Consider the following 55,366-nt stretch of genomic DNA (forward strand, 5'->3'; position numbering starts at 1 on the left):
GACGTCACGCTGATCGTGCCGATCGCCATGGAGGAGAAGCTCCGCTTCGCCATCCGCGAGGGCGGCCGCACCGTCGGCGCCGGCGTCGTCGCCTCCATCACCGAGTAAGCGTCCAGGCGCTTCCACGAGCGGACAGGTGACGGGGCGGGCCTCGTGCCCGCCCCATCCCGTCGCGAGGTAGACATCACATGAACGGCCAGAACATCCGTATTCGCCTGAAGGCGTTCGATCATCGCATCCTGGATTCGTCGACCCGCGAGATCGTCTCGACGGCGAAGCGGACCGGCGCCCAGGTCCGCGGGCCCATCCCGCTGCCGACCCGGATCGAGCGCTTCACCGTCAACCGCTCGCCCCACATCGACAAGAAGTCGCGTGAGCAGTTCGAGATGCGCACCCACAAGCGCGTGCTCGACATCGTCGATCCGACGCCCCAGACCGTGGACGCGCTGATGAAGCTCGACCTCGCCGCTGGCGTCGACGTGGAGATCAAGCTCTAGGCGATCCCGCGGGATCGCTTGGAGCTTCACTAGGCTGCGCGGGGGAGAACCATGCGCTCAGGAGTCATTGCACAGAAGGTCGGCATGACCCGCGTCTTCACGGACGCCGGCGAGCATGTTCCGGTCACGGTGCTCAAGGTCGATCAGTGCCAGGTGGTGGCCCACCGCACGGTCGAGAAGAACGGCTACGTCGCGCTCCAGGTGGGCGTGGGCAAGGCCAAGGTCAAGAACGTGTCAAAGGCCCAGCGCGGCCACTTCGCCGTCGCGAAGGTCGAGCCGAAGCGCAAGCTGGCCGAGTTCCGCGTCACCGAGGATGCGATCATCCCGGTCGGCGCCGAGATCACCGCGGACCACTTCCTGGAGGGTCAGTTCGTCGACGTGACGGGCACGACCACCGGTAAGGGCTTCGCCGGCGGCATGAAGCGCTGGAACTTCGGCGGTCTGCGCGCCACCCACGGCGTGTCGATCTCGCACCGCTCGATCGGTTCGACCGGTGGCCGTCAGGACCCGGGCAAGACCTTCAAGAACAAGAAGATGCCGGGTCATCTCGGTGTCGAGCGGGTCACGACCCAGAACCTGCGCGTCGTGCGCACCGATGTCGAGCGCGGCCTGATCCTGGTCGAGGGCTCGGTCCCGGGCGTCGACGGCGGCTGGATCTTCGTCCGTGACGCCGTGAAGCGCAAGCTGCCGGCCGACGTGCCGATGCCGGGCAAGTTCCGCGAGCAGACCTCTGCGCCGGCGGACAGCCAGGTCGAGGCTCCCGCGGCTCCGGCCACCGAGGAGAACGCGTGATGAAGTTCGAGATCACCACGCTCGACGGCGCCGAGGCCGGCTCGGTCGAGCTCGACGAGGCCATCTTCGGCCTCGAGCCCCGCGCCGACCTGCTGCAGCGCTGCGTCCGCTGGCAGCTCGCCAAGCGCCAGGCTGGTACCCACCAGACCAAGCAGCGCGGCGAGATCGCCCGTACGACGAAGAAGCTCTACAAGCAGAAGGGCACCGGCAACGCCCGTCACGGCGCGGCATCCGCTCCGCAGTTCCGCGGCGGCGCCCGGGCCCACGGCCCGGTCACCCGCTCGCACGCCCACGACCTGCCCAAGAAGGTCCGGGCGCTGGCGCTGCGCCACGCGCTCTCGGCCAAGGTCAAGAGCGCCGAGCTGATCGTCATGGACGACGCCCGCCTCGATGAGGGCAAGACCAAGGCGCTCAAGGAGCGCTTCGGCAAGCTGGCTCTCTCGAACGCCCTGATCATCGGTGGCGCCGAGCTCGACCAGAACTTCGCCCGTGCGGCCCGCAACCTGCCGCAGATCGACGTCCTGCCGGTGCAGGGCATCAACGTCTACGACATCCTGCGCCGCGAGAAGCTCGTGCTGACCCGCGCCGCCGTCGATGCGCTGGAGGCGCGATTCAAATGAGCGCTGATCCGCGCCACTACGACGTGATCGTCTCCCCGGTCATCACCGAGAAGGCGACGAACCTCTCGGAGCTCAACAAGGTTGTGTTCCGGGTGGCCCCGAAGGCCACGAAGCCGCAGATCAAGGAAGCGGTCGAGAAGCTGTTCGAGGTCAAGGTGAAGAGCGTCAACACGCTCGTCACCAAGGGCAAGGCCAAGATGTTCCGCGGTCAGCGCGGTCAGCGTTCGGACGTGAAGAAGGCGATCGTCACCCTCGAAGAGGGCCAGACGATCGACGTCACGACCGGGCTCTGAGGGAACGGCGTAAGGAAACAAGCCAATGGCTTTGAAGACATTCAAGCCGGTCACGCCGAGCCTTCGCCAGCTCGTGATCGTGGACCGTTCGGAGCTCTACAAGGGCAAGCCGGTCAAGGCGCTGACGGTGGGCAAGTCGTCCACCGGCGGCCGCAACAACCTCGGCCGCATCACCGTCCGCTTCCGCGGCGGTGGCCACAAGCGGACGCTGCGCCTCATCGACTTCAAGCGGCGTGAGCACGCCGGCAAGGTCGGGACCGTCGAGCGGATCGAGTACGATCCCAACCGCACGGCATTCATCGCCCTCGTCAGCTACGAGGGCGGCGCGCAGAGCTACATCCTGGCTCCGCAGCGCGTGAAGGCCGGCGACAAGGTCGTCTCGGGCGACCAGGTCGACATCAAGCCCGGCAACGCCATGCCGCTCGGCAGCATGCCGGTCGGCACGATCGTGCACAACGTCGAGCTGAAGATCGGCAAGGGCGGGGCGATCGCCCGGTCCGCGGGCAACTACGCCCAGATCGTCGGCCGCGACCAGGGCTACGTCACGCTGCGCCTGAACTCGGGCGAGCAGCGCCTGGTGCACGGCCAGTGCTACGCCACGGTGGGCGCGGTCTCGAACCCCGACCACATGAACATCTCGCTCGGCAAGGCCGGTCGGAACCGCTGGCTCGGCAAGCGTCCGCACAACCGCGGCGTCGCGATGAACCCGGTCGACCACCCGCACGGCGGCGGCGAGGGTCGTACGTCGGGCGGTCGTCATCCGGTCACGCCGTGGGGTGTCCCCACCAAGGGCAAGAAGACCCGCTCGAACAAGCGCACCGACACGTTCATCGTGTCGAGCCGCCACAACCGCAAGAAGTAGGGGCGTCGTCCCATGGCACGTTCAATCTGGAAGGGGCCGTTCATCGACGGCTACCTCCTCAAGAAGGCGGACGCCGCGCGCGGCGCGAGCCGCAACGAGGTGATCAAGATCTGGAGCCGTCGCTCCACGATCCTTCCGCATTTCGTTGGCCTGACCTTCGGGGTCTACAACGGGCAGAAGCACATCCCGGTCTACGTTTCCGAGGAAATGGTCGGTCACAAGTTCGGCGAGTTCTCGCCGACCCGCACCTTCCACGGTCACGCGGCCGACAAGAAGGCGAAGAGGCGCTAAGATGGGCAAGGCAGCAGCATCCCGCGCGCTCCCCGAGAACGAGGCCAAGGCCGTGGCGCGCATGCTGCGCGTCAGCCCGCAGAAGCTGAACCTCGTGGCTCAGCTCATCCGCGGCAAGAAGGTCTCGCACGCGCTCGCCGACCTGCAGTTCTCGCGCAAGCGGATCGCGGTCGACGTCCGCAAGTGCCTCGAGAGCGCCATCGCCAACGCCGAGAACAACCACGACCTGGACGTGGACGATCTCGTCGTGAAGGAGGCCTATGTCGGCAAGGCGCTGGTTCTCAAGCGCTTCCACGCCCGCGCCCGCGGCCGTGGCGCCCGCATCCTGAAGCCGTTCGCGAACCTCACCATCGTGGTGCGCGAAGTTCCGGCCGAAGTTGCCTGAGGAGGAATCGATGGGACAGAAAGTCAATCCGATCGGTCTTCGGCTCGGCATCAACCGGACCTGGGACTCGCGCTGGTACGCCAACAAGGGCGAGTACGCCCGCCTGATGCACGAGGACGTCGCGATCCGCAAAGCGCTGCTCAAGCAGCTCAAGCAGGCCGCGGTCTCCAAGATCGTCATCGAGCGCCCGCACAAGAAGTGCCGCGTCACCATCCACTCGGGCCGTCCGGGCGTGGTGATCGGCAAGAAGGGTGCGGACATCGAGAAGCTGCGCAAGCTGGTCAACTCGATGACCAAGGCCGACGTGACGATCAACATCGTCGAGGTGCGCAAGCCCGAGATCGACGCCACCCTGGTGGCCGATTCGATCGCGCAGCAGCTCGAGCGCCGCGTCGCCTTCCGTCGTGCCATGAAGCGCGCCGTGCAGTCGGCGATGCGTCTGGGCGCCGAGGGCATCCGGATCAACTGCGCCGGCCGCCTCGGCGGCGCCGAGATCGCCCGGCTCGAGTGGTATCGCGAGGGCCGCGTGCCCCTGCACACCCTGCGCGCCGACGTCGATTACGGCACGGCCACGGCGTTCACGACCTACGGCACCTGCGGCATCAAGGTGTGGGTGTTCAAGGGCGAGATCCTCGAGCACGACCCGATGGCCCAGGACAAGCGCGCGCACGAGGAGGGCGGCCGTTCGGGCGGACGTCGCGACCGTGAGCGCGGCGAGCGCGGCGGACGGGACGCGGCGGCCTAAGGGCCGCCCGTCTCCCGCCCTTCAGTTTTGAGAGGCTGCCATGCTGCAACCCAAGAAGACGAAGTTCCGCAAGCAGTTCAAGGGCCGCATCCACGGCGCCGCGAAGGGCGGAACCGATCTGAACTTCGGCTCCTACGGCCTCAAGGCCATGGAGCCGGAGCGGATCACCGCGCGTCAGATCGAGGCGGCCCGCCGCGCGATCACCCGCGAGATGAAGCGTCAGGGCCGGGTCTGGATCCGGATCTTCCCCGACGTCCCCGTGACCGCGAAGCCGACCGAGGTCCGCATGGGCTCCGGTAAGGGTGCGCCCGAGTACTGGGCCGCCCGCGTGCATCCGGGCCGCATCATGTTCGAGATCGACGGCGTGGCCGAGGACATCGCCCGCGAGGCGCTGCGCCTGGGTGCCGCCAAGCTGCCGGTCCGCACGCGCTTCATCCAGCGCATCGCCGACTGAGGAGAATATTCGAGATGAAGTCGAGCCAGAGGCTGTCTGACCTGAGCGCGCTGTCGCCGGATCAGCTCGGCGAGGAGCTCCTGAACCTGAAGAAGGAGCAGTTCAACCTGCGCTTCCAGCGGGCCACGGGTCAGCTCGAGAACGTCGCCCGGGTGCGCGAAGTGCGCCGCGACATCGCCCGCGTCCGCACTCTGCAGCGCCAGAAGACGCTGCAGGCCGCGCAGGGCTAAGGGAGTTACCACCATGCCGAAGCGCGTGCTGCAGGGCGTCGTCGTCAGCGACAAGCAGGACAAGACCGTCGTCGTGAAGGTGGAGCGTCGCTTCACCCACCCGGTGATGAAGAAGACCATCCGCCGGTCGAAGAACTACCACGCCCACGACGAGAACAACGTCGCCAAGGTCGGCCAGACGGTGTTCATCGAGGAGTCGCGGCCCTACTCCAAGCTCAAGACCTGGAAGCTGGTCGAGGGCGAGGCCGCCGCGACCGTCGAGGCGTAAGTCGGACGCCTTCGGGCTTCCGATGCCTCCGCTCGGACCCGGGAGCCGTCACCGGCGGTCCCGGGCCTTGCCAGGACGGCCGATCCGTTGTAGACGGCCGGCCTCCACCGAAACATGAAGGGCGTGTGACGCGCCCCTCATCGCGTTCGTTGACCGCGCCAGCGCGAGCAATCGCGCTGCAGCGCGGTCTTTTAATGGACGGGGACGCGAGATCCCCATCAGGCTGCCGTCCGCCGGGCAATCGTGCCCGACGGAGACCTGCCTGAAACAAGGAAAGGGCGTTAGGCCGTGATCCAGATGCAGACGAATCTGGACGTCGCCGACAATTCCGGCGCACGTCGCGTGATGTGCATCAAGGTGCTCGGCGGTTCCAAGCGCAAGTATGCCGGCGTCGGCGACATCATCGTGGTGTCGGTGAAGGAGGCTATTCCGCGGGGCCGCGTGAAGAAGGGCGACGTCATGAAGGCGGTCGTCGTTCGCACCGCCAAGGACGTCCGTCGGGCCGACGGTTCGGTGATCCGCTTCGACCGCAACGCGGCGGTGCTGATCAACAACCAGAAGGAGCCGATCGGCACCCGTATCTTCGGACCGGTGCCGCGCGAGCTGCGTGCTCGCAACCACATGAAGATCATCTCGCTGGCGCCGGAGGTGCTGTAATGGCTGCGAAGGTGAAGAAGGGCGACAAGGTCGTCGTCCTGACCGGCCGCGACAAGGGTCGCACCGGCGAGGTCATCCAGGTGATGCCGAAGGAAGACCGGGCGCTCGTCCGGGGGATCAACCTGGTGAAGCGCCACACGCGCCAGACCCAGACCTCTGAGGGCGGGATCATCTCCAAGGAGGCGGCGATCCACCTGTCGAACCTGGCGGTCGCCGACCCCAAGGACGGCAAGCCCACCCGGGTTGGTTTTCGCATTCTGGAAGACGGGCGCAAGGTTCGCTTCGCGAAGCGCTCGGGAGATCTGATCGATGGCTGAGGCGCTCAAGGACGGGTACACCCCGCGGCTCAAGAAGCACTACGAGGAAGTGGTGCGTCCCAAGCTGATCGAGGAGTTCGGCTACACGAATCCGATGCAGGTGCCGACGATCGAGAAGATCGTCGTCAACATGGGCGTCGGTGAGTCGACCCAGGACTCCAAGAAGGCGACCGTCGCCGCCGAGGATCTCGGCCTGATCGTCGGCCAGAAGCCGGTCATCACCCGGGCCCGCAAGGCGATCGCGACCTTCAAGGTCCGCGAGAACATGCCGATCGGCTGCAAGGTCACGCTGCGCAAGCAGCGGATGTACGAGTTCATGGATCGCCTGATCACCATCGCGCTGCCGCGCGTGCGTGACTTCCGCGGCCTGAACCCGAAGTCGTTCGACGGGCGCGGCAACTACGCCCTCGGGATCAAGGAGCACCTGGTGTTCCCCGAGATCAACTACGACAAGGCCCAGAACACCTGGGGCATGGACATCGTCGTGGCGACCACCGCCAAGACCGATGCCGAGGCCCGGGCGCTCCTGAAGCACTTCAACTTCCCGTTCCGGCAGTGAGGGCCGACCGCCCCCATACGCGGACACTGGAGAGCTAGATATGGCTAAGACGAGCAAGATCGAGAAGAACAAGCAGCGGCGGGAGCTGGTGAAGCTCTACGCGCCGAAGCGCGAGGCGCTTCTGGCGACCGCCAACGACGAGTCGCTGTCGATGGAGGAGCGCTTCGAGGCGCGCCTCAAGCTGGCGGAGCTGCCCCGCAACTCCAGCGCGACCCGCATCCGCAACCGGTGCGAGATGACCGGCCGTCCCCGCGCTTACTACCGTAAGCTCGGCATCTCCCGCGTCGCGCTCCGCGACCTGGGTTCCCGGGGTCTGATCCCCGGCCTGGTCAAGTCCAGCTGGTAAGGGGAGGGCGCCACAGATGATCAACGATCCCGTGGGCGATATGCTCACCCGCATCCGCAACGGCCAGATGCGTCGTCGCAACGTCGTGCAGACCCCCGGCTCCAAGCTGCGGGCGCGCGTCCTCGACGTCCTCAAGTCCGAGGGCTACATCCGCGACTACGCCACGACCGATTACGGCAACGGGCGCACCGAGTTCGCGATCGAGCTCAAGTACTTCGACGGCCAGCCGGTGATCCGCTCGATCGAGCGCGTCTCCAAGCCTGGCCGCCGGGTCTACTCGTCGGTCGATACCCTGCCGCGCGTCGCCGACGGCCTGGGCATCACCATCGTCTCCACCCCTCAGGGCGTCATGGCCGACCACGAGGCGCGCGAGCGCAACGTCGGCGGCGAGGTGCTCTGCAAGGTCTTCTGACCTGCAGACCCTGACAGCCGAAAAGGAAAGACGAGCATGTCCCGCGTAGGCAAGAAGCCCGTGACCGTCCCGGCCGGCGTGACCGCCACCGTCGACGGCCAGAACGTCAAGATCAAGGGCCAGAAGGGCGAGCTGCAGTTCCGGGTGCCCGACCAGGTGTCGGTCGCGCACGAGAACGGCGCGATTTCGGTCCAGCCCCGGTCGCAGTCCAAGGAGGCCCGCGCGATGTGGGGTCTCTCCCGCGCCCAGGTTTCCAACCTGGTCGAGGGCGTCACCAAGGGCTACGAGAAGAAGCTCGAGATCAACGGCGTCGGCTACCGTGCCGCGGTCGCCGGCAAGGTCCTGAAGCTGTCGCTCGGCTACAGCCACGACATCGAGTACGCGATCCCGGAAGGGATCACGATCGCCACTCCCCGGCCGGTCGAGATCATCGTCACCGGGATCGACAAGCAGCGCGTCGGTCAGGTCGCGGCGGAGATCCGCGATTATCGCGGCCCCGAGCCCTACAAGGGCAAGGGCGTCAAGTACGCCGGCGAGTTCATCTTCCGCAAGGAAGGCAAGAAGAAGTAAGGGCCGCCGATGTCTCGCAAAATCGAACTGCTCGACCGGCGCCGCGCGCGCGTCCGGCGGGCGATCCGCAAGGCGGCCAACGGTCGTCCGCGGCTCTCGGTGTTCCGCTCCTCCAAGCAGATCTACGTCCAGGTCATCGACGACGCGACCGGCCGCACGCTGGCCGCCGCCTCGAGCCTGGAGAAGGACCTGCGCGGCCGTCTCAAGACCGGCGCCGACAAGGCCGCCGCGACCGAGGTCGGCAAGCTGGTGGCGGAGCGGGCCAAGGCGGCCGGCGTGAGCCAGGTCATCTTCGACCGCTCGGGCTACCTCTATCACGGCCGGGTCAAGGCCCTGGCCGACGCGGCCCGCGAGGGCGGCCTGGACTTCTGATCCCGCGAGAGGGGAGGGCGCTCGTCGAGCGCCGCCCCGTCCGGGTTCGGCACGATGTCCCATGAGATGAGGGGGCCGACGAGGCTCCCTCTCTCGTTACGGCGGATCGAAACTTTGCGAGCGGGACCGCCGCCCGCGTCAGTCGAATGGACATGACACATGGCACGTGAGCGTGAGGGTCGTCGCCGCGACGACCGCGAGGAGCGCGACAGCGAGTTCGTGGACAAGCTCGTCCACATCAACCGCGTCGCCAAGGTGGTGAAGGGCGGCCGTCGCTTCGGTTTCGCGGCGCTCGTCGTCGTCGGCGACCAGAAGGGCCGCGTCGGCTTCGGTCACGGCAAGGCCCGTGAGGTTCCCGAGGCCATCCGCAAGGCGACGGAAGCCGCCAAGCGCGGTCTCGTCCGCGTTGCGCTCCGCGAGGGCCGCACCCTGCACCACGACGTCCAGGGCCGTCACGGCGCCGGCAAGGTCATCCTGCGCGCCGCCCCGGCCGGTACCGGCATCATCGCCGGCGGCCCGATGCGCGCCGTCTTCGAGACCTTAGGGATGCAGGACGTCGTGGCGAAGTCGCTCGGCTCCTCGAACCCCTACAACCTCGTGCGCGCCACCTTCGATGCGCTGAAGAACGAGGATTCCCCCCGTTCGGTCGCGGCCCGCCGCGGTCTCAAGGTGTCGGCCCTCCAGGCCCGCCGTCGTGACGCCGACTCGGCCGCCTCGGCCGATTCTGCCGACGCGGCGTAAGGAGGCGCTCCGATGGCAGACAAGAAGACCGTCCGCGTGCAGCAGATCGGCTCGCCGATCCGCCGCGAGGCCAGCCAGCGTCAGACGCTGATCGGCCTGAAGCTGAACAAGATGCACCGCATCGCGACGCTGGAGGACACCCCCTCGGTGCGCGGCATGATCGCGAAGGTGCATCACCTCGTGCGCGTTCTCGACGACGCGGCTTGAGGAGGGCATCATGAAGCTCAACGAAATCCGTGACAACGAAGGCGCAACCAAGAACCGGATGCGCGTCGGCCGTGGTATCGGCTCCGGCAAGGGCAAGACCGGCGGCCGCGGCGTGAAGGGCCAGAAGGCGCGCTCCGGCGTCGCCATCAAGGGCTTCGAGGGCGGCCAGATGCCGCTCCACCGTCGCCTGCCCAAGCGCGGCTTCAACAACCCGGGCGCGACCGACCTCAACGCGGTCAACGTCGGGCGCATCCAGCAAGCGGTGGATGCCGGCAAGCTGGACGTCTCGGCTCCCGTGACCGTTGAGGCGCTCATCGCCGCCGGCGTGGTCTCCAAGGCCCGCGACGGCGTGAAGATCCTCGGCGTCGGCGAGCTCACCGCGAAGCTGACCTTCCAGGTTTCCCGGGCGTCGAAGTCGGCGGTCGAGGCGATCGAGAAGGCCGGCGGCTCGGTGACCCAGTCGCTCGCCGCCGCCGACGACGCGGTTGCGTCGGCCTAAGGCACACTTTAAGTCACCGATCATCGGCGGCGGCCCGTGCTTCCAGCGCGAGGCCGCCGCACGTGTTTTGGGGGATGCTCGTGCATCCCAGACCGCGCTCGTCGCGGACCCGACCCCGAGGACGCTTAACCCATGGCCTCTGCAGCCGAGCAGCTCGCCGCCAACCTCAACTTCGGCGCCATCGCCAAGGCCGAAGAGCTCAAGAAGCGGATCTGGTTCACGCTTGGCGCCCTGATCGTCTACCGGCTCGGGACCTACATCCCGCTGCCCGGCATCGATCCCGACGCTTTGCGCCAGAGCTTCGCCAACGCGCAGGGCGGCGTGCTCGGCCTGTTCAACATGTTCTCCGGCGGTGCCGTCGAGCGCATGGCTATCTTCGCGCTCAACATCATGCCGTACATCTCGGCCTCGATCATCGTGCAGCTGCTCACCTCGGTGGTGCCGTCGCTCGAGGGGCTGAAGAAGGAGGGCGAGTCCGGCCGCAAGGTCCTCAACCAGTACACCCGCTACCTCACGGTGGTGCTGGCGATCTTCCAGGCCTGGGGCATCGCGGTCGGCCTGCAGAGCTCCGGCGGCATCGTACAGGATCCGGGGCCGTTCTTCCTGGTCTCGACCGTCATCACGCTGACCGGCGGCACTCTGTTCCTGATGTGGATCGGCGAGCAGATCACGTCGCGCGGCATCGGCAACGGCTCCTCGCTCATCATCTTCGCCGGCATCGTCGCCCACCTGCCCTCGGCCATCGCCGGCACCCTCGAGCTCGGTCGCCAGGGGGCGCTCTCGACCGTGGTGATCCTCGGCGTGGTGGTGATGGCAGCGGCCGTCGTCTACTTCATCGTGTTCATGGAGCGCGCCCAGCGCCGTCTCCTGATCAACTACCCCAAGCGCCAGGTCGGCAACCGGATGTACGAGGGCCAGACCTCGTTCCTGCCACTCAAGCTCAACACCTCGGGCGTCATCCCGCCGATCTTCGCCTCCTCGCTGCTGCTGCTGCCCGCCACCGCCGCGAGCTTCCAGACCGATCCGAACGGCACCGGGATCATCGCCACCCTGGCGACCTATCTCGGCCACGGCCGGCCGCTCTACATGCTGCTCTACGCGGCGCTGATCATCTTCTTCGCCTTCTTCTACACCGCGGTGGTGTTCAACCCGCAGGAGACGGCCGACAACCTGAAGAAGCATGGCGGCTTCATCCCGGGCATCCGGCCGGGCGAGCGCACTGCCGAGTTCATCGACAAGGTCCTGTCGCGCATCACGGTGATCGGCGCGGCCTACCTGACGGTGATCTGCCTGATCCCGGAGATCCTGGTCTCCTACGCCTCTCTGCCGTTCTACTTCGGCGGCACCTCGCTGCTGATCGTGGTCTCGGTGACCATGGATACGGTGGCGCAGGTCCACGGCCACCTGCTGGCGCACCAGTACGAGGGCCTGGTCAAGAAGGCCAAGCTGCGCGGCGCCCGCCGGCGCTGAGCCCGCGGGGCGCCCACTGCCCGGAGCCCGTCCCGGGCGGGGGAGCCGCCCTCGCGAGACCGCCCTTGCGCCGGAGCCCGGCTCTGGCGCATGGTCGCAGCCCTTGCGCCCTCCGGGCATGCGCCGACGGGGGTCGGCGCCTTAGCGCATGGTCGGATTTCGGGTGCAACCGATCCCGGGCTACAACGAGCAGACAGGCCGCGCCGAGGACGAAGGATCCCAGGCAGAACGCGGCGAAGGGGAGAGACAGGTTATGCGGATCATTCTGCTCGGCCCGCCAGGCGCCGGGAAGGGCACCCAATCGGCGCGCATCGTCGAGCGGTTCGGAATCCCGCAGCTCTCGACCGGCGACATGCTGCGCGCCGCCGTCGCGGCCGGCACCCCGGTCGGCCTCAAGGCCAAGGCCCTGATGGAGAGCGGGGCCCTCGTCTCCGACGAGATCGTGATCGGCATCGTCGCCGACCGGATCGAGGAGGCGGATGCCCGCTCGGGCTTCATCCTCGACGGTTTCCCGCGCACGGTCGCCCAGGCGGTCGCCCTCGAGACGATGCTGTCGCAGAAAGGCCTGCGCCTCGACGCGGTGGTCGAGTTCAAGGTCGACGAAGACGCCCTGGTCGGTCGCATCGCCAAGCGCGCCGCCGAGACCGCCGCCCGCGGCGAGCCGGTGCGCAAGGACGACACGCCGGAGGTATTCAAGACCCGACTCGAGGCCTACCGGGCCCAGACGGCGCCGCTCTCGGCGCATTACGCCGGCACCGGCCTTCTGCAGCAGGTCGACGGCATGGCGCCGATCGACGAGGTGACGAAGCAGCTGGAGACGATGCTGGCCCCGTTCCAGGCCGTCTCCGCCTGAGGGTGGCTCGCGGTTGACAAGCCGGCGCGCCCGCGCTAGTGGGCGCTCCTTCGTTCAGACCCGGACGGCCCGGCGTGCCTCTCTGGAGGCCGCTCCGGGCCGATTTGCCGTCGGGACGGCGCGCAGGGGCCGGGCTCCACCGGACGCGCGCGACACCCAGAAGCATCGTCCCGGCCGCGGCCGCGGACGCGATGGAGAGCAGGACACCATGGCCCGTATTGCCGGCGTCAATATCCCGACCAACAAGCGCGTCGTCATCGCGCTCCAGTACATTCACGGCATCGGCGCCAAGAAGGCCGAGGAGATCACCGAGAAGGTCGGCATCCCGGCCGAGCGCCGCGTGAACCAGCTCACCGACGCCGAGGTGCTGCAGATCCGCGAGACCATCGACCGCGACTACGTCGTCGAGGGCGACCTGCGTCGCGAAGTCTCGATGAACATCAAGCGCCTGATGGATCTCGGCTGCTACCGCGGCCTGCGTCACCGCCGCAACCTGCCGGTCCGCGGCCAGCGCACCCACACCAACGCCCGCACCCGCAAGGGCAAGGCGAAGCCGATCGCCGGCAAGAAGAAGTAAGCCGCGATCAGCGTAGGATCGGCGGGTTCTGGGCCTCGGGCCCGGGGCCTGCCCGACACCGGCGGCGCGTGAGCGCCGCTCACGACACCCGCAAGACACGTCCCGAGCGCCTGGCACCACGGGCGCGCCTGAAGGATCGAAAGACAGTATGGCCAAGGAAGCAACCCGCGTCCGCCGTCGCGAACGCAAGAACATCGTGTCGGGCGTCGCCCACGTGAACGCCTCGTTCAACAACACGATGATCACCATCACGGACGCTCAGGGCAACACGATCTCGTGGTCGTCCGCCGGCGCCATGGGCTTCAAGGGCTCCCGCAAGTCGACGCCCTACGCCGCCCAGGTCGCGGCCGAGGATGCCGGCCGCAAGGCCGCCGAGCACGGCATGCGCACCCTCGAGGTCGAGGTCTCGGGCCCCGGTTCGGGCCGCGAGTCGGCGCTGCGCGCGCTGCAGGCCGCGGGCTTCACGGTGACGTCGATCCGCGACGTGACCCCGATCCCGCACAACGGCTGCCGTCCGCGCAAGCGTCGCCGCGTCTGATCGTCCCCACGTCCCGGGGAGCCCTTCGCGGGCTCCCCGGCCGACGGCCCGCGAAGAGGATTGCGTGTCGATAGCCCCCACCGCCGACTTCGCCCGGCCCGGCGTCCTGCCCTGGACGCTGGGCAATCGCGTTGTGGTCGCCCTGAACGACGGCCATCTCGTGGCCACGCTCGGGCTGGTGCAGGGCATTCCCGCCGACGAGGCGGGGCGGCTGCAGGAAGAGGGGTTCCGCGATACCGTCGCGCCGCGGATCACCGTCAACGCCTTCCTGATCCTCGGCGGGGACAAGCCCGTGCTGGTCGATGCCGGGATGGGTTCCGGCGGCCCCGAGACCCTGGGTCACCTGCCGGAGGCGCTCGCCGCCTGCGGCGTGGCGCCCGAGGACGTCGGCACGGTGCTGGTGACCCACCTGCATTCCGATCACATCGGCGGCCTGATCGCGCGGGACGGCGCCGTGGCGTTCCCGAACGCCGAAGTGGTGATCCCGGAGGCGGAGGCCGCCTACTGGCTCGCCGAGGGCGCCGAGGCGCGGGCTCCCGAGGGCGCCCGGGCGGGCTTCCGTCGCGCCCACGCGCTCGTCGCGGCCTATGGCGACCGGATCCGTCGAGCCGGCGAGGGCGAGGTGCTGCCGGGGATCGAGGCGATCCTGGCGCCCGGCCACACGCCGGGCCACACCGCCTACCGGGTCCAGTCGGGAGACCGCTCCCTGCTGATCTGGGGCGACGTGGTTCATCTGCCGGCGATCCAGCTCCCCCGTCCGGAGGTCGGCCTGACCTTCGACGTCGACCGCGAGGTGGCGGCCGCCACCCGCAAGCGCATCCTCGACCAGGTCGCCGCCGAGCGGAGCCTGGTCGCCGGGATGCATCTCGAGTTTCCGGCCCTCGGCTACGTACGGCGCGCTGGCGCCGGCTTCGCCTGGGTCCCGGAGCAGTGGAGCGCGGCGTCCTGACCGCCCCTGCTTCGAACGTGTGAGAGGTCAGGACGGCGAGACTTCCCGGGCGCGGGAGGGATCGCGAGGGGAGGGCTCCTCGGAGCCGCCCCTGTGTAAGTTGGCGAGAGGTGCGAACGTGGTCATTCAGAAGAACTGGCAAGAGCTGATCAAGCCGAACAAGCTCGAGGTCACCCCCGGGCACGACCCGAAGCGGATCGCCACCGTGGTGGCCGAGCCGCTGGAGCGCGGCTTCGGCACCACCCTCGGCAACTCGCTGCGTCGGGTCCTCCTGTCGTCGCTCCAGGGCGCGGCCGTCACCGCCGTCCAGATCGACGGCGTGCTGCACGAGTTCTCCTCGATCCCGGGCGTGCGCGAGGACGTCACCGACATCGTCCTCAACATCAAGACGATCGCGATCCGCTCCTCGAGCGATACGCCCAAGCGCATGACCCTGCGCAAGACCGGTCCGGGCCTCGTCACCGCCGGCGACATCGCCACGATCGGCGACGTGCAGATCCTCAACCCTGATCTGGTGCTCTGCACGCTGGACGACGGCGCCGAGATCCGCATGGAGTTCACGGTCTCGGCCGGCAAGGGCTACGTCCCGGCCGACCGCAACCGTCCAGAGGACGCCCCGATCGGCCTGATCCCGGTCGATGCGCTGTTCTCGCCGGTCACCAAGGTGTCCTACCGCATCGAGAACACCCGCGAGGGCCAGGATCTCGACAAGGACAAGCTGACCATGACGGTCGAGACCAACGGTGCGGTCTCGCCCGAGGATGCGCTGGCCTACGCCGCCCGCATCATCCAGGACCAGCTCCAGATCTTCGTGAACTTCGAGGAGCCCCGCAAGGAGGAGGCCGCGCCGCTGGCGCCGCAGCTGCCCTTCAATCCGGCGCTGCTCAAGAAGGTCGACGAGCTCGAGCTGTCGGTCCGCTCGGCCAACTGTCTCAAGAACGACAACATCGTCTACATCGGCGACCTCATCCAGAAGACCGAGGCGGAGATGCTCCGCACCCCGAACTTCGGCCGCAAGTCGCTCAACGAGATCAAGGAAGTGCTGGCCGCGATGGGCCTGCACCTCGGCATGGACGTTCCCGGCTGGCCGCCGGAGAACATCGAGGATCTCGCCAAGCGCTTCGAAGAGCACTACTGAGCCGGGCCCGCGGCGCGGGACGCAACGTCCCGCGCCGCCACTCCGGATGCGCCTCCATGACGGGCGCATCCGGAGTGGCGGTTCACCGCCCTCGCACCACAAAGGACGGCCGACCCGTGGCACGGCGGCCGAGAACCAAAGGAGAGAGCCATGCGTCACGGTTTCCGGGGTCGTCGCTTCAACCGCACCGTCGAGCATCGCAAGGCGATGTTCTCGAACATGTCGGCCGCGCTGATCAAGCACGAGCAGATCATCACCACCCTGCCGAAGGCCAAGGACCTGCGTCCGGTCGTCGAGAAGCTGATCACGCTGGGCAAGCGCGGCGACCTGCACGCCCGCCGTCAGGCGATCGCGGCTCTGCGCGGCGACGAGGTGATGGTCAAGAAGCTGTTCGACGTGCTCGGCCCCCGCTACGAGGGCCGTCCGGGCGGCTACTGCCGCATCATGAAGGCCGGCTTCCGCTACGGCGACAACGCCCCGATGGCGGTGATCGAGTTCGTCGATCGCGACGTCGACGCCCGCGGCAAGGATTCCGGCCCGGTCCAGGTCGCCGACGAGACCCCGGCGGAGTAATCCGCCCCCTCTCGACACCTTCCAAGGCGGCCCTCGCGGGCCGCCTTTCTTGTTTGGGCGGAACCTCGCGCGCCGGCGCACGATCTCCCTGCGGCATCCACCGCCAGCGAAGGGAGACGTGAACCCCATGACCAAGCTGACCATCCCGGCCGTCGCGGCCCTGATCCTCGCCGGCACCGGCACGGCAGCCCTCGCCGACAAGGTCGGGGCCGACTGGATGCCGATCGGCCAGGTGATCCAGAAGGTCGAGGCCGCCGGCTACACCCAGATCTCCGAGATCGAGGCCGATGACGGCCACTGGGAGGGCGAGGGGATGAAGGACGGCAAGCCGATGAAGTTCAAGGCCGATCCCCGCACCGGCGCCATCCTGTCGGAGAAGGCCGGCAAGTAGGCCCCCGGCAAGGAGGCCCCCGGCAAACAGGGACCGGCAGGGAGACGCTGGAAAGCGGAAGGGTCCCGGCCGCTCCGGCCGCGCCTCGTCGGCCGGAGCATGCCGCAGGGGAGCTCTGTCGGCAAAATGCTGGATTCCCGCGGGCGGGAGGCGCAAAGGTGACGCGCCTCTCCGTCCACCAGCGAACGTCCGACCATGACCGCCATTCCTGCGCTTGCCGACCTCCAGGCCCGTTACGCCGACCTGCAGGGGCGCGGCCTCAAGCTCGACATGACCCGGGGCAAGCCGGCTCCCGAGCAGCTCGACCTGTCCGACGACCTGTTCACCCTGCCGGGCAACCGCGACCACCGCACCGAGAGCGGCGAGGACGCCCGCAATTACGGCGGCGTGCAGGGACTGGCCGAGGTGCGGGCCCTGTTCGCGCCGGTGCTCGGGGCGTCGCCCGACCGGATCGCCGTCGGCAACAATTCGAGCCTCGCGCTCATGCACGATTGCATCGCCTACGCGCTCCTGAAGGGCGTGCCCGGCGGGACGAGGCCGTGGGCCAAGGAGGAGGAGATCCGCTTCCTCTGCCCGGTACCCGGCTACGACCGCCACTTCGCCCTGTGCGAGACCTACGGCATCGGCATGATCCCGGTGCCGATGACCGCCGACGGTCCCGACATGGAGATGGTCGAGCGCGAGGTCCGCGATCCCCGGGTGAAGGGGATGTGGGCGGTGCCGCAATACTCGAACCCCGGTGGCGAGACCTATTCCGACGCCACCGTCGAGCGCCTCGCCCGGATGGAGACCGGCGCGCCGGACTTCCGGCTCTTTTGGGACAACGCCTACGCGCTGCACCACCTGACCGAGCGCCGCCCGACCCTGCGCAACGTCCTCGACGCTTGCGCGGAGGCCGGCAACCCGGACCGGGCGATCGTCTTCGCGTCGACCTCGAAGGTGACGCTCGCCGGCGCGGGCCTGGCGATGCTGGCCTCCTCGGAGGGCAACATCCGCTGGTACCTCGCCAATGCCGGCAAGCGCAGCATCGGGCCGGACAAGCTCAACCAGCTGCGCCACGTCCGCTTCCTGCGCGACCAGGGCGGGCTCGACGCGCTGATGGACGGCCACCGCCGCCTGCTGGCGCCGAAGTTCAAGGCCGTCACCGAGACCCTGGCCCGGCACCTCGGCGGCACCGGCGTCGCGCGCTGGAGCGAGCCGGAGGGCGGCTACTTCATCCTGCTCGAGGTGCCGGAGGGCTGCGCCACCCGGGTGGTCAAGCTCGCCGCCGCCTGCGGCCTCGCGCTGACGCCGGCCGGCGCCACCCATCCCTACGGCCGCGACCCGCAGGACAAGCTGCTGCGCCTCGCCCCGTCCTATCCGAAGCCCGCCGAGGTCGAGGCCGCGGCCGAGGTGGTGGCGGTCTGCGTGCTCCTGGCGGCGGCCGAGAGCCGCGAGGCCGGGGGCAGCGGGCAGGTGGCGGCGTAAGCGGCCGCGCCGGATCTCCACCGCGCACCAGCGGGCAAGCGGCTTTGCGCCGTTGTCCGTCGGAACCGATGGCTCGACCGGCGGCGCGTGCCGCCGGGCGGGCTGCCCGGTATACGGGGCCACGGCCGATCGTGACGGCACGGGACGCGTCTCGCTTCGGTATCTCGAACCGAGCGTCAAATCGACGCCGATGGTGACGCTGCAGGCTGACGGTTTCACGCCCCGCCCGGGGTGCCGACGACACTCCGCCGTAGCTGCCGACTCGTACGTTCAATACTCGACATAGCATCCCGGGGTGCTGCAAGGCGCCGCGGGCGGCGCGCCGTTGACGCAGCGCAGCACCGCGCGATGTCGCCGGCATGATTGACGAACCCGTCCTCTTCTGCCTGCACTTCCTCGGAGGCAGCGCCCGTGAATGGCGCCCCCTCGCCGAGCGTCTCGGGCCTCACGCGCGCTGCGTCGCCGTCGACCTGCCGGGCTTCGGCGACGCGGCCGACCATCCCGGCGGCGACGTCGCCGCCATGGCCGACCACGTCGCCGCCCGCATCATGGCCGAGGGCCCGTCCGGGCCCTGGCTCGTCGCCGGCAACAGCATGGGGGCGAAGGTCGCCCTGGCGCTCGCCCGCCGCCACGAGGACGGCGACCCCACCCTCGCGGGTCTCGCCGGGCTGGTCCTGCTCGCCGGCTCGCCGCCATGCCCTGAGCCGATGGCGGAGGAGCGCCGCCGGGCGATGATCGCCTGGATCGACGCCGACCCGGAGACCCGCCGGCGGGAGGCCGAGGCTTTCGTGTCGGCGAATGTCGGCGCGCCGCTCTCTCCCGAGGACCACGCCCGAACGGTCGAGGACGTGCTGCGCGCCAACCCGCAGGCCTGGAAAGCCTGGCTCGCGGGCGGCGCCAACGAGGATTGGCGCGAGCGCATCGGCACCCTTCGCATTCCGGCGCTGGTGGTGAGCGGGGCACAGGACGGCGACCTCGGGCCGGAGGCGCAGGCCGCCCTGACCCTGCCCCACCTCGCCCGCCACCGTCACGTCGTAGCGCTCGGCGCCGGTCACCTGCTGCCGCTCGAGCGGCCGGACGAGATGGCCGGGCTGATCCGCGACTTCCTGGCGGCGCCGCCGGAGACCGCCGAGGCCCCGACCCTGCCGCCGGCCTTCGCGGCCCTGATCGGTTCGGAGCGGGTCAACACCCGCCTGCGCACGACGCTGCGCGAGCGGATGCGCGAGCCCGACGGCCCGTTCTGCTTGAGCGCGGAGGCCCGCGCGACGCTCGCCGCCTGCCTCGACCGGGTGCTGCCGCAGGCGGGTGCGGGGAAGATCGACCTCGCCCGCCGCATCGACGCGCGGCTGGCCTCCGGCGCCGGCGACGGCTGGCGCTTCGCCGCCCTGCCGCCGGACGCGGAGGCCTACGAGCGGGCGCTCCGCAGCCTCGACGCCGCCGCCCGCGCCGCCCATGGCCGCGCCTTCGCCGACCTCGACGACACCGACCGGGATGGTCTCCTCGAGGCTGCTGCGGCCGGGCGCCTGCCCGAGAGCCCCGGCGGGCTCGCACCCGACCTGATGACCTGCTGGTTCGAGGAATTGCGGGGCGAGGCGGTGCGCACCTTCCTCGCCCATCCGGCCGGCCTCGCGGCGATCGGCTTCACCGGCATCGGTGCCGGGGGCGACGAGGCCGAGGCCCTGCCGGGCTACCGCCTGACTGGCCTGAACGCGCGCGAACCCTGGGAAGCCCCGATCCTCGACACCGTGGGAGACGCCCGATGAACCTCTCGGGGCAGAAGCGCTACAGCACCGACGAGGTCGTCGACGTCGTGGTGGTCGGCACCGGGGCGGGCGGCGGGCCGCTGCTGGCCGAGCTGGCGGCAGCCGGCCTCAAGGTCGTGGCCCTGGAGGCCGGGCCGAACTTCGATCCGGCCGGGTACGGCTTCGACGAGACGCTGGCCGACGAGATCTACTGGACCGAGGAGCGCCTGAGCGGCGGCTCGACCCCGGAGGCCTTCGGGGGCAACAACAGCGGCACCGGCGTCGGCGGCTCGACCCTGCACTGGGGCGCCTTCGTGCCCCGGGCCGATCCGCGCGATTTCCGCCTCAACACCGAGAGCGGCGAGGGCTGCGACTGGCCGATCGACCACGCCGAGCTGGTGCCGTTCTACGACCGGGTCGAGGCCTTCATCGGCACGTCGGGTCCGACGCCCTACCCATGGGACGAGGCCCGTCGCTTCCCGCTGCCGCCGGTCCTGCGCAACGGGCCGGCCCAGCTGATGGCGGCGGCGTGCGACCGCCTCGGCATCACCGCGACCGACGCGCCGGCGGCGGTGGTCTCGCGCGACTTCACCGTCGATCCGTCGGTGCCGGAGCGCAAGGCCTGCATCAATTGCGGCTTTTGCCACCAGGGCTGCCGCACCCGCGCCAAGGCCAGCATGGACGTGACCTACCTGCCGCTGGCGGTGGCACGGGGCGCCGAGATCCGCGCCGAGGCTCGTGTGCACGGGGTCGAGCGCGACAAGGCCGGGCGGATCACGGCCGTGATCTACCGCAGCGGCGGCCGCGATCACCGCCAGCGTTGCGCCCACCTGATCCTGTGCGCCGGCGCCGTCGAGACGCCCCGCCTCCTGCTCCATCTCGGGCTCGCCACCGGCAGCGGCCAGGTCGGGCGGAACTACATCGGCCACGTCGCCACGCAGGTCTGGGGCACCTTCGCCGACGAGGTCGGAATGAACCGGGGCTACCCGTCCTCGCTCATCACCGAGGATTACACCCGGCCTGAAGGCGCGGACTTTGCCGGCGGCTACCTGGTCCAGAGCCTCGGCGTCGAGCCGCTGACCTGGGCCAACTCCGTCGCCCGCGGCCGCGGCCTGTGGGGCACGGCGCTCACCGACTACTTGAAGCGGTACAACCGCGTCGCCGGCATCGGCATCAACGGCGAGACCCTGCCGTGCGACGCGAATATCTTGACGCTCTCGGACGAGACCGACGCGATCGGGATGCGCAAGGCGCGGATCGATTTCGGCTACGGCTCGAACGAGGACCGCCTCAACGCCCACGCCACGAAGGTGATGCGCGAGATCTGGGAGGCGGCGGGCGCGACGGACATCTGGGTCCTGGAGCGCGTCGCCCACACGCTCGGCACCTGCCGGATGGGACGGAACCCGGACACCTCGGTGGTCGATGTCGAGGGGCGCAGCCACGAGGTCGAGAACCTCTGGATCTGCGACGGGTCGGTCTTCCCGAGCTCGCTCGCGGCCAATCCGGCGCTCACCATCATGGCGCTCTCGCTGCGCACCGCCGGCGCGTTCCTGAAAGGCCCCCGATGAGCGACGATCCCCGCACGGCCTATCCCCGGCCGCCCTTCCCGGGCGCGCAGCAGCAACCGCGCCCCGGCCTCACCGGCCCGATGGACCCGGCCCCGGACCACGGCGAGGAGAGCTACGTCGGCAAGGGCCTGCTGACCGACAGGATCGCGCTCGTCACCGGGGGCGATTCCGGCATCGGCCGGGCGGTCGCCATCGCGTATGCCCGCGAGGGCGCCCACCTGGCGATCTCCTACCTCGACTCCGAGGAGGAGGACGCGCAGGAGACCAAGGCCTGGGTCGAGAAGGCCGGCCGGCGCTGCCTGCTCCTGCCGGGCGACCTGCGCGACGAGGCGCATTGCCGGGCGATCGTGCAGAAGACCGTGGCTGAGTTCGGCCGCATCGACGTGCTCGTCAACAACGCCGCCGCGCAGGTGGTGAACGAGGGCCTCGACGACGTCACCGCCCACGACGTCGAGGGCTCGTTCCGCGCCAACGTCTTCGCGATGATCTACCTGGCGCAGGAAGCGGTGCCGCACATGCGGCCGGGTTCGGCGATCGTGAACTCGACCAGCCAGCAGGCCAAGGTCGCGGATGCGAGCATGCTGGTCTACGCCGCCACCAAGGGGGCGATCAGCACCCTGACCGTCGGGCTGTCGAACCTGCTCGCCCCGAAGGGTATCCGGGTCAATTGCGTCGCCCCCGGCCCGGTCTGGACGCCGATCCAGCCGATCGTGAAGAAGCCCGAGCAGATGGAGCAGCTCGGCGCCGACACGCCCCTCGGTCGGGCCGGCCAGCCGGCGGAGCTGGCCCCGGCCTACGTGCTGCTGGCCTCGCGGGAGGGCAGCTACATGACCGGCGCGCTCGTGCCCGTCACCGGTGGCCAGCCGATGCTCTGACGGAAGGTCAGGGTTTCGCCCGGCGGGGTGTCCGGCCGGATACCCCGCCCTAATTTTTTTTCCAAAGGACGGACCCGTTTCGGGACCGTCCGCCCGGCCCGCTCGAAAAGACCGGGATGGGACACGAAACCTCGCCGCAGCATCGGAACGGCCGCTCCCCGGCCCCGTTGTTGCGGGAAATCTACGGAGTAACCGACATGGCGGATTCCAAGGGCAAGGCCGGCGAGCCGCGCCAGCACCGTACCCGCAACGACACCGACTCGAACGCCAAGCGCGTCTCGATCGAGACCCTGAACGCGCGCCTCGCCGACGGCATCGACTTGGCGCTCAACATCAAGCAGGCGCACTGGAACCTGAAGGGCCCGCAATTCATCGGCATCCACGAGATGCTCGACGGGTTCCGCACCGAGATCGACGACCTCAACGACAAGGTCGCGGAGCGGGCCGTGCAGCTCGGTGCCACCGCGCTCGGCACCGCCTCGGTGGTCGCCGCCTCCTCGAAGCTCGCTCCCTATCCGACCGACGTCTACGCCATCGCCGACCACCTCTCGGCCCTGATCGATCGCTACGCGGCCTACGCGAACGCCGTGCGCGAGAACATCGACCAGACCGACGAGGCGGGCGATGCCGGCACCGCCGACCTGTTCACCGAGGTCTCCCGCGCGGTCGACAAGCAGCTGTGGTTCCTCGAGGCCCACGTCCAGGAGCCGACCGGCGCGATGCGTGACGGGGACGGCAAGGGCGCGCGCTGAGCGGGCTTTCGGTCGCCGGGGCTCGCGATTGAGACGGCCCCCGGCTCTGAGTTCGACATTTGTCCACCCACGCTGAACTATTCGAGCGTGGCCTGCCTCCCCCGCCTCGGGGGAGGCATTTTTATGCGTGGAGACGGACATCGACGGTGGAGGGGCGTTCGATTGCGCCAGATCATGAAGCGATGAGGCCATTCGCGTGACCGAGGCGACGCCCGATGCAACGGAGATCGCTGCGCACCGCAAGCACACGGCGAAGCGCCTGAACGAACATATCAAGCTGTCGACAGCCTACGTGAACGCCATTGCAATGGCCGTCGCTGGCACAGCCGGCATCGCAGCGTTGGCTAGCAAATTTGCGCTGGTTTGAATTCTCAAAAATAAATATAAACAGGAGATATCCTGCCTTCTGCCTCATCCTGAGGTGTTAGTCGATCCAAGATCGACTGACCTCAAAGGAGGGCTCCAGAATTCGCCGAGATCCCTGGAACCCTCCTTCGAGGCCGCTACGCGGCACATCAGGATGAGGCAGAAGGGTGGGATGACCCAGCCTCTCTCAAGTCTTGAGCTAAAAAATTTACTTGGTACGCCGTTCACCGTTTCGAGAAGAAATACGGCCGGGCGGGGCGCACCGGAACCCCGCCCGCCGAGTAGCTAAGCGTTACATCGGCTCCGCGCCGCGCCCCATGGCGGCGACGCCGGTGCGCGAGACCTCGACCAGCCCCACCGACGCCATCAGCTTGACGAAGCGGTCGATCTCCTCCGTCGAGCCGGTCAGCTCGAACACGAACGAGTTCAGCGTCGCGTCGAGGGTGCGGGCACCGAAAGCGGCGGCGAGCCGCATCGCCTCGACCCGGTGGTCGCCCTTGCCGGCGACCTTCACCAGCGCCAGCTCCCGCTCGAGCGAGTCGCCCTGGAGCGTCAGGTCGACCACCCGGTGCACCGGCACCAGCCGGTCGAGCTGCGCCTTGATCTGATCGATCACCGCGTTGGTGCCGGCCGTCACGATGGTGATGCGCGAGATGTGCCGGGCGTGCTCGGTCTCCGAGACCGTCAGGCTCTCGATGTTGTAGCCGCGGCCCGAGAACAGGCCGGCGATGCGGGCGAGCACGCCGGGCTCGTTGTCGACGATGACCGCCAGGGTGTGGCGGTTCACCGGCTCGACGCGGACCGGATCAGGGTAGTGGGTGTTCATGGCGTTCATCGTCCTCAAACCCTCGCCCGATCAGACCAGCATCTTGCCTTCGTCCGAGATGACGTCGCCCAGATCCGCCCCGGTCTCGCCGAGGTAGTCCGAGAGAAGCATCTCGTTGTGCGCCTTGCCCGACGGGATCATCGGGAAGCAGTTCTCGGTCTTGTCGACGATGCAGTCGAAGATCACCGGGCCGTCGTAGTCCAGCATCTCGGCGATCGCCGCATCGAGGCTGCCGGGATCGGAGCAGCGGATGCCCTTGGCGCCGTAGGCCTCGGCCAGCTTGACGAAGTCGGGCAGGCTCTCGGAGTAGCTCTCGGAGTAGCGCGAGCCGTGCAGCAATTGCTGCCACTGGCGCACCATGCCCATGTACTCGTTGTTCAGGATGAAGATCTTGACCGGCAGGCGGTACTGCACGGCGGTCGACATCTCCTGGATGTTCATCTGGATCGAGGCTTCGCCGGCGATGTCGATCACCAGCGCGCCGCGATGCGCCAGCTGGGCGCCGATCGCCGCCGGCAGGCCGTAGCCCATGGTGCCGAGGCCCCCGGAGGTCATCCAGCGGTTCGGCTCGTCGAACTTGTAGTACTGGGCCGCCCACATCTGGTGCTGGCCGACCTCCGTGGTGACGTAGGTCTCGCGGTCCTTGGTCGCCTCGTAGAGGCGCTGGACCGCGTATTGCGGCTTGATGGTGGTGCCCGACGGCCAGTAGCCGAGGCATTCCCGCGCCTTCCAGCCGCGGATCTTCGACAGCCACTCGGTCAGGCGGCCCTGATCGGGCTCCGGCGTGATCGCGCGCCACTCGCGCAGCATGTCGGAGAGCACCGAGCCGCAATCACCGACGATGCCGATATCGGCCTTGACGGTCTTGTTGATCGAGGAGGCGTCGATGTCGACGTGGATCTTCTTGGAGAACGGCGAGAAGGCGTCGAGCCGGCCGGTGATGCGGTCGTCGAAGCGCGCGCCGATGCAGATCATGACGTCGCATTCGTGCATCGCCAGGTTGGCCTCGTAGGTCCCGTGCATGCCGAGCATGCCGAGGAACTGCGGGTCCGAGCCCGGGAAGGCTCCCAAGCCCATCAGCGTCGAGGTGACAGGGAAGCCGGTGGCGCGGGCGAGCTCGCGCAGCAGCTCGGAGGCCTCGGGCCCCGCGTTGATGACGCCGCCGCCGGTATAGAAGACCGGCCGGCGCGCACCCGCCATCAGCGCCACGGCGGCGCGGATCTTCTCAGGGTCGCCCTGCGTCTGCGGGTTGTAGGTCTTGTGGCTGTTGTCGACCGGGCGGCGGTAGACGCCGCTCGCGAACTGGATGTCCTTCGGCAGGTCGACGACCACCGGGCCGGGCCGGCCGTGCGAGGCGACGTAGAACGCCTCGTGCAGGATCCGCGGCAGGTCCTCGATCGATTTGACCAGGTAGTTGTGCTTGGTGCAGCTGCGGGTGATGCCGACCGTGTCGCATTCCTGGAACGCATCGGAGCCGATCAGGTGGGTCGGCACCTGGCCGGTGATGCAGACGAGCGGGATCGAATCGAGCAGCGCGTCGGTGAGACCGGTGACGATGTTGGTAGCGCCCGGCCCCGAGGTGACGAGCACGCAGCCGACCTTGCCGGACGAGCGGGCATAGCCCTCGGCCGCGTGGACCGCGCCCTGCTCGTGGCGGACCAGGATGTGCTTCACGGATTCCTGGTGGAAGAGCGCGTCGTAGATCGGCAGCACCGCGCCGCCCGGATAGCCGAACAGGGTGTCGACCCCCTGATCCTGAAACGCCCGGATCACCATCTCGGCGCCCGTCATGACCTCGCCCGCACTCATCGTCGCGCTCCCGTTCCTTGGTCTCGTCCGCGCTCTCGGGTCCGTTTTACGCAACAAAAAAGGGCCCCGAAGGACCCTTGCACGCGCCACCCTTGGGATGCCGAGCTGTGTTAAGCCCGTCCCGTCGGTGGCGCTTCCGCTACAATAAGGACCGCACGCATGCTGTGAGAAAGCCTGCCCTTGAGAGAGTGGCGGGGACCCTACGCGCCTCGACTCGCAGGGTCAACCGGTTTCGGCAACGGCGGAAAGTACGGGTCTAGCGGGCCCGGAGCGTCGGATAGGCCCGCCGCACGGCCCGCGCAATCAGCACGACGAGCACCACCTTCACGGCGTCGCCCGGCAGGAACCAGGCCGAGCCGAGCGCCGCCTTGGCGAGGTCGACCCGCGCCACCGCGGCGATCCACGGGATGCCGACCGCGTAGGTGAGCACGACGCCGCCGAGCACGAGGATCAGGACTTCCTTCCAAACCGTCAGCGTGCCCAGGGCGCGCTCGTACAGGTAGCCGATCACGAAGGCGGCGACCGGCCACATCAGCACGAAGCCGCCGCCCGGCCCCATGACGATGCCGAGCCCGCCGCGCCCGCCCGCCATCAGCGGCAGCCCGGCGCAGACCAGGACGACGAACAGGGCGAGCGCCGCCCCGCCGCGCACCGCGCCGGCCAGGGCGCCGGCGAGCATCACCCCCATCGACTGCGCGGTGATCGGCACGCCGACGACCGGAAGCGTCACGGGCGGGAACAGGCCGAGCGCGGCCGTGAGGGCGGCGAAGAGCGCGACGAAGACGATGTCACGGGTCGACATGGGGGTCCTTGGAGAGCCTCGTTCGAGGGGAGGGGGGGCGGCCGTCGGTTCCGTCCGGGTCGTAGGAGCGCGCATCGATCGCCGCCGCGATGTCGTCGCTCATCTTCAGCATCCGCACCACGACCGGGACGGTCAGCGCCACGAGGCTGCGCTCCAGGCCGCGCGCGCGCTGCGCCTCGCGCACCTCCGCGGCGATGGCGGCCAGCACCGGAATGAACCGCAGGGTCAGCGCGATGGCGAGGCCGACCTTGGCGGGGTTGACCCCGACAAACCTCAGCCAGGCGAGGCCGCGTTGCAGCGCCTCGATGAGGTCGGCGCTGCGGGTCGTCAGGGTCACGAGGCCGGCGAGCAGCACGAGCGCGGCGAGGCGGGCCGCCACCAGAAGCCCGGCGAGCCAGCCGTCGAGGGCGACCTGGACGAGGACGAGGACGGCGAGGATCCAGGCGAGCGGGCGCAATTGGTCAAGGACGAGGCGGGCCGGGATGCCGGCCATCCCGTAGAGCAGACCCGCAAGCCCGAGCGCCGCGAGCGCGAGGTCGAGCCGCGGCCATGCGAACAGCACGCTGCCGGCACCGACGAGCAGGAGGATCTTGCGCCCCGGCGGGCAGCGATGGACCGGGCTATCCCCCGGGACGTACGGGGTCACGACATCATCGCGACGTAGGCCGGCAGGGCGACCGCGGGGCGGTCGTCGATCGCGACCCGGCCGTCCTCGAACACCAGCACCCGGTCGAAATGCTCCAGGAAGGCGAGGTCGTGCGAGACTACGATCGCGCGCTGCGGCAGGGCGTCGATGGCCTGCGCGATCCGGCGCTTGTTGCGCAGGTCGAGCAGCGTCGTCGGCTCGTCGAACACGATCGCCTCGGGCGCCATCGCCAGCACGCCGGCAATCGCCAGGAGCTGCTTCTGCCCGCCGCTGAGGAGGTGGGCCGGGTGGTCGCGCAAGGGCCGCAGGTCGTAGCGGTCGAGGGCCTCGTCGACGCGCCGGCCGATCTCGTCCTTCGGCAGCCCGAGGTTCTTCAGCCCGAAGGCGAGGTCTTCCGCGACCACCGGCAGCACGATCTGGTTGTCGGGGTTCTGGAACACGAAGCCGACCTTGCGGCGCACCGCCTTGCCGTCGCGGCGCGTGTCGAGCCCGTCGACCCGCACGGTGCCGCTGTTCGGCACCAGGAGGCCGTTGAGCAGGCGCGCGAAGGTGCTCTTGCCGCTGCCGTTGGCCCCCACCACCGCGATGCGCCGCTCCGACAGGTCGAGGGTGAGGTCGCGCAGGACGGTGCGCTCCCCGAAGGCATGGCCGACCTGCCTGATCTCGATCACGACGCCACCGCTCCCGCCCCGGTCCGGGCGGGCGCCTCTTAAGCATCATTCGCCTCGAGGGTCACCGGCTCGGCGACGAAAATGATGCGGGCGCGGGCCGCGAAGCGCCGGTGCCCCGTGGCCCTGCGGCGCGCCATTCCCGGCGCCGGCCGGCAGGGGCGCCCGCGCGGTTTGGAAACCGCGCCGGGCTCCCCTATGTGACGCGGCGGCGGTGTGGTCCGCCCGAGGGGGACGGGATGACGACCGGAACGGCCTACCTTCTGGTCGATGTCGCCGGGACGGAATGCGCCCTGCCGCGCCGGGCGGTGCGGGAGATCCTGCCCCTGCCGCGCCTGTGGCGCCCGCCGGGCGCCCCCCCGACGCTCGCCGGCTTCCTCAACCTCGCGGGCGCCGCGGTGCCGGTCCTCGACCTCGCGGCGCTGTTCGGCCTCGGCCGGCCGGTCACGGCCCGCCAGGCGCTCTACCGCCACCTGGTGCTGCTCCACGGCGATTCGCCCCTGGCCCTGATGGTCGACCGCGTCGCCGACTTCGTCCGGGTCGAGCCCGAGCGGGTCCGGCCGGTAGCCGACGGGGCGACGCTGAACGGCTGCGTCGCCGCCGAGATGCGGATCGGCGACCGGCTGGTCCACGGCCTCTCGGTCGACCGCATCCTGCTCGCCGAGGAGCGCGACCGCCTGGCGGCGCAGACCCGGGAGGCGCAGGCGCGCCTCGCCGAGTGGGCGGCCTGAGCCGGATCATGCCGACCGCACGGCCGATCCCGGGGCCGGCCCCGACCGCCGACCCGGCCTTCGCGGCGCTGAAATCGCGCCTCGTCGCCCGCACCGGCCACCATTACTACGCAGACAAGGACGATCTCCTGTGGGAACGGGTCGGCCGGCGCATGCGCGTCCGGGGCGTGCCCGATCCCGCCGGCTACCTCGCGCTGCTGGAGGAATCCGAGGCCGAATGGGCGGCCCTCGAATCCGAGATCACCATCGGGGAGACGTTCTTCTTCCGCTACGCCGAGCAGTTCGCGGCCCTGCGCGGCACGATCCTGCCCGAGCGCATCGCGGCGCGCAGCAACGAGCGGCGCCTGCGGATCTGGAGCGCGGGCTGCTCGACCGGGCCGGAGACCCACTCGGTCGCGATCGTGCTGCGCGAGCTCCTCGGCGAGCGCCTGCCCGACTGGCGCATCGGGCTCACCGGCACCGACATCAACCGCGACGTGCTGGCGGTGGCGCGCCGCGCCGTCTACGGCGCCTGGGCCCTGCGCACCCTCGGGCCCGAGGAGCGCGAGCGCTACTTCCGGCCCGGGCCGCGGGAGGGCACCTTCGCGCTGCGGCCGGAATACCGGGGCCTTGCCCGGTTCGAGCCGCAGAACCTGATGAGCCTGCTCGACGGTACCGCCTCCCTGGCGCTCACCGACTACGACCTCATCCTGTGCCGCAACGTCCTGATCTACTTCCATCCGGACGTGGTGCAGGCCCTGGTGCGGGCCCTGGCGCAGCGCCTGCGGCCCGGCGGCTGGCTGCTCCTCGGCCATGCCGAGCCGAACCCGGCCTTCGCGGAGTTCCTGGAGGCGGTCGCGCTCCCGGGCACCGCCGCCTACCGGCGTCCGGGGGAGGGCGCGGTGCCGGACCTGCCGCCGCCGGCCCGTCTGGACCCGGTCCCGGATACGGTCCCGGGCCCGGAGGCGGCCTGGGCGCCGCTGCTGCCGCCGGAGTCGGCCGCCCGGGAGGTCGGGGCTGCGCCGATCCGGCTCCGCGCGCCCCTCGCCGTCCCGCCATCCGTGCCGCCCGCCGAGGGAGGGCCCCTCGCCGTCGTGCGGGCGCTCGCCGATGCCGGCGACCTCGAGGCGAGCTGGCGGGCCTGCCGGGCGGCTCTGGCCGAGGCCCCGACCGATCCGCGCCTGCGCTACTACGAAGGTCTGCTCGCCCGCGCCCGCGCCCGGCCGGACGAGGCGGAACGCGCCTTTCGCGGCGCGCTCTACCTCGATAAGGGCTTCGTCATGGCGCATTACCATCTCGGGCTGACCCTGGTCGCCGCCGGCCGCGCCGAGGCCGGCCGTCGCGCGCTGGCCAACGCCCTGCGGCTCGCCGCGACCCTGCCCGCCGACGCGGCCCTGCCGGAGGGCGACGGGCTCACCGCCGCCGAGCTGTCGGGCGCCGCCCGGCCGCTCCTCGGCGACGAGGCCGCCTGATGCCGCGGAACGCCGCCGCCGGCCCGGCCCTGCCCGGCGAGGCCGACCTCGACGCCGCCCGGATCGACGCGATCCTGGACGCCCGCACCCGCGCCCTCGCGGCCCGCGTCGCGGCGGCACCGGCGCGCCCGACCCGGGCGCTGCTGCTCTGCCGCGCCGGCACCGAGCGGGTCGGCCTGCCGCTGGAAGCGGTCGCCGAGGTGTTTCCGTTCCGGCCCTGCACCCCGGTGCCGGGGGCGCCCGCGGCGCTGATCGGCCTCACCGGGCGGGGCGGCCTCCTCGTCAGCGTTCTCGATCTCGCGACGGCGCTGGGCCAGCCGGCCGGCGGGCGCCCGGAGGCGGCCGGCGGCCACGTCGTCGTCCTGCGCCGCGACGGCCCGCGCATCGGCCTCAGGGTCGAGCGGGTGCTGGCGGTGACCGACGCGGTGGTCGAGGCCGAAGGGCTGGGCAGGCGGGCGGTGGCGGGCTATGTCGACGCCGCACCGACGGGCTCCCGTCGGGAATCGGACAAAACCGACGCGGGGTTCGCCGTGATCGACGTATCGGCCCTGCTGGCGCCGCTCCTCGCCGCCGGCCCGTCCCGGCCGGCCTGACCCCGCCCGCCATTCCAACCACAGGGAAGCCCGCGTGTCGCTCTCGATCGGGAACCGCATCCTCCTCGGCTTCTCCGCCGTCGTCCTGGTGATCGTGGCGCTCGGCGTCTACGCGGTCGGGCAGATCGGCGAGGTGCGCAACGCCACCGACATCATCGTCACCCGCGACCTGACGGTGATGCACCAGCTCGAGAACATCCGCGAGGCGCAGCGCCGGATGAGCGACCTGCGCGACGAGGCGACCACCCGCTACTACCTCCGCGCGCTCGGCCGCGAGCCGACGGCCAAGGAGGAGCCGACGGTGACCTGGCGGCGCAACGCGGCGAATGCCGAGACCGCGCTCGCCGGCGCGATCACCACCGCCAACGACTACCGGGCGCAGTCGCTCTCGGCCGACCGCGCCGCCGCCTGGCAGCGCATCGCCGAATTGCTGGTCGCGGCCGGCGCCGAATTGCGCACCACCCGCACCGCCACCGAGCGCCAGTTCGAGGCGCTCAACGCCAACGACGTGCCGGGCATCCAGGCGGCCGAGACCGCCCTCGACCAGTCGGGCGACAACTTCGTGCGCACCATGGGCAATGCCCGCGACGCCCTCGACGGGGCGATCACCGCCGGGCAGCGCCGGGTCGGGGCGATCTACGAGGAGAGCCGGCTCTCGACCCTGGTGGCGCTCGCCGTCTGCGTCGTCATGGCCCTCGTCATCACGGTGCTGATCCGCCGCTCGGTGGTCCAGCCCCTCGACGCGGTGATGGCCTTCGTCGGCAAGGTCGGGAGCGGCGACCTCACCGGGCGCATCGCCGAGACCAGCCGCGACGAGCTCGGGCGCTTGGGGGGCGTCCTCAACCAGATGGTCGAGGGCCTGCGCCAGCTCGCCAGCCAGAACCGCGCCTCGACCTCGAACCTCAACGCGGCGGCGGCCGAGATCCGCGCCTCGGCCCAGGAGCAGGCGGCGAGCGTCGAGGAGCAGTTCGCCGCCGTGCAGGAGACCGCCGCCACCGTCGACGAGATCACCCATGCGGGCGCCCAGATCGGCAAGCGGGCCCAGGAGGTCATCGCCACCGCCCAGGCCACGGCTCAGACGTCGAGCGCAGGGCTTCGCGCCGTCGACGAGACGGCGCGCGCCATGGATGCGATCCGCGAGCAGAGCGAGGCGGTGGCCGAGAACATCGTGGCGCTGAGCGAGAAGACGCAGGCCATCGGCGAGATCATCGCCACCGTCAACGACGTCTCGGAGCGCACGCATCTGCTCGCGCTCAACGCCGCCATCGAGGCGGCGGCGGCCGGCGAGAGCGGGCGCAGCTTCGCGGTGGTGGCCTCCGAGATGAAGGCGCTCGCCGACCAGGCCAAGGAGGCGACCGGCCAGGTGCGGGCGATCCTCGGCGACATCCAGCGCGGCATCAACGCCTCGGTGATGCTGACGGAGGAGGCGGTCAAGCGCGTGGCGGTGGGCAAGGAGCGCACCGACACCACCCACGCGACGATCGAGGAGATCACCGCCCGGGTGCAGGAGAGCGTGCAGACCTTCCAGCAGATCGTCGCCTCGACCAACCAGCAGCAGCTCGGCATCGAGCAGGTGATGGGCGCGCTCCAGAACATCCGCCAGGCGAGCCAGCAGACCGCCGCCGGCACCCGCCAGGTCGAGGCCGCGGCCGCCAACCTGAGTGAACTCGCCAGCGCCCTCCTGGCGCTCGCCGAGCGTTACCGGCTCTGACGCGCCCACCCGAGGAACCCGGCCCGCGCCGATGGACGACATCCGCCAGCTCCTCCTCGCGGCCTTCGACGCCGAGCACCGCGAGCACATCGCGGCGATCCGGGTCGCCCTCGCCGCGGCCGAGACCGGCCGGCCCGCGGACTGGAACGACGTGTTTCGCCGCGCCCACAGCCTGAAGGGCGCCGCCCGGGCCGTGGACCTGCCGGCGGTGGAGGAGGTCGCCCACCGGCTCGAGGCCCTGTTCGACCGGGTGGTGCAGGGTCGCCACGGCCTCGACCGGGCCACCGCCGGCGTGGTCGACCTCGCCCTCGACCGCATCGAGGGCCTGGTGGCAGGCCTCGCCGAGACGCCCGAGCCGGCGGCGCCGGCGGACGCCATCGCGGCCCTCGACGCCTGCCTGTCCGGCGCGCCGATCCCCGGGGCGGCAGAGCCCGCGGCGGCGACGGAGCAGGCGCCCGAGCCGGCGGCGCCGGCAGCTCCCCAAACGACCGCCCAGACGACCATCCAGACATCCACCCCGCAGGACGGGGCCGTCGCCTACCTGCGCATCGCCAGCGACCAGGTCGAGGCCCTGTCGAAGGCGGTGCACGACCTGAACGCGGCGCTCCAGGGCCAGGAGACCGTCGCGGCCGCGGTGGCGGGGCTCGAATCCGGTGCCCGGACCCTGCGCCGCAGCGTCGACACGGTGCAGGGCCGCACCGGCGAGATGGTGGCGCTCGCCCGCCGCCTGCGCGAGGCCGGCGATCCGGCGGGCGCCGCCCTCGACGGCTTCGTCGATCGGGTGCGCCGCCTCGACGGCGACCTGCGCGGCGTGATCCGCGGCATCTCGGGCCTTGCCCGGGTGCAGAGCCGCAGCACCGGCGTGGTCGACGGCGCGCTCCGGCGCCTGCGCGACGATTCCGACCGCCTGCTCCTCGTCCCGGCCGAGACGGTGTTCGGCGGCTACGGCCGGATGGTGCGGGAGATCGCCCGCGAGGCCGGCCTCGCCGTCGAGGTGCGCCTCCACGGCCTCGACCTCCAGGTCGATCGCGGCCTGCTCCAGGCCCTCAAGGACCCGGTGCTGCACGCGCTGCGCAACACCATCAGCCACGGGGCGGAGCCCGAGCCGGCGCGCCGCGCCGCCGGCAAGCCGGAGGCGCTCGGCGTCACCCTGTCGGTCGCCTCGAAGGGCAGCCAGCTCGTCGTGACGATCCGGGACGACGGCCGGGGGCCCGACCTCGCCCGCATCCTCGAGACCGGCCGGCGCCAGGGGCTGGTCCCGCCGGGGGCCGAGCCCACCCCCGACGAGATCCTCGACCTCGTCTTCGCGCCGGGCTTCTCCACCGCCCCCGCCGTCGACCGGATCGCCGGGCGCGGCATGGGCCTGTCGGTGGTGGCGGAGGCCGCCCGGGCGCTGCGCGGCCGCGCGACCTTGCGGGCGGCCGCGCCCCACGGCGCCGAGGTCGTGATCGCGGTGCCGCTCTCCGCCGCGCGCCAGCCGGTGCTGCTGGTCGAGGCGGCGCTGAGCCCCGGGGCGCCGCCGCAGACCTTCGGCCTGCCGAGCGGCGCCGTCGCGCAGCTCCTGCGGCTTTCCGGCCGCGACCTCGCGTCCGTGGCGGGAGAGCCGGCGGCGAGGATCAACCAGGGGGGGCGGGACGTTGTCGTGCCGCTCGTTCCCCTCGCGTCTCTCCTCGGTTCCGGTGTCGTTCCCCTTCCTCTCCATGACGGCGTGGTCCGCGCCGTGCTGCTGCGCTGCGGCGCCTCGCTCTGCGCCGTCGCGGTCGACCGGCTGCTCGACGTGCGGGTGCTCCTCGTCGGGCCGGCCCCGCCGCTCGGCGGCGATCCCGCGCTGATGTCCGGCACCGTGATGCTCGCCGACGAGACCCCCGCCCTGGTGCTCGACCCCGAGGGCCTGTGCGTCCGCGCCCGGGCCGGCGGCCTGGTGGCGGCGCCGGTCGCGGCGCCGGAGCGCCGCAAGGCGCGGGTCCGCACCGTGCTCGTCGTCGACGATTCGATCACCACCCGCACCCTCGAGAAGAGCATCCTGGAGGCGCATGGCTACCGGGTCTTCGTCTGCGTCGACGGGCAGGACGCCCTCGACCGCCTGCGCCGGGACGGCGGCGACGTCGACCTCGTTGTCGCCGACGTCGAGATGCCGCGCCTCGACGGGTTCGGCCTGCTCCAGGCGGTCAAGGCCGATCCGGGCTTGACGCGGCTGCCGGTGATCCTGATGACCTCCCGCGGCGATCCCGCCGACATCCGCCGGGGCCTCGATCTCGGGGCCGACGCCTACATCACCAAGCAGAAGTTCGACCAGCGCGAGCTTCTCGACACGATCGGTCAGCTGCTGTGAGCACCCCCGTCCGCGTCATGCTGGTGGAGGATTCGCTGGTGGTGCGCCAGCTCCTCGCCCACATCGTCAGCCGCGATCCCCGCCTCGCCCTCGTCGCCGCGGTCGATTCCGGCGAGGAGGCCCTGCGCGAGATCCACCGGGTCCAGCCCGACGTGATCTCGATGGACATCCGCCTGCCGGGCATCGACGGGCTGGAGACCACCCGGCGGATCATGGCCGAGCGCCCGACCCCGATCGTCGTCGTCGCCGACGCGATCGAGGATTCCTCGCTCAAGATCTCGATGAACGCCCTGCGGGCCGGCGCGCTCAGCGTGGTCGAGAAGCCGGTCGGCACCGGCCACCGCGCCTACGAGGCGATCGCCGACCAGATCTGCACCCAGCTGCGCATCATGAGCCAGGTGCCGGTGATCCGGCGCCGGCCGATCGGCGCCGAGCGCCTGGCCCGCTCCGACGCGCCCCGGGAGGAGTTCCGCGGGACGATTCCCGCCACCCAGGCCCCGAGCGTGCTGGCGGTGGCGGCCTCGACCGGCGGGCCGCCGGCCTTCGCCAAGCTGCTCGGCGCCCTCCCGGCGGATTTTGCCTTGCCGGTGCTCCTCGTCCAGCACATGGGCGCGGCCTTCATGGAGGGTTTCGCCGACTGGCTGAACGGCGTCGTGCCGCTCACCGTCGTCATCGCCCGCGAGGGCGTGCGGCCTCAAGGGGGCCACGTCTACGTGGCGCCGGGCGACCGCCACCTCACCCTCGGGCCCGGCGGGCTCCTCGCCCTGGTCGACGAGCCGCCGGTCGGCGGCCAGCGTCCCTCGGCGACCGTGCTGTTCCGCTCGGTCGCGCGGGCCGCCGGGCCGCGGGGCCTCGGCGTGCTCCTCACCGGCATGGGCGAGGACGGTGCCGCCGGCCTCCTCGACATGCACGTCGCGGGGGCCGCCACCATCGCCGAGCACGAGAGCTCGGCGGTCGTCTACGGCATGCCGGCGGCGGCGGTGCGCCTGCGGGCGGCGGGCCACGTGCTGCCCCTCGACCTGATCGCCCCGCGGATCCTGCGGGCGCTGCAGCCGGGTCTCGCGCCGTGACGGCCGCGCAGCCCGGGCCGCAGCCCGACGCGCGAGGGGTCTCTCGGCCGGAGGTTTCCCCACAAGGGGCTCCCGGGCCGGAGCGCCCCCCGGCGCCTGCGACCCGCATCCTCCTGGTCGAGGATTCCGAGACCCAGGCCCTGCAGCTGCGCCTCTTCCTGGAGCGCAACGGCTTCGCTGTGACGCGCCACGCCACCGCCGAGGCCGCCCTCGAGGCGATGAACCACGGCCTGCCCGACCTCGTCGTCGCCGATTACCACCTCCCCGGAATGAACGGCGACGAGCTGACCCGGCAGATGCGCCTCGCCATGCGCACCCGGGCGACGCCCGTGCTGATGCTGACCGAGGCGAGCGGCCGCGACATCGAGCGCCAGGGGCTCGAGAGCGGCGCCGACGCCTACGTACCGAAATCCGCCGACCGCGACCTCCTGCTGCTGCGCATCCGCGCGCTGCTGCGCGAGCGCGCCGCGGTGCCGGCGGGCGAGCCGGCCCGGGCGGCGAATTTCCGCCGCGCCCGCATCCTGGTCGTCGATGGCAGCGCTACCTTTCGGGCGTACCTCTCCGCCCTCCTGGCGCAGGAGGGGCACGAGGTGGTGGCCGCCGACGGGCCCGACCAGGCGATGGCGGCGTTGCAGGCCCCCGGCGAGGGCTTCGACTGCGTCACGGTCGACCTCCTGGGCACCAGCTTCGACGCCATCGCGCTCTGCCGCCGGATCGACGCCCTGCGGGGCGCCGCGACGGGGGCGGGGGCGCCGGGCTTCTCCCTCGTCGGCATCGGCTCGGCGGCGGCCTCCAGCAAGGACCTCCTGGTCGAGGCGTTCTCGGTTGGGGCCGACGACGTGGTCGCCAAGGATGTCGGCGGAAGGGATCTGGCGGGCCGGGACGGAACCGGCCCGAAGGGCGCGGATGCCGACCTCCTGGCGATCCGGGTGCGCACCCTGGTGCGCCGCAAGCTCCTGGAGGAGGACGACCGGCGGGTCGCCGAGGAGGTGCGCCGCCACGCGCTCGCCGCCGAGCGCGCCAAGGCCGAGGCGGCCGCCGCCGAGGCCAAGGCGGCGCTCGCCGGCGCGCTGGCGCAGGCCAACCACGACCTCGAACAGGCCAACCACCGCCTGAAGGACACCCAGGCCAAGCTCGTCCAGGCGGCGAAGATGGCCTCGCTCGGCGAGTTGGTCGCCGGCATCGCCCACGAGATCAACAACCCGCTCGCCTTCATCCTCGCCCACCAGGGTACGGTCGAGCGGCTGATCGGCGAGGTGGCGGCGACGATGCCGGAGGGCGATCCCTCCCGCCGCCCCCTCGACAAGGCCCGCGACCGGGTCGGCGCGATGCGGCTCGGGCTCGCCCGGATCCAGGACCTCGTCGTCAACCTGCGCAAGTTCTCGCGCCTCGACGAGGGCGAGATGCAGACCGTCAACGTGCCGGACGCGATCGAGAACGTGCTGGCGCTGATCCAGCACAAGCTCGGCACACGCATCGCCGTGCAAAAGCACCTCGCCGGCGCGCCCGAGATCCGGTGCTCGCCGGCCCTGCTCAACCAGGTGGTCATGAACATCCTCGGCAACGCCGCCGACGCGATCCCCGGCGACGGCGCGATCACGATCGAGACCGCGATCCGCGACGAGCACGACGTGATCCGGATCTGCGACACCGGCCCGGGCGTGCCGGAGGCGCTGCGCGAACGGATCTTCGAGCCGTTCTTCACGACGAAGCCCGTCGGTTCCGGCACCGGCCTCGGCCTCGCCATTGCATACAGCGTCGTGCAGGCGCATAGCGGACAGATCTCCGTGGAATCGGCGCCGGATGGAGGGGCCTGCTTCGTGATCAGCATTCCGAGGCGGGCCGCATGAGCGTGGGCATGACGACCAACGCGACGAAGCCGACCTTGCGCGGGACGATCCTGGCGGTCGACGACGAACCCGACATCTTGGTGGCCCTCGAGGATCTGCTCGAGGACGAGTACCGGGTGCTCACCACCAGCCGGCCGGCCGAGGCCCTGGAGATGATCGCGGCCGAGCCCGACATCGACGTCATCCTGTCCGACCAGCGCATGCCGGGCCTGACCGGCGACGCCCTGCTGGCGCAGGCGCGCGAGATCTCGGACGCGCAGGCGATCCTGCTCACGGGCTACGCCGACATCTCGGCGGTGGTCTCGGCACTCAACCGCGGCGGCATCACCGGCTACGTCACCAAGCCCTGGGATCCCTCGCTGCTGCGCAACGCCGTGCGGGCCGCCCACGAGCGCCACCGCCTGGCCCGCGAGCTCGCCACCGAGCGGGCGCTGCTGCGCGGCCTCCTCGACCATTCGGGCGACGCCATCGCGTTCAAGGACGCGCAAGGCCGCTTCCTGCGGCTCAACTCCCGCATGGCGACCCGCCTCGGCGCGCCCTCGTCCGAGGCGTGCCTCGGCCGCCGCGAGGCGGAGGTCGCCGGCCCCGGGAGCGAGGCCGCCGAGGCCGCGGTCGCTGCCGATTTGGCGGCGATCGCCTCCGGCGCGCCGACCGAGACGATGGTGGCGAGCGGTCCCGAGGCGGCCCAGACCTGGAGCCAGGTCACCCGGGTGCCGATCCGCGACGCGGCCGGCGCGGTGGTCAACCTCGCGGTGATCGAGCGCGACGTCACCGAGCAGCGCCTGCTCGAGATGCGCCTGCGCCAGGCCGACAAGATGCAGGCGCTCGGAACCCTGGCGGGCGGCGTCGCGCACGACTTCAACAACCTGCTGACCGCGATCCTCGGCAGCCTCGAGCTCGCCCTGCCGAAGGTGGCGGGGGATGCCCGGCTGTCGCGGCTGATGACCAACGCCACCCAGGCGGCGCAGCGCGGCGCGGCGCTGACCAAGCGCCTGCTCACCTTCAGCCACCGCCGCGACCTCCAGGCCCGCGTGGTCGACGTCAACGCGGTGATTCGCGGCATGGACGACCTGCTCGGGCGCAGCCTGGGGGGCTTCGTGCAGGTCGAGCGCGCCCTCGACGACGACGTGTGGCCGGCCCGCGTCGATCCCGACCAGCTCGAACTCGCGATCCTCAACCTCTGCATCAACGGCCGCGACGCGATGCCGGAGGGTGGCGTCGTCGCGCTCTCGACCCGCAACGAAGTGGTGCGGGCGAGCGCCGATCCGAACCTGAAACCCGGCGACTACGCGGTGATCGCGATCCGCGACACCGGCACCGGCATTCCGCCCGAGATCCTCGGCCGGGTGTTCGAGCCGTTCTTCACCACCAAGGGCGTCGGTCAGGGCACGGGCCTCGGCCTTGCCATGGTGTTCGGCCTCGTGCAGCAATCCGGCGGCACGATCCGCATCGACAGCGAGGTCGGCCACGGCACCACGGTGCTGCTCTACCTGCCGCGCTCCCACGAGGCGGTCGAGCCGGTGCAGGCCGCGGGCGCCGCGCCGGCGCCGGCGCCGCGCCGGGCCCGCGTCCTGGTGGTCGACGACGACCCCCAGGTCCGCCACGTCACCGCGTCGTTCCTCAACGGCTTCGGCTACGACGAGGCCGAGGTGCCGAGCGGCGAGGCGGCCCTGGAGCGCCTCGCGGCCGAGCCGTTCGACCTCGTGGTCGCCGACCTGGCGATGCCGGGCATGAGCGGCCTCGACCTCGCCGAGGCGGTGCGGACGCACTGGCCGGCCCTGCCGTTCCTGCTCGTCACCGGCCACGCCGAGGCGGCCCGCATCCCGGCGGATTTCTCGGTGCTGGAAAAACCGTTCCCCTCCGCCGACCTGGCAGCCCGGGTCGCGGCCCTGCTCACCCAGGACGTGTGAGAGGCGCGCCGCCGGCCAATCCAGGATGGTCGATCCCGTGCGGCCGAGTGTATCGCGGGCGGCACAGCCGGCCCGGAACTGTCCGGGCGCGACTTTCATTCACGCTTGCGTCAGCGAAAGCGGCTAGATGTTGCCCGCGCGTTGCGGATCGGTCATCTCCGTCGCGCCAAAGCACTGCGCCCGCCGACGAAGAGTGTGACGCCCATGGCCCGGACGCTGAGACTGAGCACCCAAGTCGTGGTCCTGGCCGTGGCGGCCGCCGGCGCGGTCTTCGCCTACCCGTACCTGCGCCCGGCGCACCGCCAGGAGCCGATCGTGGCCTTCGCGGACGTGCCGGCGAGGCCGCAGGCCGGCAGGGCGTTCACCCTCACGGCCTCGCAGCTCGCCACGGTGTCTAGCGAGCCGGTGGTCAAGCGCCAGTTCTTCGAGGAGATCGCCACCGAGGGTAAGATCGGGGTCGACGAGTACCAGGCGACGCCGGTCTTCTCGCCCTATCCCGGCCGCGTCATCGCGATCTTCGCCCGCACCGGCGAGCAGGTGAAGCGCGGCCAGCCGCTGTTCTCGGTCCAGGCCAACGAGATGGTCCAGGCGCAGAACGACTACCTCGCCGCCCTCAACGTGCTGAACAAGAGCCGCTCGCAGCTCACCTTCGCGCAGGCCGCCGAGAAGAGGCAGCGCGACCTCTACGAGACCCGCACCACGACCCTGCGCGAGCTGCAGGTCGCCCAGAACGACCTCACGTCGGCCACCAACGACAACCGCACCGCCGAGGTCGGGCTCGAGGCGGTGCGCAACCGCCTTCGCATCCTCGGGCTTCGCGACGAGGAGATGGCGGCCCTCTCGAAGGGCTCGGCGATCAACCCCGACACCCCGATCAACGCGCCGCTCAGCGGCACCATCATCCAGCGCAAGATCGGCCCGGGCCAGTATGTCGGGTCGAGCGGCGAGCCGTCCTACATCATCGGCGATCTGTCGAAGGTCTGGCTCATCGCGCAGCTGCGCGAGGCCGACGCCGCCAAGGTCGAGATCGGCGAGAAGATCACCTTCCAGGTGCCCGCCCACCCCGACAAGACCTTCGAGGGACGGATCAACTTCATCGGCACTTCCGTCGATCCGGCGACGCGGCGCATCACCGTGCGGGCCGAGATCGGCAACAAGGACGGCCTGCTCAAGCCGGAAATGTACGCCAGCGTGCGCATCATCAACGAGCGCGAGAACCTGTCCCACGCCGTGCCCCGCGCCGCGGTGATCCTCGAGGGCAACAAGGCCAGCGTCTGGGTGCTGCGGGCCGACAACTCGGTCGAGAACCGGCCGGTCCGGGCCGGCATCGTCGAGGGCTCCACCGTCGAGATCCTCGACGGGCTGCGGGAAGGCGAGCGGGTGATCTCCCGCGGCTCGCTCTTCATCGACCGGATGTCGACCCAGAGCTGACGCGCCCCCACCTCATCGATCCCGCATACCCGGATAAACGGCCATGACCGGCATCGTCGGCCTCGCCCTGCGCCAGCGCGCCCTCGTCGTCCTGGCCTTCGTGGCCCTGATGCTCGGCGGGCTCGCGGCGTTCCAGAGCCTCAACATCGAGGCCTATCCCGACCCGACGCCGCCGATGGTGAACGTCATCACCCAGGCGCCGGGCCTCTCGGGCGAGGAGATCGAGCGCTACATCACGGTGCCGATCGAGGTCATCACCTCGGGGCTGCCCGACCTCAAGCAGGTCCGCACCGTCTCGCTCTACGGCCTGTCCGACGTGAAGCTGCAATTCGGCTTCGCCAACAGCTACCGCGAGGCCGAGCAGCAGGTGCTCAATCGCCTCGCCCAGCTCGACACCCTGCCGAACGGCGCCAAGCCGACGATCTCGCCGGTGAGCCCGATCGGCGAGATCTTCCGCTACAAGCTCGTCGCGCCGGACGGCTACAGCGTCCTCGACCTGAAGACGCTGCAGGACTGGGTGCTGCGCAAGCGCTTCCGCGCCGTGCCGGGCGTCATCGACGTGATCGGCTGGGGCGGCAAGACCAAGACCTTCGAGATCGGCGTCGACCTCGACCGGCTGATGGCCCACGGGCTCACCCTGTCGGGCGTGGTCAAGACCCTCAACGACAGCAACCTCAACGTCGGCGGCAACCGCATCACGCTCGGGAGCCAGTCGGCGGTGGTGCGCGGCGTCGGCCTGATCCGCTCGGTCGACGACATCGGCGAGACGGTGCTGTCGCAATCGGGCGGCGCGCCGGTGCTGGTGAAGGACGTCGCCACCATCACCATCGGCCACCAGCCGCGGCTCGGCATCGCCGGCATGAACGAGGACGACGACATCGTCCAGGGCATCGTGCTGATGCGCCGGGGCGAGCGCTCGACCCCGTCGATCGAGGCGGTGAAGGCCGAGGTGGCGAAGATCGAGGCCGCCGGCATCCTGCCGCCGGGCGTCAGGATCGAGCGGATCTACGACCGCGCCGACCTCATCGCCGTCACCACCCACACCGTGCTGCACAACATGATGGTCGGCATCCTGCTGATCCTGGTGGTGCAGTGGCTGTTTCTCGGCAACCTGAGGAGCGCGCTCATCGTCGTCGCGACGATCCCCTTCGCGCTGTTCTTCGCCGTCATCATCCTGGTGGTGCGGGGCGAATCCGCCAACCTGCTCTCCGTCGGCGCGCTCGATTTCGGCCTGATCGTCGACGGCACGGTCATCATGGTCGAGGCGATCTTCCGCCGCCTCTCGGGCCACGGGCCGCCGCTGGCGCCGGGGCTCGCCGGGGCCAAGGGCATGCCGCGTAAGCTCGGGCTGATCGCGCTCGCCTCCTCCGACGTGAGCCGCTCGATCGTCTTTGCCGCCATCATCATCGTCACCGGCTTCCTGCCGCTGTTCACGCTGTCGGGCGTCGAGGGCAACATCTTCGGGCCGATGGCCCAGACCTACGCCTACGCGCTCCTGGGCGGCCTGATCGCCACCTTCACGGTGACGCCGGTGCTCTCGGCCTACCTGCTGCCCGACCACATCCACGAGGTCGAGACGATCCTGGTCCGCACCCTCGACCGGCTCTACCGGCCGGTGATCCGGGCGGCCTTGGCCCACCGCACCCTGACGCTGGGGCTGGCCGGTCTCATCTTCCTCGGCGTCGCCGTGGAAGGGCGCAACCTCGGCCTCGAATTCCTGCCCAAGCTGGAAGAGGGCAACCTCTGGATCCGCGCCACCATGCCGGCGACGATCTCGCTGGAGGAGGGCAACCTCTACGTCAACCGCATCCGCCGGGTGATCGCCGAGGTGCCGGAGGTCGAGCGCGTGGTCTCGCAGCACGGCCGGCCCGACGACGGCACCGACGCCGCCGGCTTCTTCAACGGCGAGTTCTTCGCGCCCCTGAAGCCCGCCGAGCAGTGGCGCGAGGGCATGTCGAAGGACGCGATGACCGGCGCCCTGCTGGAGCGGCTGCGCACCGAGTTCCCGGGCGTCGAGTTCAACCTGTCGCAGTATCTCCAGGACAACGTCGCCGAGGCGGTCTCGGGCATCAAGGGCGAGAACTCGTTCAAGGTGTTCGGGCCCGACCTGCAGAAGCTCACCGACGTGGCGCGCGAGGTCGAGGCGGTCTTGAAGCGCGTGCCCGGCGTCACCGATCTCGGCGTCTTCACCTCGCTCGGCCAGCCGACGGTGCAGATCAACGTCGACCGCATCCGGGCCGCCCGATACGGCCTGACGCCGGGCGACATCAACACCACGGTGCGCACCGCCATCGGCGGCGATTCGGCGGGCGAACTCTACGACACCGGCAGCGAGCGCCACTACCCGATCATCGTGCGGCTGGCCTCGCAGTACCGCCAGAGCGTGCGGGCCATCCGCGAGCTGCGCATCGCCGGCCAGACCCAGAGCGGGGCGAACGTCCAGATCCCGCTCAACGCCGTCGCCGACGTCGAGCTGGTGTCGGGGCCGGCCTACATCTACCGCGAGGGCCAGGAGCGCTACCTGCCGGTCAAGTTCAGCGTGCGCGACCGCGACCTCGGCAGCACGATCATCGAGGCGCGCGAGCGGGTGGCGCAGGAGGTCAAGCTGCCGCCGGACTACCGGCTCGAGCTCGTCGGCGAGTTCAACAACATGCAGGGGGCGCTCGCCCGCCTCTCGCTCACCGTGCCGCTGGCGATCCTGCTGATCGCGGTGCTGCTCTTCGTCAATTTCGGTTCGGTCGTCGACACGCTGCTCGCGCTCTCGGTGATCCCGATGGCGGTGGCCGGCGGCGTGGTGGCGCTCGCCGTCACCGAGACGCCATTCTCGGTCTCGGCGGCGATCGGCTTCATCGCGCTCCTGGGCATCGCCGTGATGGACGGCATCATCGTGCTCACCCACTACAACGGGCTCATCGCCCGCGGCGAGGCGCGGGCCGAGGCGATGCTGAAGACCTGCTATACCCAGATGCGCCCGGTGGTGATGACCTGCGTCGTCGCCGGCGTCGGCCTCCTGCCGGCGGCCTTCTCGCAGGGCGTCGGCTCGCAGGTCCAGAAGCCGCTCGCCCTGGTGGTCGTCGGCGGCATGAGTCTGGCGCCGGTCCTGATCCTGATCATCCTGCCGGTCCTGATCCTGCTGTTCTCCCGCCGTCGGCCGGCGCAGGCGCACCTCTCGGCCGAGTCGGGGGCCGCGATGCCTGCGGCGGCGATGCACTGACGGAGGGGGCCGGCGCGGTCCGCGCCGGCCACATCCCGAACGCGAGAAGGGCCGGTCCGACATCCGTCGAACCGGCCCTTTTCGTATCCGGACCAGGCCTCGCCCTCGACGCCCCGCGGCCCGGGAAGGGCCGCGGGGCGCGGTGCGACTTAGTTCTTGGCCTTGTCGACCAGGGCCTTCTCCTTGATCCACGGCATCATGCCGCGGAGGCGCTCGCCGACCTCCTCGATCGGGTGGGCGGCGTTGCGGGCGCGGGTCGCCTTGAACGAGGTCTGGTTGACCTTGTTCTCGAGCATCCAGTTGCGGGTGAAGGTGCCGTTCTGGATGTCGGTCAGCACCCGCTTCATCTCGGCCTTGGTCTCGGGCGTGATGATGCGCGGGCCGGTCACGTACTCGCCGTACTCGGCGGTGTTCGAGATCGAGTAGTTCATGTTGGCGATGCCGCCCTCGTAGATGAGGTCGACGATCAGCTTCACCTCGTGGAGGCACTCGAAATAGGCCATCTCGGGGGCGTAGCCGCCCTCGACCAGGGTCTCGAAGCCGGCCTTGATCAGCTCGACGAGGCCGCCGCAGAGCACGACCTGCTCGCCGAACAGGTCGGTCTCGCACTCTTCCTTGAAGGTGGTCTCGATGATGCCGGCGCGGCCGCCGCCATTGGCCGAGGCGTAGGACAGGCCGAGGTCGTGGGCGTTTCCGCTCGCGTCCTGGGCGATCGCGATCAGGGTCGGCACGCCGCCGCCGCGCAGGTACTCCGAGCGCACGGTGTGGCCCGGGCCCTTCGGGGCGACCATCAGCACGTCGAGGTCGGCGCGCGGCTCGATCAGGTTGAAGTGGACGTTGAGGCCGTGGGCGAACAGCAGGGCGGCGCCCTGCTTCATGTTGGCCTGCAGCGAGTCGCGGTAGATCTCGCCCTGCAGCTCGTCCGGGGTCAGCATCATGACGACGTCCGCCTGCTTGGCGGCGTCGGCCACTTCCATGACCTTGAAGCCCTCGGCCTCGGCCTTCTTGGCGCTGGCCGAGCCCTTGCGGAGCGCGATCACCACGTCCTTGACGCCGGAATCGCGCAGGTTCAGCGCGTGGGCGTGGCCCTGGCTGCCGTAGCCGACGATGACGACCTTCTTGCCCTTGATCAGATTGATGTCGGCATCACGATCGTAATAGACCCGCATGGCGGCTCCCCCTTGTGCAGATGGCGAGAATCTCGAACGCTCCGGGCGCTGGAGCGGCCGTGCGACGGGCGGCTTGTAGCGGCGTGATTCGCGTCAGGGAATAGGCGATGCGCGTCAAGCTGCACATGGCTGCCAAGTTCGGTGCGCGCGGACGGCCGGGCCGGCTGCGTCCACCGTGCGGGAAGGGCCGGTTCCGGCCGCGTTGGAGGCCGGCATGACGCAACGGGCGACGCCCGCCGAACTGGTGGAGTTCTGGCGCGGGGCCGGAATCGACCGCTGGTTCACCGCCGACCCGGCCTTCGACGACGCCTGCCGGGCCTACCGGTCGCTGCACGAGGCGGCGGCGCGCGGCGGGCTCGGGCCCTGGGAGGAGACGCCGGAGGGCGCGCTCGCCCTGGTGCTGCTCCTCGACCAGTTCCCCCGCAACCTCTTCCGCGGCACGTCCCGGGCCTGGGCGACCGACGCCGCGGCGCTGGCGGTGGCAGAGCGGGCCCTCTCCCGCGGCCACGACCGGGCGATCGAGCCGGCCTTGCGCATCTTCCTCTACATGCCGCTGACCCATGCCGAGGATCCCGGGTTGCAGGAGCGCAGCGTCGCGCTCTTTGCCGCCCTCGGCCTGCCCGTGCACCTCGCCGCGGCGATCGAGCACCGCGACCTCATCCGCCGCTTCGGCCGGTTTCCCCACCGCAACGCGGTGCTCGGCCGCCCGGAGACGGCGGCGGAGCGGGACTACCTCGCGGGGGAGGGCGCGTTCCGGGGGTAGGAGACCCGGCGCGGCCTCCTCACGCCGGCAGCGGCAGCCCCTCGCGGGCGAAGGCGCGCTGCACCGCCGGGCGCGCGGCCATGCGGCGGGCGTGATCGGTCCAGTACGGGAACTGGCGGGCCATGTCGTAGCCGAGCACCCGGCCGCGGCCCCAGGTCCAGAACACCAGCAGGTAGGGATCGGCGACGCTGTAGCGCTCGCCGGCGGCCCAGCCGCCGCGGGAGAGCCCGACCTCGATCATCGTCCACAGGTCGGCGCAGGTCTCGACGCCCTTGGCCTTCACGTCCTCGATCGCCACCTCGTCGGTGGCGTAGCGCTCGGCCCGGCGGATATGGGCGTAGGCGGGGTGGATGGTGGAGGACAGCCAGGCCAGCCATTCGGCGCACCGGGCCTCCTCGCGCGGGTCCTCCGGCCACAGGCCCGCCTGGGGATTCTTGCGCGCGATGTAGCGCAGGATCGCCGGGTTCTCGGTCAGCACCCAGTCGCCCTCGGCGAGAGCCGGCACCCGGCCCTTCTGGTTGACGGCGAGGTAGCGGCCGCCGCGCTGCTCGGCCGTGGCGAAATCGATCTTCACCGCCTCGAAGGCCGCACCGGTCTCCTCGAGGGCGATGTGGGGCGCGAGCGAGCAGGCGCCCGGCGAGTAGTAGAGCGTGAGGGTGTCGGACAAGGGGGCCTCCCGGCGCGAGCCGCCACAAGCCCCGGTCGCGAGGGGCGGTGCCTTCCTCCTTAGAGCATTGTCCGACGCAGCGGGTACCGGTTCGTCGACAGGAAATGCGGCAAGATCAAAAGCATAGAGCAGCGCCCGGCGGCGAGGCGATCGGGCTCCGCTCTAGCGCCGAGCGGCCCGCATGCGGGACCGTCTCTCGGCGCGAGGCTTCAGCGGGAGGCTTGCGGGCGAGACACCTGCGGCCGCGCCGCCATCCCGGCCTCCGGGCGGGATCGCTGCATCGCCAGCCAGGCCACCGCGCAGAGCACGATCACGCCCTGGACGGCCAGGGCTTCCCAGCTGCCGTTGAAGCCGAGCTCGGTGACGAAGTCCGGCACGCCGTCGTTGTGCACCGGCACCAGCACCTGCTCCTGCAATTCCTGGATCGCCGCGCCGACGAGGCGCAGGCCCATCACGAACAGGAAGGCCGAGGTGAGAAGGAAGACCGGGCGAAGCGGCAACCGCAGGGCCAGCCACTGCATCGCCACGAACATCGCCGCGAGCGCGAGGGCCGCCACCACGAGACCGCCGAGCAGCGAGGCGTCGAAGCCGCCGACGGTGCGGGCGAGCGCGTGAAGGAACAGAACCGTCTCGGCGCCCTCGCGAAACACCGCCAGGAAGGCGATGCCGGCGAGCGACAGCACGGTGCCGGCGCTCATCGCCCGCTCGGCCATGCGGTTGATCTCGGCCTTCCAGGCCGCCGGGTCCTGGCGCAGGAAGAGCCAGCCGCTCATCGTGAACATCAGCGCGGCAGCCACCACGATGACGCCGGCCTCGATCAGGTCGTTGTGGTTGCCGTCGAAGAAGGTCTCGAACACCCAGGCGAGGCCGAAGCTCGCCAGCACGGCGAGGCCGGCCCCGGCATAGATCGGGCGGATCTTCTCGGCCGCGCCGGCCCGGCGCAGGAAGGCCGCGAGCGCCGCCACGACCAGCATCGCTTCCAGGCCTTCGCGGAACAGGATGGTGAAGGCCTGCGCGAAGGTGGATCCGTCGGCCATGGGGTACTCCTCGTTCGGCGCAGGACAATCCGGGCTCGTCCGGACGGGCGCCGTCGCGCCGCGCATCCGGCGTCCTCTTAGGCGAGGTGGTCCCGGCTTTCAAACACAATATCCTTGTTTTGCATTGTTCTAAATTGGATCGAAACAAACGGAAACTATCGGATCTGCGCCCCGTACGACGACGATCGGTTGGTCTTCTCAAGATGATCCGGCGAAGTCTATTCGTGGCGGCGGCCTCTGCCCGAGTACCGGAGGGGCCGTCGGATCGGAGCCTCGCACCGGGCGTCGGCGGCCATCCCCAGCGCTTGCCGGGGAGCCGTGCCGGCAATCTGGACGCTCCCGCTCCGCGTCCTTACGGTTCCCTCACGCGGGATGCGTTCGACGGGGAGTGGGGTTCATGGAAGCGGGTTCGGTGAGGTCGCGCCTGATGGCGGGCGCGATGCTGGTCCTCTCGGCGACGCGGGCATTCGCGGCCGACGAGCCCTCGCGCCTCGATCAGGTCGTCGAGCGCAAGGTCCTCAACGTCTGCACGACCGGCGACTACCGCCCGTTCTCGTACCGCCCCGACGGCGCCAACGACTTCGTCGGCATCGACATCGATCTCGGGCGCTCGCTCGCCAAGTCGCTCGATGCCGAGGCGGTGTTCGTCCAGACCAAGTGGTCGAACCTCATGCCCGACTTCAAGGCCAAGTGCGACATCGCGATGAGCGGCATCTCCGTGACGCTGCCGCGCCAGCGCGAGGCCTTCTTCAGCGAGATGTACCTGGTGAACGGCAAGGCGCCGATCGTGCGCTGCGACGAGGTCGCGAAGTACCAGACGACCGACGCGATCAACCAGCCCTCCACCCGCGTCGTCGTCAATCCGGGCGGCACCAACGAGAAGTTCGCCCGCGCCAACCTGGCCAAGGCGCAGATCCAGCTCTTCCCCGACAACCGCGTGATCTGGCGGGAGATCGCCGAGAACCGCGCCGACGTGATGGTCGCCGAGTCCGTCGAGGTGAAGCTCCAGGAGACGCTGCATCCGGGCTTGTGCGCGGTGAATCCCGATCGGCCGCTCCAATACGGCGAAATGGGCTTCCTGCTGCCGCGCGGCGACACGGTGTTCAAGGCCTACGTCGACCAGTGGCTGCACCTCGCCAAGGCCACGGGCGAGTTCGATCGGATCGTCGGCGCCAACATGAAGTAAAGGACGGCCGCATTCCGGTCGCGCTCCACCCGGACCGGCGACGCGATCGCGCGCCGGGCCTTCGATCCTGCGTCGTTGCCTTCCGCAAGCCTGTGCCCCCGTCGTCGAGCCCAGCTTCCACGCACCGGTGATCGCGGTTCCGGCCGCGAGACGCCTCGCACCGACGGCGTCCCGACAAAGGCGCCGGCCCGGTCGAGGGGCCCGGCAGAGCGCTGAGTGCACCTCACAAAACTCCCGCCGCAATGTCTCTGCCACAGCAAGCCGAGGCGGTGATCGGGAGTTTTGTGAGAGACGCCAAGACGGGTCCGTGTCACCCCGGCGTTCGGGGCGTTCGGGGCGTCGGGGCGGCCCGTCCCGAGGCGCGAACGGACGAGGTCACGCCGCCTCGGGCGCCGCTCCCACCAGCTGCCGCGCCTGCAGCACCGACATCGGCTCGCCGAAGGCGAAGCCCTGCGCGTAGTCGCAGCCGATCTCGGCCAGCGCGAGCGCGTCGGCCTCCGACTCGGCGCCCTCGGCCACGATCTCGAGGCCGAGTTCCTGCGCCATGCGGACGATCGAGCGCAGGATGCCGGAGCGGCCGTTCGCCATCTGGCGCACGAAGGACTGGTCGATCTTGATCGTGTCGAAGGGGAAGCGCTGCATGTAGGTCAGCGCCGAGTAGCCGGTACCGAAATCGTCGAGGCAGAGACCCGCGCCGAGCTCGTGGATGCGGGCGAGCATCTGGGCGGCGTATTCCGGGTTCTCCATCACCAGGGCTTCGGTCAGCTCGAGCTTGAGCGAGCCGGGGACGACGCCGGTGCGGGCGAGCACGGTCTTCACGTCGTGCAGGAGGTCGTGGCGCAGGAGCTGGCGCGAGGACAGGTTGACCGAGGCGAAGATCGGCGGCTCGACCACCAGCGCCTGCTGCCAGGCGGCCAGCTCCGCGGCGGTGCGCTCGAGCGCGAAGACGCCGAGATTGACGATCAGGCCGGATTCTTCCGCGATCGGCAGGAAGACCTGGGGGACGACGCGGCCGAGCCGCGGGTGGTCCCAGCGCAGCACGGTCTCGAAGCCCGCCACGGTGCGGTCCTCCAGGCGCACGATCGGCTGGAACAGCACCTTGATCTCGTTGCGCTCCAGCGCCCGGCGCAGGTCGCTCTCCAGCATCATCCGCTCGCCGCGGTCGGAGCGCATCGTCGGGCGGTAGACCTCGATCCGGTCGCCGCCCTGGCGCTTGCCGTTGATCATCGCGAGCTCGGCGTTCTTCACCACGTCCTCGCGCTTCACCACCGCGCCCGCCTCGTGCAGGGCGACGCCGATCGAGGGCGTCAGGAAGATCTCGCGGTCGGCGTAGGTGATCGGCGTGGTGATCGCCCGGCGGATGCTGTCGGCGAACGCGATGATCCGGTCCGGGTCGCGCTCGGAGAGGAGGATGACGGCGAACTCGTCGCCGGCGATGCGGGCGAGCGTGTCCTGCGGCCGCAGCAGCCGGTTGAGGCGGCGCGACAGGGTCAGCAGGATCGAATCGCCCGCCGAGAGCCCGATCGCGTCGTTGACCTGCTTGAAGCGGTCGATGTCGACGACGAACAGGGTCGGCTTCAGGCGCGGGTCCTGGCTCGCCAGGGCGATCGCGGCGTCGAGCCGGTCGTTGAACAATTCGCGGTTGGGCAGACCGGTGAGATTGTCGTGGACCGCATCGTGGAGCAGGCGCTCCTCGGCGATCTTCGCTTCGGTCACGTCCGCGATGGTGCCGACGATGCGCACCACCTCGCCGTCGGTGCCGATCACCGGCCGTGCCTTGAGGCGGAACCAGTAATAGGGCCCTGCGGCCGAGCGCAGGCGGAAATCCTGCGAGATCCGGCCGCGGCGCTCCTCGATCACGGTGTCGAGGGCGGCCGAGTAGCGCTCGACGTCGAAGGGATGGAGCAGGGAGAGCCAGCTCGCCTGCGGCCCCTCCAGCGCCCCGCGCTTGAGACCCAACTGCCCCTCGATCTCCGGACCGGCGAAGACCCGGTCGCCCGGCACGTCCCAGTCGAAGACGACGTCGCCGGCACCCGTGAGGGCCAGCGCACGGCGCTCGGTGTCGGAGACGAGGCTGTTGCCGATCCCGCCGCCCGCGAAGGCGTGCTGGAGCACCGTGAAGCCGATCAGCATCACGATCAGCACGAGGCCGCCGATGAGGGCCGGCTGGACGAGGTCGTTGTGGAGCTGGCCGGTGATGGCAAAGCCCGCCGCCACCACCCAGGCGAGCAGCAGCAGCCAGGTCGGGATCAGCAGGATCGCCCGGTCGTAGCCGTTGTGGATGGCGAGATAGACGATGAGGAGCAGGCCGACGCCCGCCACGGTCGCCACCGAGATGCGCGCCACGCCCGCCGCCACCGGCGGGTCGATGACCGCCAGGCCCACGAGCCCGGCGAGGAACAGCAGCCAGATCAGCGCGACGTGGCTGTAGCGCACGTGCCAGCGGGCGAGGTTGAGATAGGCGAACAGGAACACCAGCAGCGTGGCGCCGAGCACGGCCTCCGCGGAGGCGCGGTAGATCCGCTCGGCCGCCTCGGTCGTCGGGAAGATCCTCTGGAAGAACCCGAAATCGATGCAGGCATAGGCCAGCACCGCCCAGGCGAGCGCGGCCGCCGCCGGGAAGATGATCGCGCCCTTGACCACGAACACGATGGTGAGGAACAGGGCGAGCAGCCCCGCGATGCCGATGATGATGCCCTTGTAGAGGGTGAGCCCGGTCGCCTTCTTGCGGTAGGCGTCCTGGTCCCAGAGGTAGACCTGCGGCACGTTGGGAGTGCGAAGCTCCGCCACGAAGGTGACGGTGGTGCCGGGATCGAGCGTGATGACGAACTGGTCGGCGTCCGGGCTCTCGTCGCGCTCGGGCCGGATGCCCTGGCTCGCCGTGATGGCGGCGATGCGCGAGCCGCCGAGATCGGGCCACACCACGCCCGAGCCGACGAGGCGGAAATGCGGGGCGACCAGCAGGCGGTCGATCTGCTCGTCGGTGTCGTTGGTGAGCGCGAACACCATCCAGTCCGGGCGGGCGCCCGTCTCGCGCGCCTTCACGGCGATGCGGCGCACGATGCCGTCCTTGCCCGGCGCGGTCGAGATCTGGATCAGGTCGCCGTCGGAGCGGTAGCGCTCGATCGCCGGGGTGAGGTCGATGGCCTGCGAGTCGAGGGTGACGCGCACGGCCTCGACCGCGCGGGCCTGCGGCGCGGCGAGGACCAGCCCGACGAGGGCGGCGAGGCAGGCGAGGACGAGTGAGTACGTGCGCAAGCTTCGGGGTCTTCCGGCCGGACGGAGGCGGCCACGGCCACGGGGCGGCATGAGGAGAGGCCGGACCGTACTGACGCCCAAGCTTGCGGGCAAGGCGGAGGTCCCGGATCTCCCCGGCCGTCCGCGAGCGCGGCCGTCGACGGGCTTCGATCGCTCCGCTTTGCGGCCAAATCAAGTTGAGGCGGTCGTTCCGCGGCGGGACGCGGCGGGCTCGGCCGCCGATACCACCTCCCAGCATTCCGGGTGGCGCATCAGCTCGGTCAGGAACGCGAAGGTCAGCGCGTGGGTCGGGCAGTTGGCCACGATGCGCCCGAGGATCGGCCGGCCGGCGAGGCTCAGGTCCCCGACGAGGTCGAGGGTCTTGTGCCGTACGGGCTCGTCGGGAAAGCGCGCCCCGCCGAGCACCCGTCCGCCGAGCAGGATCGCCACCCGCCCGGGGCGGGCGCCGCGCAGAAGCGGCTCGCGGTCGCGCGGGTGCATCCGCGCGTCGGTGTCCGGGCCGATCGGGCGGCTGTGCTCGGGCCGCGATCGGGTCGGCTCCGGCCCGTCGCCGCGCACCGTCTGGGCGTCGAAGGAGCGGGCCCAGAGCCGGTCCCGGGTCGCGGCCGGCAGGAGCGTGCGGGCGAGCCGGGTCTTGAGCAGCGTGCGCCAGATCAGCGAGGCGTTGCCGAAGCTGCGGCTCGGGGCGATCTCGGCCCGGAACGAGGCGGGATCGACCGGGCCGCCCCAGCGCAGGACGCCGAAGCCCGGCAGCCGGTCGGTGCTGACGTCGACGGCGAACCCCTCGGCCGGCTCGGCGCGCAGGAAGCCGTGCATCCCGTCGACCTGGAACGGCGCCCGGATGCGCAGGAACTCCCGCGGCCTGTCCTGCACCACCCGCCCGGCCGCGTCGATCAGCGCGCACCAGCGCGAGGCGGAGCCATCGAGGATCGGGATCTCGGTGCCCTCGACGGTCACCTCGGCGTTGTCGATGCCGGAGGCCGAGAGCGCCGCCATCAGGTGCTCGATCGTGCGCAGCTTGCGCCCGTCGGCGAGCGCCAGCGCGGTGCACATCCGGCTCGCGATCCAGGGCGCGGTGGTGGCCGGCACCGCGGGCCCGGCCCCCGGCACCGTGAAGCGGATGCCGTGGCCGGGCGGGGCGGGCGCGATCGTCACGCGGGCGACGCGGCCGGTATGCATCCCGGGCCCGCGCACCGACACGCTCCGGCCGAGCGTCGCCTCGCGCCGCATCGCGTCAGGCTCCCCGCAGCGCCTTGCCCACGGCGTCGAGGCTCTGCAGCGTCTTGATCGGCCCGATCGCCGCCAGGGTCGGGGCCCCGGCGATCAGCGCGCGGCCGGCCGCCCGCACGTCGTCGGTCGTCACGGCGTCGACCTTGGCGATCACCTCGGCGGCGGGGATCACCCGGCCCCAGGCGAGGAGCTGGCGCGCCGTGCGCTCGATGCGCCCGCCGGGGGTCTCCAGCGCCGAGAGCAGCGCGACCTTGAGCTGGGCCTTCGCCCGGGCGAGCTCGGCCTCGTCCACGGTGTCGGCGGCGTCGCGCAGGCAGGCGAGCGTCACGTCGACGAGGCCCGGCAGGTCGGCGCCCGCGGTGCCGGCACCGATGCCGAACAGGCCGCAATCGCTGAACGGCCAGTGGAAGGCGTGGATCTCGTAGGCCAGGCCCCGGGTCTCGCGCACCTCGTGCCAGAGCCGCGATGTCAGCCCGCCGCCGAGCACCTGGGCGAACAGGTGGGTGGCGTAATACTTGTCGTCGCGGAACGACAGGCCGGGCAGGCCGAGCACCAGGTTGGCCTGTTCGAGCTTGCGCTTCATCCGGCGCTCGCCGCCGCGATACTGCCCGGGCACCGCCTCGGGCGCCTCGCTGGCCGGCATCGCGCCGAAATGCTTCTCCGCCGCCGCCACGATGGCGTCGTGCTCGACCGCGCCGGCGGCGGCCAGCACCATCCGGCCCGGCGTGTACTCGCGGGCGAGATAGGCCTCGATCGCCGCGCGGTCGAAGCTCTGGATCGTCTCGGGCCGCCCGAGGATCGGCCGGCCGATCGGCTGGTCGGGGAAGGCGGCCTCCGTGAAGGCGTCGTAGACCACGTCGTCGGGGGTGTCCTCGACGGCGGCGTATTCCTGCAGGATCACGCCCTTCTCGCGGGCGAGCTCGCCGGCCTCGAAGACCGAGCGGGTCAGGATGTCGCCGAGCACGTCGAGGGCGACCTCGGCGTCCTCGCCCAGTACCCGGGCGGTGTAGCTCGTCTGCTCGACGCTGGTGGCGGCGTTGATCTCGCCGCCGACATTCTCGATGTCCTCGGCGATCTGGCGGGCCGAGCGCGTCGCCGTGCCCTTGAACGCCATGTGCTCGATGAGGTGGCTGAGCCCGTGCTCCTCGGGCCGCTCGTTGCGCGAGCCGGCCCCGACCCAGACCCCGAGGGTCGCGGTGGCGAGCCCCGGCATCGCCTCGGTGGCGACGGTGAGCCCGTTGGCAAGCCGCGTGATCTTGAGGTCCGGCGAGGCGCCGAGCGTCGCGAAATGCTGGTTCATGCGGCACTCCTCAGGATGCGGGCGCGCTCGCGGATCGCCCGCTCCACGGCCGCCTCGTCGTTCGGCAGCACGGTGAAGCGCTCGCGCCGCTCCAGGAGATCCGACAGATGCGGCGGCAGGGCCGGGCGCACGCCGGTCGCGGCCTCGACCGCATCCGGGAACTTGGCGGCATGCGCGGTGGCGAGCGCCACCACGGGGGTCGCCGGATCCTCGGCGAGGAGCCTGCGGGCGGCGCGCACGCCGATGGCGCTGTGGGGATCGATGATCTGGCCGGTGCCCTCGTAGACGTCGCGGATCTCGGCGACGACCGCGTCCTCGGGCACCGCCGCCGCG

60 protein-coding genes (1 of these 60 cut by a window edge) are annotated in these 55,366 nt (G+C 70.7%); 48 read left to right on the forward strand and 12 right to left on the reverse strand.

The window, feature by feature from the left end; genetic code table 11:
* The 36 genes from HPY23_RS18860 to HPY23_RS19035 form a co-directional block, all read left to right on the forward strand.
* Positions 1-108: EF-Tu C-terminal domain-related protein (locus tag HPY23_RS18860; protein WP_478219419.1), on the forward strand; the 108-nt coding region annotated here is incomplete at its 5' end.
* An 80-nt stretch (positions 109-188) separates the two neighbouring features.
* Positions 189-497, forward strand: coding sequence for a 30S ribosomal protein S10 (gene rpsJ / locus HPY23_RS18865; protein WP_012330343.1), 309 nt, complete (start codon positions 189-191; stop codon positions 495-497).
* A 51-nt stretch (positions 498-548) separates the two neighbouring features.
* The gene (gene rplC / locus HPY23_RS18870) at positions 549-1,289 is read left to right on the forward strand and encodes a 50S ribosomal protein L3 (protein ID WP_060849027.1); all 741 of its coding nucleotides are present in this window, start codon (positions 549-551) and stop codon (positions 1,287-1,289) included.
* The gene (rplD, locus tag HPY23_RS18875; RefSeq protein ID WP_060849026.1) at positions 1,289-1,909 is read left to right on the forward strand and encodes a 50S ribosomal protein L4; all 621 of its coding nucleotides are present in this window, start codon (positions 1,289-1,291) and stop codon (positions 1,907-1,909) included. The genes rplC and rplD overlap by 1 nt, the downstream gene beginning before the upstream one ends.
* Positions 1,906-2,202 (forward strand): 50S ribosomal protein L23, encoded by a 297-nt coding sequence (locus tag HPY23_RS18880; RefSeq protein WP_048425815.1) that lies wholly within the window; start codon positions 1,906-1,908, stop codon positions 2,200-2,202. Before rplD ends, HPY23_RS18880 begins: the two co-directional genes overlap by 4 nt.
* A gap of 25 nt (positions 2,203-2,227) precedes the next feature.
* Entirely contained in the window at positions 2,228-3,064 is an 837-nt protein-coding gene (rplB, locus tag HPY23_RS18885) for a 50S ribosomal protein L2 (protein ID WP_060849025.1), read from the forward strand.
* Positions 3,065-3,076: 12 nt separating this feature from the next.
* Positions 3,077-3,355: a 30S ribosomal protein S19 gene (rpsS, locus tag HPY23_RS18890; protein ID WP_048425817.1), complete on the forward strand. Its 279-nt coding sequence runs from the start codon at positions 3,077-3,079 to the stop codon at positions 3,353-3,355.
* Position 3,356: 1 nt separating this feature from the next.
* On the forward strand, positions 3,357-3,740 hold the full coding sequence (gene rplV, locus HPY23_RS18895; RefSeq protein ID WP_200602191.1) for a 50S ribosomal protein L22: 384 nt from the start codon (positions 3,357-3,359) through the stop codon (positions 3,738-3,740).
* Between the two features lie 10 nt (positions 3,741-3,750).
* Entirely contained in the window at positions 3,751-4,485 is a 735-nt protein-coding gene (gene rpsC, locus HPY23_RS18900; RefSeq protein WP_048425819.1) for a 30S ribosomal protein S3, read from the forward strand.
* A 40-nt stretch (positions 4,486-4,525) separates the two neighbouring features.
* Positions 4,526-4,939, forward strand: coding sequence for a 50S ribosomal protein L16 (gene rplP / locus HPY23_RS18905; protein WP_048425820.1), 414 nt, complete (start codon positions 4,526-4,528; stop codon positions 4,937-4,939).
* Positions 4,940-4,953: 14 nt separating this feature from the next.
* Positions 4,954-5,169 (forward strand): 50S ribosomal protein L29, encoded by a 216-nt coding sequence (gene rpmC, locus HPY23_RS18910; protein WP_048425821.1) that lies wholly within the window; start codon positions 4,954-4,956, stop codon positions 5,167-5,169.
* A 13-nt stretch (positions 5,170-5,182) separates the two neighbouring features.
* A complete protein-coding gene (gene rpsQ, locus HPY23_RS18915; RefSeq protein ID WP_060849024.1) occupies positions 5,183-5,437 on the forward strand; it encodes a 30S ribosomal protein S17 in 255 nt (84 codons plus the stop codon).
* Between the two features lie 288 nt (positions 5,438-5,725).
* Positions 5,726-6,094, forward strand: a complete 369-nt coding sequence (rplN, locus tag HPY23_RS18920) for a 50S ribosomal protein L14 (RefSeq protein ID WP_048425823.1) — start codon at positions 5,726-5,728, stop codon at positions 6,092-6,094.
* Complete coding sequence (gene rplX, locus HPY23_RS18925; RefSeq protein ID WP_048425824.1) at positions 6,094-6,411, forward strand: 50S ribosomal protein L24; 318 nt, start codon at positions 6,094-6,096, stop codon at positions 6,409-6,411. Before rplN ends, rplX begins: the two co-directional genes overlap by 1 nt.
* Entirely contained in the window at positions 6,404-6,970 is a 567-nt protein-coding gene (gene rplE, locus HPY23_RS18930) for a 50S ribosomal protein L5 (protein ID WP_048425825.1), read from the forward strand. Before rplX ends, rplE begins: the two co-directional genes overlap by 8 nt.
* A gap of 40 nt (positions 6,971-7,010) precedes the next feature.
* The gene (gene rpsN, locus HPY23_RS18935) at positions 7,011-7,316 is read left to right on the forward strand and encodes a 30S ribosomal protein S14 (protein ID WP_060849023.1); all 306 of its coding nucleotides are present in this window, start codon (positions 7,011-7,013) and stop codon (positions 7,314-7,316) included.
* Positions 7,317-7,332: 16 nt separating this feature from the next.
* The gene (rpsH, locus tag HPY23_RS18940) at positions 7,333-7,728 is read left to right on the forward strand and encodes a 30S ribosomal protein S8 (protein ID WP_048425827.1); all 396 of its coding nucleotides are present in this window, start codon (positions 7,333-7,335) and stop codon (positions 7,726-7,728) included.
* A gap of 36 nt (positions 7,729-7,764) precedes the next feature.
* The gene (gene rplF, locus HPY23_RS18945; RefSeq protein ID WP_048431922.1) at positions 7,765-8,298 is read left to right on the forward strand and encodes a 50S ribosomal protein L6; all 534 of its coding nucleotides are present in this window, start codon (positions 7,765-7,767) and stop codon (positions 8,296-8,298) included.
* A gap of 9 nt (positions 8,299-8,307) precedes the next feature.
* Positions 8,308-8,670 (forward strand): 50S ribosomal protein L18, encoded by a 363-nt coding sequence (rplR, locus tag HPY23_RS18950; RefSeq protein WP_048425829.1) that lies wholly within the window; start codon positions 8,308-8,310, stop codon positions 8,668-8,670.
* A gap of 159 nt (positions 8,671-8,829) precedes the next feature.
* On the forward strand, positions 8,830-9,411 hold the full coding sequence (gene rpsE, locus HPY23_RS18955; protein WP_048425830.1) for a 30S ribosomal protein S5: 582 nt from the start codon (positions 8,830-8,832) through the stop codon (positions 9,409-9,411).
* Positions 9,412-9,423: 12 nt separating this feature from the next.
* Positions 9,424-9,618 (forward strand): 50S ribosomal protein L30, encoded by a 195-nt coding sequence (gene rpmD, locus HPY23_RS18960; RefSeq protein WP_060849022.1) that lies wholly within the window; start codon positions 9,424-9,426, stop codon positions 9,616-9,618.
* Positions 9,619-9,628: 10 nt separating this feature from the next.
* Positions 9,629-10,117 carry a 50S ribosomal protein L15 gene (gene rplO / locus HPY23_RS18965; protein WP_091888198.1) on the forward strand — a complete coding sequence of 163 codons (489 nt, stop codon included), beginning with the start codon at positions 9,629-9,631 and terminating at the stop codon, positions 10,115-10,117.
* A gap of 132 nt (positions 10,118-10,249) precedes the next feature.
* The gene (gene secY / locus HPY23_RS18970) at positions 10,250-11,587 is read left to right on the forward strand and encodes a preprotein translocase subunit SecY (protein ID WP_058617275.1); all 1,338 of its coding nucleotides are present in this window, start codon (positions 10,250-10,252) and stop codon (positions 11,585-11,587) included.
* 253 nt (positions 11,588-11,840) lie between these two features.
* Positions 11,841-12,440 (forward strand): adenylate kinase, encoded by a 600-nt coding sequence (locus tag HPY23_RS18975; protein WP_091888196.1) that lies wholly within the window; start codon positions 11,841-11,843, stop codon positions 12,438-12,440.
* A 208-nt stretch (positions 12,441-12,648) separates the two neighbouring features.
* Entirely contained in the window at positions 12,649-13,017 is a 369-nt protein-coding gene (gene rpsM, locus HPY23_RS18980; RefSeq protein WP_048425835.1) for a 30S ribosomal protein S13, read from the forward strand.
* 148 nt (positions 13,018-13,165) lie between these two features.
* Positions 13,166-13,555 carry a 30S ribosomal protein S11 gene (rpsK, locus tag HPY23_RS18985; protein ID WP_015928609.1) on the forward strand — a complete coding sequence of 130 codons (390 nt, stop codon included), beginning with the start codon at positions 13,166-13,168 and terminating at the stop codon, positions 13,553-13,555.
* Positions 13,556-13,619: 64 nt separating this feature from the next.
* Positions 13,620-14,504: an MBL fold metallo-hydrolase gene (locus HPY23_RS18990; RefSeq protein WP_244537620.1), complete on the forward strand. Its 885-nt coding sequence runs from the start codon at positions 13,620-13,622 to the stop codon at positions 14,502-14,504.
* A 100-nt stretch (positions 14,505-14,604) separates the two neighbouring features.
* Positions 14,605-15,642 carry a DNA-directed RNA polymerase subunit alpha gene (locus HPY23_RS18995; protein WP_210344715.1) on the forward strand — a complete coding sequence of 346 codons (1,038 nt, stop codon included), beginning with the start codon at positions 14,605-14,607 and terminating at the stop codon, positions 15,640-15,642.
* 150 nt (positions 15,643-15,792) lie between these two features.
* Positions 15,793-16,215, forward strand: coding sequence for a 50S ribosomal protein L17 (rplQ, locus tag HPY23_RS19000; RefSeq protein ID WP_048425837.1), 423 nt, complete (start codon positions 15,793-15,795; stop codon positions 16,213-16,215).
* A 127-nt stretch (positions 16,216-16,342) separates the two neighbouring features.
* Entirely contained in the window at positions 16,343-16,606 is a 264-nt protein-coding gene (locus HPY23_RS19005) for a PepSY domain-containing protein (RefSeq protein ID WP_060849019.1), read from the forward strand.
* Positions 16,607-16,801: 195 nt separating this feature from the next.
* Entirely contained in the window at positions 16,802-18,073 is a 1,272-nt protein-coding gene (locus HPY23_RS19010; RefSeq protein ID WP_091888193.1) for an aspartate aminotransferase type Ic, read from the forward strand.
* A gap of 359 nt (positions 18,074-18,432) precedes the next feature.
* Complete coding sequence (locus HPY23_RS19015) at positions 18,433-19,836, forward strand: alpha/beta hydrolase (RefSeq protein ID WP_091888191.1); 1,404 nt, start codon at positions 18,433-18,435, stop codon at positions 19,834-19,836.
* Complete coding sequence (locus tag HPY23_RS19020) at positions 19,833-21,386, forward strand: GMC family oxidoreductase (protein ID WP_060849016.1); 1,554 nt, start codon at positions 19,833-19,835, stop codon at positions 21,384-21,386. Before HPY23_RS19015 ends, HPY23_RS19020 begins: the two co-directional genes overlap by 4 nt.
* A complete protein-coding gene (locus HPY23_RS19025) occupies positions 21,383-22,261 on the forward strand; it encodes an SDR family oxidoreductase (RefSeq protein WP_091888189.1) in 879 nt (292 codons plus the stop codon). Before HPY23_RS19020 ends, HPY23_RS19025 begins: the two co-directional genes overlap by 4 nt.
* 197 nt (positions 22,262-22,458) lie before the next feature.
* Entirely contained in the window at positions 22,459-23,013 is a 555-nt protein-coding gene (dps, locus tag HPY23_RS19030) for a DNA starvation/stationary phase protection protein Dps (protein ID WP_060849014.1), read from the forward strand.
* A 196-nt stretch (positions 23,014-23,209) separates the two neighbouring features.
* Positions 23,210-23,380: a hypothetical protein gene (locus HPY23_RS19035; RefSeq protein WP_175540005.1), complete on the forward strand. Its 171-nt coding sequence runs from the start codon at positions 23,210-23,212 to the stop codon at positions 23,378-23,380.
* A gap of 291 nt (positions 23,381-23,671) precedes the next feature.
* Here the strand turns inward: HPY23_RS19035 and ilvN are convergent, their stop codons facing one another.
* The 5 genes from ilvN to HPY23_RS19060 all read right to left on the reverse strand — a co-directional run bounded on the left by ilvN (position 23,672) and on the right by HPY23_RS19060 (position 28,133).
* A complete protein-coding gene (gene ilvN / locus HPY23_RS19040) occupies positions 23,672-24,214 on the reverse strand; it encodes an acetolactate synthase small subunit (protein WP_060849013.1) in 543 nt (180 codons plus the stop codon).
* 21 nt (positions 24,215-24,235) lie between these two features.
* Positions 24,236-26,014, reverse strand: a complete 1,779-nt coding sequence (locus HPY23_RS19045; RefSeq protein WP_091752955.1) for an acetolactate synthase 3 large subunit — start codon at positions 26,012-26,014, stop codon at positions 24,236-24,238.
* A gap of 256 nt (positions 26,015-26,270) precedes the next feature.
* Positions 26,271-26,816, reverse strand: a complete 546-nt coding sequence (locus tag HPY23_RS19050) for a biotin transporter BioY (protein ID WP_060849011.1) — start codon at positions 26,814-26,816, stop codon at positions 26,271-26,273.
* Entirely contained in the window at positions 26,803-27,462 is a 660-nt protein-coding gene (locus HPY23_RS19055; RefSeq protein WP_091888187.1) for an energy-coupling factor transporter transmembrane component T family protein, read from the reverse strand. The genes HPY23_RS19050 and HPY23_RS19055 overlap by 14 nt, the downstream gene beginning before the upstream one ends.
* Positions 27,459-28,133 (reverse strand): energy-coupling factor ABC transporter ATP-binding protein, encoded by a 675-nt coding sequence (locus tag HPY23_RS19060; protein WP_091888185.1) that lies wholly within the window; start codon positions 28,131-28,133, stop codon positions 27,459-27,461. The genes HPY23_RS19055 and HPY23_RS19060 overlap by 4 nt, the downstream gene beginning before the upstream one ends.
* A 236-nt stretch (positions 28,134-28,369) precedes the next feature.
* Here HPY23_RS19060 and HPY23_RS19065 point away from each other — a divergent pair, with 236 nt between their 5' ends.
* The 10 genes from HPY23_RS19065 (at position 28,370) to HPY23_RS19110 (ending at position 44,423) form a co-directional block, all read left to right on the forward strand.
* Positions 28,370-28,861 (forward strand): chemotaxis protein CheW, encoded by a 492-nt coding sequence (locus tag HPY23_RS19065; protein ID WP_060849008.1) that lies wholly within the window; start codon positions 28,370-28,372, stop codon positions 28,859-28,861.
* Positions 28,862-28,869: 8 nt separating this feature from the next.
* The gene (locus tag HPY23_RS19070; RefSeq protein ID WP_091888208.1) at positions 28,870-30,312 is read left to right on the forward strand and encodes a CheR family methyltransferase; all 1,443 of its coding nucleotides are present in this window, start codon (positions 28,870-28,872) and stop codon (positions 30,310-30,312) included.
* Positions 30,312-30,905, forward strand: coding sequence for a chemotaxis protein CheW (locus tag HPY23_RS19075; protein WP_091888183.1), 594 nt, complete (start codon positions 30,312-30,314; stop codon positions 30,903-30,905). The genes HPY23_RS19070 and HPY23_RS19075 overlap by 1 nt, the downstream gene beginning before the upstream one ends.
* Before the next feature lie 34 nt (positions 30,906-30,939).
* Positions 30,940-32,616, forward strand: a complete 1,677-nt coding sequence (locus HPY23_RS19080; protein ID WP_060849006.1) for a methyl-accepting chemotaxis protein — start codon at positions 30,940-30,942, stop codon at positions 32,614-32,616.
* Positions 32,617-32,647: 31 nt separating this feature from the next.
* A complete protein-coding gene (locus HPY23_RS19085) occupies positions 32,648-34,948 on the forward strand; it encodes a hybrid sensor histidine kinase/response regulator (protein ID WP_091888181.1) in 2,301 nt (766 codons plus the stop codon).
* 17 nt (positions 34,949-34,965) lie between these two features.
* The gene (cheB, locus tag HPY23_RS19090) at positions 34,966-36,018 is read left to right on the forward strand and encodes a chemotaxis-specific protein-glutamate methyltransferase CheB (RefSeq protein WP_175540009.1); all 1,053 of its coding nucleotides are present in this window, start codon (positions 34,966-34,968) and stop codon (positions 36,016-36,018) included.
* Between the two features lie 107 nt (positions 36,019-36,125).
* Positions 36,126-37,868 (forward strand): response regulator, encoded by a 1,743-nt coding sequence (locus tag HPY23_RS19095; RefSeq protein WP_175540008.1) that lies wholly within the window; start codon positions 36,126-36,128, stop codon positions 37,866-37,868.
* The gene (locus tag HPY23_RS19100) at positions 37,865-39,778 is read left to right on the forward strand and encodes a response regulator (protein ID WP_091888175.1); all 1,914 of its coding nucleotides are present in this window, start codon (positions 37,865-37,867) and stop codon (positions 39,776-39,778) included. Before HPY23_RS19095 ends, HPY23_RS19100 begins: the two co-directional genes overlap by 4 nt.
* A 204-nt stretch (positions 39,779-39,982) precedes the next feature.
* Positions 39,983-41,209 carry an efflux RND transporter periplasmic adaptor subunit gene (locus HPY23_RS19105; protein ID WP_060849003.1) on the forward strand — a complete coding sequence of 409 codons (1,227 nt, stop codon included), beginning with the start codon at positions 39,983-39,985 and terminating at the stop codon, positions 41,207-41,209.
* A 43-nt stretch (positions 41,210-41,252) separates the two neighbouring features.
* Complete coding sequence (locus tag HPY23_RS19110; protein WP_091888173.1) at positions 41,253-44,423, forward strand: efflux RND transporter permease subunit; 3,171 nt, start codon at positions 41,253-41,255, stop codon at positions 44,421-44,423.
* 149 nt (positions 44,424-44,572) lie between these two features.
* Here the strand turns inward: HPY23_RS19110 and ilvC are convergent, their stop codons facing one another.
* A complete protein-coding gene (ilvC, locus tag HPY23_RS19115) occupies positions 44,573-45,592 on the reverse strand; it encodes a ketol-acid reductoisomerase (RefSeq protein WP_048451919.1) in 1,020 nt (339 codons plus the stop codon).
* 214 nt (positions 45,593-45,806) lie between these two features.
* Between ilvC and HPY23_RS19120 the strand changes: the two genes are divergently transcribed.
* A complete protein-coding gene (locus HPY23_RS19120; protein WP_091888171.1) occupies positions 45,807-46,355 on the forward strand; it encodes a DUF924 family protein in 549 nt (182 codons plus the stop codon).
* Positions 46,356-46,374: 19 nt separating this feature from the next.
* Here the strand turns inward: HPY23_RS19120 and HPY23_RS19125 are convergent, their stop codons facing one another.
* Both HPY23_RS19125 and HPY23_RS19130 read right to left on the reverse strand, forming a co-directional pair.
* Positions 46,375-47,022 (reverse strand): glutathione S-transferase family protein, encoded by a 648-nt coding sequence (locus HPY23_RS19125; protein ID WP_091888169.1) that lies wholly within the window; start codon positions 47,020-47,022, stop codon positions 46,375-46,377.
* Positions 47,023-47,231: 209 nt separating this feature from the next.
* On the reverse strand, positions 47,232-48,059 hold the full coding sequence (locus HPY23_RS19130) for an FTR1 family iron permease (protein WP_060848999.1): 828 nt from the start codon (positions 48,057-48,059) through the stop codon (positions 47,232-47,234).
* Between the two features lie 397 nt (positions 48,060-48,456).
* On the opposite strand from HPY23_RS19130, the gene HPY23_RS19135 reads away from it, so the two are divergent.
* On the forward strand, positions 48,457-49,245 hold the full coding sequence (locus HPY23_RS19135) for a transporter substrate-binding domain-containing protein (protein WP_091888167.1): 789 nt from the start codon (positions 48,457-48,459) through the stop codon (positions 49,243-49,245).
* 375 nt (positions 49,246-49,620) lie between these two features.
* Here HPY23_RS19135 and HPY23_RS19140 read toward each other — a convergent pair whose 3' ends face one another.
* The 4 genes from HPY23_RS19140 to thrC all read right to left on the reverse strand — a co-directional run.
* Positions 49,621-52,503, reverse strand: coding sequence for an EAL domain-containing protein (locus HPY23_RS19140; protein ID WP_091888165.1), 2,883 nt, complete (start codon positions 52,501-52,503; stop codon positions 49,621-49,623).
* A gap of 171 nt (positions 52,504-52,674) precedes the next feature.
* Positions 52,675-53,733, reverse strand: a complete 1,059-nt coding sequence (locus tag HPY23_RS19145) for a UDP-3-O-acyl-N-acetylglucosamine deacetylase (protein ID WP_091888163.1) — start codon at positions 53,731-53,733, stop codon at positions 52,675-52,677.
* Positions 53,734-53,737: 4 nt separating this feature from the next.
* Positions 53,738-55,033, reverse strand: a complete 1,296-nt coding sequence (locus tag HPY23_RS19150) for a M16 family metallopeptidase (RefSeq protein WP_091888161.1) — start codon at positions 55,031-55,033, stop codon at positions 53,738-53,740.
* Positions 55,030-55,366 carry the final stretch of a threonine synthase gene (gene thrC / locus HPY23_RS19155; protein WP_091888159.1) on the reverse strand. Its footprint extends 1,076 nt past the window's final position, so only the last 337 of its 1,413 coding nucleotides appear in the window; the start codon falls outside the window, past its right edge; the stop codon is at positions 55,030-55,032. The genes HPY23_RS19150 and thrC overlap by 4 nt, the downstream gene beginning before the upstream one ends.

The organism is Methylobacterium ajmalii, from assembly GCF_016613415.1.
In the GTDB taxonomy this organism is placed as follows: Bacteria; Pseudomonadota; Alphaproteobacteria; order Rhizobiales; family Beijerinckiaceae; genus Methylobacterium; species Methylobacterium ajmalii.

Bases quoted from the DNA above. Each gene is read 5' to 3' on its own strand.
- rpsJ (WP_012330343.1), top strand. From the start codon at position 189: ATGAACGGCCAGAACATCCGTATTCGCCTGAAGGCGTTCGATCATCGC.
- rplC (WP_060849027.1), top strand. From the start codon at position 549: ATGCGCTCAGGAGTCATTGCACAGAAGGTCGGCATGACCCGCGTCTTC.
- rplD (WP_060849026.1), top strand. From the start codon at position 1,289: ATGAAGTTCGAGATCACCACGCTCGACGGCGCCGAGGCCGGCTCGGTC.
- HPY23_RS18880 (WP_048425815.1), top strand. From the start codon at position 1,906: ATGAGCGCTGATCCGCGCCACTACGACGTGATCGTCTCCCCGGTCATC.
- rplB (WP_060849025.1), top strand. From the start codon at position 2,228: ATGGCTTTGAAGACATTCAAGCCGGTCACGCCGAGCCTTCGCCAGCTC.
- rpsS (WP_048425817.1), top strand. From the start codon at position 3,077: ATGGCACGTTCAATCTGGAAGGGGCCGTTCATCGACGGCTACCTCCTC.
- rplV (WP_200602191.1), top strand. From the start codon at position 3,357: ATGGGCAAGGCAGCAGCATCCCGCGCGCTCCCCGAGAACGAGGCCAAG.
- rpsC (WP_048425819.1), top strand. From the start codon at position 3,751: ATGGGACAGAAAGTCAATCCGATCGGTCTTCGGCTCGGCATCAACCGG.
- rplP (WP_048425820.1), top strand. From the start codon at position 4,526: ATGCTGCAACCCAAGAAGACGAAGTTCCGCAAGCAGTTCAAGGGCCGC.
- rpmC (WP_048425821.1), top strand. From the start codon at position 4,954: ATGAAGTCGAGCCAGAGGCTGTCTGACCTGAGCGCGCTGTCGCCGGAT.
- rpsQ (WP_060849024.1), top strand. From the start codon at position 5,183: ATGCCGAAGCGCGTGCTGCAGGGCGTCGTCGTCAGCGACAAGCAGGAC.
- rplX (WP_048425824.1), top strand. From the start codon at position 6,094: ATGGCTGCGAAGGTGAAGAAGGGCGACAAGGTCGTCGTCCTGACCGGC.
- rplE (WP_048425825.1), top strand. From the start codon at position 6,404: ATGGCTGAGGCGCTCAAGGACGGGTACACCCCGCGGCTCAAGAAGCAC.
- rpsN (WP_060849023.1), top strand. From the start codon at position 7,011: ATGGCTAAGACGAGCAAGATCGAGAAGAACAAGCAGCGGCGGGAGCTG.
- rpsH (WP_048425827.1), top strand. From the start codon at position 7,333: ATGATCAACGATCCCGTGGGCGATATGCTCACCCGCATCCGCAACGGC.
- rplF (WP_048431922.1), top strand. From the start codon at position 7,765: ATGTCCCGCGTAGGCAAGAAGCCCGTGACCGTCCCGGCCGGCGTGACC.
- rplR (WP_048425829.1), top strand. From the start codon at position 8,308: ATGTCTCGCAAAATCGAACTGCTCGACCGGCGCCGCGCGCGCGTCCGG.
- rpsE (WP_048425830.1), top strand. From the start codon at position 8,830: ATGGCACGTGAGCGTGAGGGTCGTCGCCGCGACGACCGCGAGGAGCGC.
- rpmD (WP_060849022.1), top strand. From the start codon at position 9,424: ATGGCAGACAAGAAGACCGTCCGCGTGCAGCAGATCGGCTCGCCGATC.
- rplO (WP_091888198.1), top strand. From the start codon at position 9,629: ATGAAGCTCAACGAAATCCGTGACAACGAAGGCGCAACCAAGAACCGG.
- secY (WP_058617275.1), top strand. From the start codon at position 10,250: ATGGCCTCTGCAGCCGAGCAGCTCGCCGCCAACCTCAACTTCGGCGCC.
- HPY23_RS18975 (WP_091888196.1), top strand. From the start codon at position 11,841: ATGCGGATCATTCTGCTCGGCCCGCCAGGCGCCGGGAAGGGCACCCAA.
- rpsM (WP_048425835.1), top strand. From the start codon at position 12,649: ATGGCCCGTATTGCCGGCGTCAATATCCCGACCAACAAGCGCGTCGTC.
- rpsK (WP_015928609.1), top strand. From the start codon at position 13,166: ATGGCCAAGGAAGCAACCCGCGTCCGCCGTCGCGAACGCAAGAACATC.
- rplQ (WP_048425837.1), top strand. From the start codon at position 15,793: ATGCGTCACGGTTTCCGGGGTCGTCGCTTCAACCGCACCGTCGAGCAT.
- HPY23_RS19005 (WP_060849019.1), top strand. From the start codon at position 16,343: ATGACCAAGCTGACCATCCCGGCCGTCGCGGCCCTGATCCTCGCCGGC.
- HPY23_RS19010 (WP_091888193.1), top strand. From the start codon at position 16,802: ATGACCGCCATTCCTGCGCTTGCCGACCTCCAGGCCCGTTACGCCGAC.
- HPY23_RS19015 (WP_091888191.1), top strand. From the start codon at position 18,433: ATGATTGACGAACCCGTCCTCTTCTGCCTGCACTTCCTCGGAGGCAGC.
- HPY23_RS19020 (WP_060849016.1), top strand. From the start codon at position 19,833: ATGAACCTCTCGGGGCAGAAGCGCTACAGCACCGACGAGGTCGTCGAC.
- HPY23_RS19025 (WP_091888189.1), top strand. From the start codon at position 21,383: ATGAGCGACGATCCCCGCACGGCCTATCCCCGGCCGCCCTTCCCGGGC.
- dps (WP_060849014.1), top strand. From the start codon at position 22,459: ATGGCGGATTCCAAGGGCAAGGCCGGCGAGCCGCGCCAGCACCGTACC.
- ilvN (WP_060849013.1), bottom strand. From the start codon at position 24,214: ATGAACGCCATGAACACCCACTACCCTGATCCGGTCCGCGTCGAGCCG.
- HPY23_RS19045 (WP_091752955.1), bottom strand. From the start codon at position 26,014: ATGAGTGCGGGCGAGGTCATGACGGGCGCCGAGATGGTGATCCGGGCG.
- HPY23_RS19050 (WP_060849011.1), bottom strand. From the start codon at position 26,816: ATGTCGACCCGTGACATCGTCTTCGTCGCGCTCTTCGCCGCCCTCACG.
- HPY23_RS19065 (WP_060849008.1), top strand. From the start codon at position 28,370: ATGACGACCGGAACGGCCTACCTTCTGGTCGATGTCGCCGGGACGGAA.
- HPY23_RS19070 (WP_091888208.1), top strand. From the start codon at position 28,870: ATGCCGACCGCACGGCCGATCCCGGGGCCGGCCCCGACCGCCGACCCG.
- HPY23_RS19075 (WP_091888183.1), top strand. From the start codon at position 30,312: ATGCCGCGGAACGCCGCCGCCGGCCCGGCCCTGCCCGGCGAGGCCGAC.
- HPY23_RS19085 (WP_091888181.1), top strand. From the start codon at position 32,648: ATGGACGACATCCGCCAGCTCCTCCTCGCGGCCTTCGACGCCGAGCAC.
- cheB (WP_175540009.1), top strand. From the start codon at position 34,966: ATGCTGGTGGAGGATTCGCTGGTGGTGCGCCAGCTCCTCGCCCACATC.
- HPY23_RS19100 (WP_091888175.1), top strand. From the start codon at position 37,865: ATGAGCGTGGGCATGACGACCAACGCGACGAAGCCGACCTTGCGCGGG.
- HPY23_RS19105 (WP_060849003.1), top strand. From the start codon at position 39,983: ATGGCCCGGACGCTGAGACTGAGCACCCAAGTCGTGGTCCTGGCCGTG.
- HPY23_RS19110 (WP_091888173.1), top strand. From the start codon at position 41,253: ATGACCGGCATCGTCGGCCTCGCCCTGCGCCAGCGCGCCCTCGTCGTC.
- ilvC (WP_048451919.1), bottom strand. From the start codon at position 45,592: ATGCGGGTCTATTACGATCGTGATGCCGACATCAATCTGATCAAGGGC.
- HPY23_RS19120 (WP_091888171.1), top strand. From the start codon at position 45,807: ATGACGCAACGGGCGACGCCCGCCGAACTGGTGGAGTTCTGGCGCGGG.
- HPY23_RS19130 (WP_060848999.1), bottom strand. From the start codon at position 48,059: ATGGCCGACGGATCCACCTTCGCGCAGGCCTTCACCATCCTGTTCCGC.
- HPY23_RS19135 (WP_091888167.1), top strand. From the start codon at position 48,457: ATGGAAGCGGGTTCGGTGAGGTCGCGCCTGATGGCGGGCGCGATGCTG.
- HPY23_RS19145 (WP_091888163.1), bottom strand. From the start codon at position 53,733: ATGCGGCGCGAGGCGACGCTCGGCCGGAGCGTGTCGGTGCGCGGGCCC.
- HPY23_RS19150 (WP_091888161.1), bottom strand. From the start codon at position 55,033: ATGAACCAGCATTTCGCGACGCTCGGCGCCTCGCCGGACCTCAAGATC.